Below are 57,671 nucleotides of genomic sequence, written 5' to 3'. Positions count from 1 at the left end.
TAATCCTTTTAACCATGTTGGGATGGGTGGATAGTAATTCCATGATTTTACTGCCAGTGCCAATATGGGTGTCCATGTCACGGAGTTGGGCTAGTTCTGCTTCACTGATAACTCCATCCATGTCCAGATCCACCTGTCTGAGATCGTTTATCTCATTTGAGGCATCGGAGATATCATTGACAAAGAAGGCTTTAACTCCCTCCACGGATTTAACCTCTCTTTTGTTCAGATTAGCAGATCCATAAACCAGTTTGTAAAGGGCGCTGGCCAGTTTATGTGGTTTACCCCCGATCTCCACACTTCCCTGGTCTGCGTAGTATTCACGTATTCGGCTTACGAATAATACCAGTAACTGGCCCAGGAGGTATCCTACCAGGGCAGCGATACCAATGAGTCCGGCGTCACCGTCCCTATCTCCACTGAATAGGGTGCTTATGAATATCCAGTAACAGATAAGGGGCACCACACTGATAAGGGTCATTACTGCCATGTCCCTGTGACGTATATGGCTGAGTTCATGTCCCAGAACAGCTTTCAACTCTTCTTCATCCAGCAATTTCAGAATACCGCGGGTTACGCATACTCTTCCGTCTTTTTTGGTTCGGCCAAATGCAAATGCATTGGGAATGCTAGTTTCTGAAATTCCGACTTTAGGTTTGGGAATACCGGCGTTCATGGCCAGTTCTTCCACCATGGCATGCAGGTTAGGTGCTTCATGGGGAGACACATAATGTACCCGCATGGTCATCTCCACCATTTTGGGCCCTGCCAGATACTGGAGCAGCACCACTCCAACTGCCATGATTGCGAATATTATTGGTGTTCCGAAGCCCAGTAATGTGCAAATCACGGTAATTATGGCATATAAAATACCAAATAGCAGTATAGTAGCTAACCAAAGCCTTAATGTTAGTAAAAATCTTCTCATTTCTACTTTAACCTCTTTTATATTTTTTCTTTAATAGCGTTTAATAGTAGTGAACAAAGTATATAAATGTAACTCTTTTTCAGGCATTATCAAAGCACCAGACCAGAAATCAAAGAAGTTTTCCAGGGCTTTAACCAGTGTCATGTTCCACATGGTTATCAAACACTCCCAAAAAAATACAGTATCCTACAAAGTGGTTCAGTTCAATGGGAAATAGTATCCAAAGCTTCCAATGGTCATTCTGAAGAAATATTTCAGTAATTTAATGAGTGAGGTGTGTGACTGTTTTGTTTGAAAATTTATTGGTACTGAATGGAAAAAGAAACCTCCTACTTTATTTATAACATGGAATCTATTAATGATTTAATTAAATTAACAAGGAATTAGTATTGTGAATAATTATTAGAATAGAATCCTAAGATTAACCATTACTCATTGAAATCCAAGTATTATAATTAAGGGAGATAACTCATGAGAAAAATCGAGATATACAGGGATACATTTTTAATATTCTTACGTGGATTACTAATGGGCAGTGCTGATGTGATCCCTGGAGTTTCCGGGGGTACCATGGCCCTTATCACCGGCATTTACCAGAGACTGGTTCATGCCATCAGCCAGATAAATGCCAACTTCCTTCTGGTCGCCTTAAAAGGGGATTTTCGAAAATCCAAGGAAGAACTCCTGAAATGGGATTTCAACCTTTTCATACCCCTACTTTTAGGGATTGGTCTGGCTGTTCTAACCATGTCCAAGGTCATGACGGTCATGCTCACCGTGTACACGGCCACAACCTATGCATTCTTTTTTGGATTGATCCTGGCATCAGCTGGTTTCGTTTACAAACACATAGATGAACTTAACCTTAAAAATATCCTGTTTTTAGTAGTAGGCTTCGTTTTCGCTGTACTCTTCGTGGGATTAAACCCGGTACAGGCCAATCATACCCTGCCAGTCATATTCATATCAGGTATGGTGGCTATCTGTGCCATGATACTACCAGGAATCTCAGGAGCATTCATCCTGCTTCTTTTAAACCAGTACGAATACATGCTGGCTGCCTTAAATCAGCTTAAATTCGTGGACATAATAACCTTTGGACTGGGGGCGGTGATAGGTATTTTATCCTTCTCCCGGATCCTGAACTACCTCCTGGAACACCATAAATCAATAACCATGGCTTTCCTGGTGGGATTGATGGTGGGCACCCTGAGATTACCCTACCAGAAGATCACAACCTCTATGGATTCAGTTATCCCGGTGATAGTGGCAGCTGCGATTGGATTTATCCTGGTAATAATTCTGGAAAAACAGTTTGAAAAGTATAATCTGCAATGGGAGGCTTAAAAAAACCTTCCAGACAATATTTTTTTATTTCCTCCTTTTTTTTATTTACTTAGTTATTCAAACTTTTTAAATCCCTTAGGATTGAATCCATGGGCTATTAAAAGTTTTTGGTCATCACTCTGCAGTTTTTTTTCTTCTGCAGGAGGTATGGGGCTTCCTTTTTTGGCCAGGATAATTCCTGATTTTTTGTTAGCTGCTAAAAACTTCCCAGCATTTCCATTTATGATGATTGTTCCTTTGATCATGTCAATAGCTGTGAAATCATCCGTCTCACCATCAATGATGAGTGTGCCTCCGTTTAAGAGTGCGCCGGTGTTTTTCCCAGTATTTCCATTTATCCTGACTGTACCCTTTCTCATGAGTATCCCGGTGGAAAGATCAACATCACCTTTTTTAATGATCTGGGCATCCACATCCAAACGGGCCCCCACAGTATCCTTCACTGTGCCATCATCAATTAATAATTTTTTCCCGGATAACTGGCAGCCTAACAGTTTATCCTTGCCCAATCCATTGCTGATGATATCAGTTATGCTCCTGAATTGCCGGTAACCTTTTTGGTTGGATTTAACCTCCACCAGGTTACCCATGGGCTCTTTAACTTCTCCTTTAACATAGATGTTTCCCCTGGTAATGCTGATTCCCATACGGGTGTCCACATTTCCCTCTACATAGATATCTCCCACAGGAATGTCCTTTCCAGTTCCTTGGAAGTACTGGAGATCCACACCCATACTGGATGCAAGACGGTGCCCGGCATCACCATTGATACGGATGTTTCCATTATTCTTAAGGTGTTCTACCACATCACCAAAGGTTAAATCGTTCCCAGGGATTTTCCAGGATGGGTCTAACTTCTCCCCCTTGTGCTGCCAGTGGAAGTTGAAGGTGAAATCCCCCAGACAATCCACAGGTTCGGTAACTTCCATTTCCAGAAATTCCCTATCCTCTTTCCCACTCTTTTTACTGCCAAAGATCTTAAACATATTAACCCCTCATCGGTTTTAGCATAACTCATCTTTCTATAAATTTATTTAATCCACCTAATAAAAAAAAATTATCTAATCCACTTACTAACAAAATCTAATTCACTTACTAACAAATAAATCATATACACAGTTGCACACGATAATAAGATTAAAATTTCATTGAGATTACCATGACAGTTAAGCGCGATGTGGTCAAATTCCTCCAGCAAAATGGTGTGGAAACCAGGTTTGTTAGCATAGTTGATGAAAGGGTTTATATTAATAATTTGAAGTTATCCAGGTTTTCACGCAAAAAGGAAGAACTGTTTTTAAGGGAATATCCTAATTTTAGGGTTCGACGTTCCAAGATCTTCCAGAAAATCTGCACCCGTGCCTCACGTGTGCTTAAAGATGCACTGAGCCCTCATGATAAAATATTATTATTTGATTCTGGAGATTGTGTTAACTTAACATTGCACACGGTTCTGGAACCCTACACCAGGAAGTATGGGGTGGAACTGATCATTAGGGAACAGGAAGGCAACCTGGATGACTGGATCAGTTCTTTGCAGCTTCATGGAGAACAGATATGTCCAGATAGTGTAGCACTACCACTCACCCTGGATGGGGAAGTAGAACACATATTAGAACTCATGCTTGATGGAGAAAAATTGGAGCTTTTAAGTTCTCAAACTACCAAAGATGAGATGAAACTGATCTATCCATTGATAAATGTTCCAACAGCGTGGATTGAATCATGGATCAAGCTTGAAGGATTGGAATGTTGTTTTGAATATAATGATGCTATTTCCAGAAAGATGCTGGAGTTTCTGGAAGGTTTCATTCCTGATGTGCGGGAGAAGATGATGCGATCTGCATCCTATCTTTCTTGGGAAAAATAAGAGGATTAAGAGGAAAAAAATGTTATGAGTCCTTTAGAACGAAATAAACAACTTTAATTTCAAGACTACAATTTTTAGAATTTATTACATATGGAGTGCTTCCTTATGTATTAAATATGTGATGATTAATAATACTATCATGTCAGAAAAGAAAATTTCTCCTGAGGAACTAACTGTCGAAAAGCTATCACGAAACCATGATTTAGCAAGCTTTCATTGTGGGGATGATGATTTGGATGAATTCATACTTCAGGATGCACTACCTCAAAGGAAGGATCGGTTGAACCAGACATATATTTGCAGGTATCATGGAGAGATAATAGCATTTTTCACAGTTTCTGCTGACAGTATAAAAATTAACAAAAATGATAAAAAAAGGATAGGAGTTAATTACCCTGCGTTCCCTTCCATTAAAATTGGCAGATTAGCTGTACACGAGGATCATAAACGAAAAAATGTGGGCAGCATTTTAATCATGTATGCAGTTGGTCTGGCATTAGAGTTAGGTGAAAAAGTAGGTGTGCGTTTTATTTCAGTAGATGCCTATCAAGGGATTGAAAAATTTTATGAAAAGAATTATTTTGTAGAATTAGCAGAATGTGAAGATCGGCATGTGGCCATGTACACAGATCTAGAAGATTGGACTTCCTAGCGTTCGCTATTAGCTTTAATGGTCCTATAAACTTTTCGGGATTCTTCCAAGAATTTCTTTTTCTCGAGTGTAACTGGTTTATCCAAGTTTCGAACGAAACGATCCGCAGCTTTTCCTGATAAGGTTGGTGTTGCTGCAATTGTTTTAGCCATTGTTTTCACTACCTTTATTTCTAATAACTTTTATGAGAGTATCTAATATAAAAAACCTAAGCTAAATAAAAATTTCAAAAAAAGTATATTCTGCTACCATGAGTTGCGTTTTTCGTTGGTAAAGGGTGAATCCATTTGTTGTAAGGTCAAAAATGGGTCCATGGTGGATCAGTATAATTTTATAATGCTTTCTTTTGCAATCCCATCTATGATGATGGTGTTGTCTGGACCTGTTCCTGTTAATTAAACATCTTATGTTGATGTATAATGTTTTTCATGGTATAGTTGGATCCTTTAGATGTTGAATCGCCTAGATCAGAGTTTTTGAAATATCTCTGTTTTTGGGGGGATTATGAAAAAAGTTTTTAACGTGTTCACATTATACTATTTATATTATATTTTTATTAGACCTAGAATATCTGGAGGATGAAAGGTGCCTAAAAGTATTAAGGACATTTTAATCGAAATGAAGAACATGTCCGAATTAATGGTAGATTTAGCATATTCTGCACTACTTTTTAACAGTAAAGACGCTGCAGAAGAAGTTATAAAACTTGAAAACAAGGTAAACAGGCTTAACTACCAGATTAAAAAAGAATCACTCATGGCTGCAAGGACAGTGGAAGATGCAGAAAAATTAACCGCCCTGCTGGAAGTGGGGGAAGCTGCAGAAACCATAGCCGACTCAGCAAAAGACATAGCCGACCTGGTTTTAAAAGATATGAAACCACACCCTGTGTTTAAAATGGTCATGGAAGAGTCAGATGAAGTTATAATGAGGGTTGAAATCTCCGAAGGTTCAGAACTAATCGATAAATCTTTAGGAGAACTTCTACTCGCCACCAGGACCGGGATGACAGTTATTGCCATCAGAAGAAATGAATCCTGGATATATGGGCCGGATAGGAACACCATAATCTCAGCCGGAGACGCACTCATAGCTAAAGGAAACGAAACTGGCGGATCCCTACTCACACAACTTGCCAGTGGAGAAACCAAGCTAGAAGACCTCGAATACGAAGAATTTGCTGAAGATTAGATATCTTTTCCCCACAAATTTAAGAAATTTCTAAATTCATGATGCAAATTTAGAAAAATACTCATTTTTTTGATTATTTTTGGTAATTTTCCCAAACCTTTATAAGTACATGTGGATATATTCTTATTCTGTATTATGATAAGGTGTTGGAAAAATGGATGATGTAGATTTAGCTATAATCCGTTCTCTGATTAAAAATTCGAGGATTACCATATCTCAAATGTCAAAAGAGATTGACATCCCCGATGCAACCATATCAAACAGACTTAAAAAATTGGAAAAAGACGTGATAAAACGTTACACTCTGATACCAGACTGGCAGAAAATTGGTCTGGAAATAACTTCCATAATCATTATCCAGACCGAGTCTGAACGGCACGAATTAGTAAAAGAAGAACTTTCAAGGCTTAAAGAAGTTTCAGAAGTTTACAGTGTATCTGGAGAGTATGATATTCTAATTAAAGTCTGGGTCAAAAGCATTGAGGACTTGAATCAATTGATAAATTCAAAAATCCGTTCAATTGATGGTGTTGAAGATTTGACTGAAATGATAGTAATGGAACGAGTTAAAGAGGACGTACCAGCACTTTAACTGATAAAAAGAGATAGAAATGTTGAAAAATCAATTTACAAGTAGTAAAAAGAACGATTTGAAACATTTATCTGAGTTATACTTGGCAAAATCAGCCCCTACTGTAATTTCAGGGTGGTTCGGTGAAATGGACGGAGAAACTACTGAAGAAGATTGGCGAATATACCCATATCATCTTAGACTGGATGGTAAAATTAGCAGTCCTAGTTTCAAAAAGGTCCTTAAAAATCTTCCAGATGCCATTCATCATAAGTGGTAAGTTCACTAACTTTTTTAGAGATGTCTCCCGGGTCTTAGGCGAAACATTCACCGCCCTTTTCATATGTGCCATAGGAGATCTAATTGCCGGCATATTCTTAAGTGGAATGACCAATACCCTGCAGATGTTCCCCGGCCTCCTGGTCCTCATCCCCGGGGCAATTGGGATGAGGGGGAATATATTCGGTGCATTAGGATCCAGGCTGGGTTCCAACCTCCATATTGGTATTCTAACTCCTGAATTAAAAAAATCACCAGTTTTAAACCAGAACATTATTTCTGCAATAATTCTAACCGTTATAATGTCGATTTTCCTGGCATTTGCAGCCAAGGGTTTCTGTATTCTTTTAGGATTTGAAAGTATCAGTATCATGGACTTCACAATCATCTCTGTGCTGGGAGGAATATTTTCAGGGGCACTACTCTTACCGGCAACCATCCTGATTTCCATCAAAAGTTATGAAAATGGATGGGATCCCGACAATGTAACCACACCCTTAATCGCAGCCTCTGGAGACCTTTTCACCATTCCATCCATCCTTTTAGCCGTGTATATACTGTCGTGGATCAGGAACGGATTTGCAGAAAACATCTTATTTGCCATATTTATTATCCTGGGGATAATGGGTTTTGCCTATGGGATAAGAAGGGGCAGTCATCTTAAGAAGATCATGGTGCACAGCACCCCCACCTTATTTTTGTCATCCCTGTTTGGAACTGCTGCCGGTACAATTCTAAACGGTAGTTTCTCCACTATTTTAAGCAATCCCAGTATCCTGGCCCTGGTACCACTGTTTTCAGGTGAAAGTGGGGATCTGGTCAGTATCCTGGGAGCCAGACTATCTTCCGGATTACACATTGGTTCCATAGAATCCTCCCTGAGACCTACAGAGGAAGCATTAAGGAATTTTGCCATAATCATAATCCTGGCTGTAATCATCTACCCATTGATAGGTGTTCTGGCCTACTTTGGATCCCTGGTTATTGGTATCCAACCAGTGGGACTGGTTAACATGGTCTTCATCAGCACTGCAGCCGGGTTAATGCTCACACCCCTGATGCTTTTAATTGCATTCTACCTGAATGCTATTTCCTATAGGAAAGGCCTTGATCCAGATAACATTGTCATACCATTATCCACCAGCCTAACCGACCCGGTGGCCAACTCATTTTTGGTGATGATGGTGCTGTTTACATTGGGGCTTACATTATAGATAGAAGTCAAGATTTAAAGGATAAGAAATATTTTCCCTTTTAGTTAAATTTTATAGATGTAAATGCCGACAAATAATCCCACAATTACACCAGCAATCAAAACGACAATAGTTAAAATGTTCTTTGTTGAATGGCTTAGATTGTCAAATTCTAGAATCTTAGAGAGTTTATAATCATATCCATTAACTCTAAATTTAGTTTTTGGCACACATATCATCCTTAAAATTAAATATTTTGAATATTACTTAGTATTGAGTTATAAATTGTAATAAATGTGTCATATTTGGGATTTGAATTTTTTCCTTCACTTTTTTAATCTAATATTTTTAGTAAACTATTATTAACTAAATAGTATGTTATTATTAATGGAGGTTGAGTTTTGAACTATCTGTATATTGATGAGAGTGGGGATCTTGGGTTACGTGGTTCAAAATATTTATTGATTGTTGCTTTACTAGTTGATGATTTCCGGCCATTGGACAAAATAATCAAGAATATGAGGCGGAATAAGTTTAAAAAAGAGTTATCCAAGGCTAATGAAGTTAAAGCAAACAAATCTTCTTTGAAGTTAGGACACACATGTTAAAAGAGCTTAATAAACTGGAAGGTTCTCAAGTATTCTGCACGGTTATGAATAAAAGTTTTCTCAACAGTGAATTTCTTATCAACGATAAACATAAACTCTATAATTATGTTGCAGGATATCTTGCCAATTTAATAGAAACAAAAGGCAATGTGGAAGTCAGAATCGATAAATCAAAAGGAAAACAGATGCTTCGGGATGATTTTGACAATTATTTTGGGGATCAATTAATTCGCAATTCTGAAATTAGGAATATACAAATATACCATAGTTATTCCCATGCCTGGTCAGGGTTACAGTTTGCAGATATAATAGCATGGTCTTATTTTCAGAAATTTGAGCACAAAAATGAGTTATATGCTGATCTATTAAATATAAAGTGTAAAATGTCAAAAATATGGAATAAAGGGAAATAAAATAAGAATCAGTACCTGGAAGTACTCATTGGACGTGCACCTCAAGGTACACTGACTCCCAGGTTTTACCTGCTAAATATAGATCATATTTCTACAATATAAATAATTTACTAAAAGTAAGAAAGAGCGACTCAATGTTTTTTTTAATCATTGAATACATTTTGCTTAACAGTTTTTATTATAACGTTAGCAGTAAAAAGGGATTAAGCGTTTCCATTTTTAGATTGATTATTTTCTTTGATCAATGAGGTAAAGATCCCAACAGCGCATAGTAATGATAGGATTATTAGAGTGGCCCTTATGCTTTGACCCAATTCAATGTAGTTGGCAGGTGAGATTTCTACTTTGCCCAGGAATATGGAGATCATTAGCATGGCGATTCCCATTCCAAAGATCTGTCCCATGGATCTCATGTTACTCAGGGTGGCTGTGGCCACTCCATAATATTTCTTTTCCACAGAACTAACCACAGTTTTGGTATTGGGGGAATAGAATAAACCTATTCCGCATCCGAAAAGTATAATGGAACATAGTCCCAGCAGTAAACTACTATTTTTATTGAGTACAGTCATAATTGCCAGTCCAATGGTGGTTACAATCATCCCTGCCGTGGTCACAGTTGCCGAATCAATCCTGTCGGCTAATCTTCCAGCAAGAGGTGATACCACGATCATTGATATGGAGGGTAATGCAACTATCAAACCGGTTGTAAATGGATCAAATCCTTTAATATACTGGAAATACAGGTTTAAAAGAAAACTGAATGTTATAAATATGCCGTAATTGATAAAACCAGTGATATTGCCAAAGGTGAATGTTTTATTGTTGAATAATTCCATGGGGATAAGGGGGAATTTTGTCCTTTTTTCCACTAAGTAGAATAATGAAAGCCCTATGATTCCGGCGATGGTTAAAAACAGCCCATACTTCTGGTCGAAAGTTGATAAACTGTAGATTATGGTGGTTAAGGATATGCCGAGGATGATGGCCCCCAGAACATCGAATTTTTCACTTGTTGCTTCTGCCCATTCATATTTGAACCGGCTGATAACAACAGCCGCCACCACACCGATGAGTGAATCCAGGATGAACAAAAATCTCCATCCTACTAATTGGGTGAGTAATCCTCCAATGATTGGTCCGAATATTAATCCTCCGAAGACACCTATTGAGATCAAGCCCAGTACTCCGCCTCTTTCATTTTCAGGGAATGCTGAGGTTATGATGGCGTATAGGTTGGCGAAGATCATGGCGTGTCCTATACTTTGGAAAATTCGGATAGCCAGAAGCATTTCACCGGATATGGAGAATGCAGATAAAAAGGAGCTTACTGTGAAGATGATCAGTCCGTACTGGAAGATGCGTTTTCTACCGTAGAGATCACCCAACCTTCCAAAGGGAACATACAGTATGGCAGTTACCAGTAAATACAAAGTGGGTAGCCATGTTAAAAAGATGGCTGACAGGTTAAGGTCAACAGCCATTGTGGGTAAGGCCACATTTACAGATGCCCTTACAAATGGGGTGAGAAAAGAAGCCAAAAGTCCGGCAATAATTATCTTCTTCTTTATATCCGTTTTATCCATGACATTGCCTCTGGGATGATAAGTTAGTTATTACTTCTATCCATCACTCTCCTTAATCAATTTATTTAGAATAATCATTAGAACAAAATAGATATGAATAGTAGTAACGTTTAAAACATGGGATAAAGGGGAATAAAATAAGAATCAGTACCTGGAAGTACTCATTGAACGTGCACTTCAATGTACGCTAACGTTCAAGTATTATTTGATAAGTATAGATTATCTTCTACAATTTGAATAATTTATTAAAGTAAAAAAAGAGTAATTCAAAGTTTCCTCATTTCTCCTGACCTTCACCTAAAGGGAAAGTTTCATTTTTGGAAAATAATTTTAATTATTTAGTCATGCGGGGGATCTGTGAAACTTTAATGAAATTGAAGCCTATCAAACCTACTTTCATTTTATCTTTTTGTACCATTTTATTGACTTATCCCCTACATTTTTCCCTGTTTTTAGTACGACAGGAATTCAAGAAGAACATTGGTTTTATTATTATCTTTCCGTACCATTTTGGATTATTCCTGCATATTTACCACAATTAGGTAATAAGAAAACAGTCCTTATATTCCAAATTATTTTTATCTTTTGTAATATGCTCTAGATTTATTAAAATTTTAAATGTGATGTTATTAGGATTTTCAACCCCAAATTTACCTCCATTAGAAGTAACATATATGTTATACCATGTTTGTATTAATAGTGAACCCCAACCTTTTTTGCGATGCTCTTTTTTAATAAAAACTTGCCTTAAAATTGGACAACCATCATGTTCTCTTTTTTTAAAAGACCAAATAAGATACCCTATACATTCATTATGGACATATAGCAATATGGCATTTTGATACTTAGATTTAAAGGATAAAAAACCATTTTCTTCTTCATGTGATAAAAATTCCAACAAATAAAGTGGTAAGGTAGTGCGTAGATTACGGCATTCAACTAAATTAATTCCCCTTCCTAATCCTTTCAAGCTTTCAGGGGATTGAAATCGTGTATTTATAATTTCTGTTGGTTGATAAAACTTTTTATTGTATTTTACAGCAACAACATTCCTACATTCATAACATGAAAAAAATCTAGAGCCGTAACTGGGAGTATCATGAATTTTTGTTTGGCATTTACTACAAGTTAATACAGCCTTCATAATTCGAATTATTGGGAATTTTTCGCGTATATCTTGGTGTTTACAAATATCACACTCCCAAATACCATCACCTCTTCCAGTTAAGCTATGACCAACATTATTACAATTTGGACATTTCAAAAAAGGAATATCTTCCATAGTCTTCTCTTGATACCCCCCGAAACTAATATTCATCATATTTATCCCCTAAATTATAATCCAATGATGATTCTCTTTTTAATACATAATATTAATTGATTTATTATGGTGGGTCATGTGGATCCCTTGTGATTTGAGGTTTTCCATTCTTTATTCTGTATTCTAACCATTGGATTGGTTTTTTATGTCTTTCATAATGTTGTTTGCAAAAACAAGCATAACAGAAGTATTCATTACATTCTTCACACTTATAAATAATGAAATCTTCTTTGAATTCCTTTTTGCATTCTTCATTTGCACATTTACCATTGTAGCATGCTTTAATATGATGGTTAACACCCATTTTATCACATCCATAACTTAAGAATTAGAAAACCAATTAATGGTATTAAAGAAAAATAGACGCCGAACTTTAACTTTTTCAGTGCATCTTCTAATAAATCTGCTTTCTTTTCGTTTACACAATTAAGATGTGATACACTTTTCCTATAATCTTCAGTGATAAAATCCGTTAATTCTTCATCTGATTTAGCTAGTAGAGCTTCTATATCATTCGGGTCAAAAGCGAAGGGAGTTATAAATTCTCTGATTTTTAAAATTTGAAGAAGTGAAATTAAACATAAGAAAATTAAACATATCCCAATAATATTTGAGAGTTGGATTATTTTTTGTGCCAGCCAAGGTAGTGTTCCTATATTAGAAAGAATAGAATTAAGGGTAAATACAAGCAAAGCAACTAATAATGAGGAAAATCCGAATAAACCTGCAGTTTTAGATTCTATAGTACTATTTCTATGTTCTTCCCTGTCATATATTAATCTTAATTCATTTAACCCTAATTTTGATACTTCTATACATCTAAAAGTTGAATTTCCCATAATATTCCCCCATCATTGTTCTATTGGTACTTTCAGTTTTCTATGGTGACTTCCAGATTGTCACCTTCTTGGCTACCTGCTACTTCTAATATGGTATCATCATTTTTCCTGTTTTTTTATATTCTTATCCTTTCGCCATGTTCCCAAGATAATTTTATTGAGAATGAGTGTAAAAAGGTATGAAAGTGGGATATTTAATAAAAATGCTACAACCCAAGCTATAAACTTCCAAATTCCGCCGTGAAGTGCGGGATATGTTTCGGGGAAAATGTTTATTAATAATCCAATTGATAAAAACAGACAAAATAAAAATAAAACTGCAACACCACTTACCCAAGCTATTATGTAAATTCTATCATTTTGCAAACTTACCATAATAATTGTATTCAATTCAATAATAAATAATTTAATTGTAACAATAATAACTAAGAATCTTTTTAATTTAATAATCAAACAATTTTCAGTAATTGAACACAAATGCAATGTAAATGAAATATTTAATACATATGTTCATTCTGAACTTATATAAATAAAATTAAAAAACCAATAAACAGGCCTGACCAGAACAAAGAACCCCTTAAAACAATTATTGTAAAGTACTATCAATTAATTACTTCGTCATACCACACTATGATAAAGAAAAATTTATTTCGTGATATATCTTTAAAACTCCTAACACCTCTATTCTATTACTAATGGAAAACTTTTTATTATGATGAAATAATACTTTTCTTTAATGAGTATTATGTGAGATTAAGGGATAGAGTTGAATAAATGGGGAATATAGATGGATACAGAAGAAATCAGTATTAATTATTGTCCTGAATGTGGTGAACATGTAGAAAAAGGTTCTAAAAAGTGTGGTAAGTGTGGAACATCATTTGACATGCAAAAAGAATCTGGAAGAAGCGAATCATCTGGTGTTTATGGTGTTGATAATGTTTCAAATGATCCCAGTGTTTCTAATGTGCAGCCTCTAAATAAGTTAATTTGGCTTATAATTCTCACAGGGGGTTTATATGAAATATACTGGTTCTACCGTAATTGGCGGGATTTCAAAAAACACAAAAATCTGGATATAAGTCCAGGTCTTAGAACAGTGGGCCTTTTCATACCTTTAGTCAATTTATATTTCGTAGGAACACAATTCAAGGATTTAAAGGATTATGAAGAGGAAGCCAATGTTAAACCATTCTCAATATACACAGTGATCATAAGTTGGGTGGTTCTATCATACCTGTCTGTGAGGTTAAGCTTTTATGATAATCCATTAACTGGTATGATCTCTTTATTGTTATCTTTCGGTCTGGTTATCCCATTTTACATGGTTCAAAAAACTTTAAACGAATACTGGTTGAAAGAACAGGGAGATTTGCCTCTGCGCAAGGGCCTTTCTCTAGGTGAAATCATTGTCCTGATCATAGGATTGATTTTCATGGTACTGGAGGTAATCGGAGTTTTAGCCATGTTTATGATGATTTAACTCTTTTACTATTCTAATTTCATTCCATTTCCCATTTTATTTATTTTTATTTCTATTTTAAAAAAGTAAAAAGAGTTTTAGGGTCTTAGATTTTTTTTGTTGAAAAAAGGATTTTTCTTCTTGTTTTCCATATTTTATAAACTATTTGATAATTAGTTTCGTAAAATTCAATTTAATTCTAACTTTATAAGAACAATTGGGGCTTTAAACCTTTAAATTTAAGTAAAAATGTTTACATATATTTATTAAGCAATGTACCATATTTAAGGCTGTTTTTGATATAAAAAATATTTAAAAATTATTAATTGATTATTAAAATAAATGTGTCAATCATTTATGTAATCCTATTTTGGAGATGAAAAAAGAGTTAAAGAACTCAAAGGTGAGATTTAAGATCATTTTTTATTTTTTCAATGAGATGAATTCGCTCTGTTATTACAAAATTTACAAGTTAAAAAGAAACTAGATTCAAACAGCGCAAATGTTTATATTCAAGATCAAAAGTTATTATTTATTAGATGATAATTATTAGATGATAATGTTTACAAATTAATTTAGTATTCATATGCCTAAAAAAGTGTTTTAATGGATTTAAACTCTGTTATTTGGATAAGTTCCGTAGATCATTTAGATAATTTTGTAAAAGTGATTAAATCTTCGTTTTTTGTTGAGAGATTATTTGGTAATTTTAGTTTACCTGAAGGTTTCCCAAGGGCTAAAAGCAATCCATTGGCATATTTTTCTCGAGGAGATGTGTTGATTAGGGATAATAATTTGATGTATAATTGTTTTGATGATTCTGATTCAGAGAAATATCAGTATCTGAAAGATGATTTATCATTTATTTTGAGTAGTTCTAACATTGAATCCTTTGAAAAATATTCTTTCAAAGAATTTAGTCCGTATGGTCTAGTTGGTACAGTGTATATGCAAAATTGGATAAGGATTATTTGTGATGATAATATTTTAGGTGGAGATTTTTTAATAGGTTCTGATAGTGTTAAAAATACAAGTAAATTATTTAAAATGTTAGAACAGTTAACCACAGGTCAGGAAGTCACAGAATGTTTAGAAACCAATTCTGAGAAATATGTTTTTATGGGTTATTTGGGAATAATCGTTGCATATCTATCCATATTTTTCATGTGGGAAAGCATGGCACTAGATGGAACCTGGCAATTAATATTCTTTACTTTGTTAGCACTTTCAGTTTTTTCAACTCTTATATTACTATTTATTTTTGTTTCATGGGCACAAGGCAGAAATGAAAAGGTTCAACGCCACCTTCAAATAATAGCCACAAACATATTCGTTTTTTTAGTTATTTTAAGTATTTTAAAACCTATTTTATAAAACAAACTTTTGAATATTATAATTAGAAGAATTTAACAAGGTCATGTTCCTTAAGATACTGATTCACTGATTTTACTAGATTAAGATCAACCTTTTTCTCTTCCATAATCTAGTTGATGATTTGAAGTACTCTTATTTACGGCCATGGATGGCTACCTAGTAATATTAATAACTAAACACTTAACAACTAAACATATAATCAAAGAAAATTCTTTGTGAGGCAGCCTCATTAATAAAGAGTTTCATGGGGTGAAAAATCATGGTCAATGTGACGGTTACAATTACTAACACATCAATTCCATCTGAATGGTTAACTGAATCATTAATCTTACTACTTATTATTTTAGTAAACATGTTGTTAATTATGTGGTTAATCAAAAAAGCGAAAAAAGAAATAAAATAGACTTTGGTAGCTATAAGCGAATTTTTTCCAGTGATATTAAGTGCAGAATAATTCTATGAATTACTTCGTTAAATAATACAAGATAACGAACCAAACAGTCACTTGAAACATTGAAAAATGTTGTAAGGACTTATTTTGAATAGAAATCAGTTATGAGCTAAAATCATATTTTTTTAAAATTATTGAACAAAAATTGGTGAAAATTAAAATCTATAAAATATAAATAAATAAAGTTAAATCTTTTCAATTGAATATATGTTTAATTATGTTCAATCAACGAAAATATAATTAATTTCAAAATCAAAACGATATTTGAACTTATTTTAACCAAAATATATCATAATTATGACATGCCTGGTCTTCAAATCCTTTTTTTGTATTGTAATTGTTTGAAATTGATTTGGAACTTGGTTCCGTGGCTGCTGTCTATATTTAATTCGCCGTCCAATTGATTCACGAGAGTATTTACCAGTTGAAGGCCTAAAGAGTCCGTAATTTCAATGTTAACATCTTCAGGTAATCCCACACCATCATCTGCCACCACCAGTTGGTAATCCTCATTGGATCCGCAACTGAACTGGATTTGTAGGGTGCCCCTATTCTGGGGAAAGGCATATTTGATACTGTTGGTTACCAGTTCATTGATAACAAGTCCCATGGGTAAGGCAGTGTCAATATCCACTTTCAAGTCTTCAACATCAAATTCTGGATAAACCATGCCTTTTGAAATTCCATAAGAATTCAAAATACTGTTAACAAGTTCAATGACATACTCTTTAATGGGAATATTGCGGAAAGTAGGAGACTGATAGAGTTTTTCATGGATCATGGCCATGGTCCTGACCCTGCCCTGACTATCCTTTAATATATTAACCGATTCTTCCCCCTCCACATAACTCTTTTGTAAATTGAGGAGGCTGGAAATTATCTGAAGATTATTCTTAACCCGATGATGAATCTCACTAAGCAAAATCTCCTTTTCTAACAGAGATTCTTTAAGCTTATTTTCCGCCTGTACCCGTTTAGTGATATTCAGCATAGTTCCAAACAAACCATCCTTGGTCATGTGGGCCTTTATAAGGATGTTAATGACCTCACCATCAGATGTGAGCATTTCAAATTCACCTTCAGCTGAATTATCCTGTTTGAGGTTGTTGATGATCTTTTCCCGATCAGAAGGGTTTTTATAAAAATCCAGGGATTTCTTTCCTAACACCTCATCCACACTTTTAAATTTGAACCTATCAACCATCGCCTTATTAACAAAAAGTATATCCCCCTCCAAATTGGTTTTAAAAACCACAATCATTGAATTATCCACAGATTCCAGATAGTCCCTTTCATCAGGGCTTAAGCGCTGTCTTGATCTTTGAAGTGCCACTTCAATGATAAACTTAAGATTATGCGTATTGTACGGTTTCACCAGATAACCATCAGGATCAGTTAACATAGCTTCCTGGAATGTAGATTCATCAAACTGGCCTGTGATGTACACTACCGGTATATTCAACCTTTTAATTTTCGCAACTATGTCTACACCATTAACATCTTCTTTGAAAACCATATCCGTCAAAACAAGATCAGGTTCTAATTCCACTACTTTTCTAACAGCTTCCTCACAGTCAGAAGCAATGTCAGGTACAAAATAACCAAGGGATTCCAATTGATTCTTAAGATCCATAGCTTCAACAAATTCATCCTCAACTAAGAGAATACTAACCATTAAACCACTCCCCAACCACAGATTGTGGATAAAATTTCACTGTCATTCCCCAGATAATTAATACAAATCAAACTATTATTAATAGATTTCGATTAATAAACACCATCACCAGAACACGGCAACCCTATTCCGATAAGTGTAGATTGGATTACTATCCAATATATAATTTTTGTAAAATGAGGAAGATCTAAAAAAATGAGGAAGGCTGGGTCAGAACAACAATGGAAGAAGATAATGGGATCAAGACGGTTTTCCCAAGCGTTCATTTAAAAAAATCAAAGTTCACCAGATGGTGAACCTGTATCTGTAACCTGAAAGCTCATTTAAAACTAAAAAGCGAAACCTGCTTACCATTATCCTTAGATTCAGACTTCCCTGAGTCACCATTATCTGGCGATGCGGCCTTTGAAGAATTAGTTCTCTTCTTTCTTGTCTTATTTTTTTTACCTTCGCCTGATTTATCCTCTGATTTGGAATCTTCGACAATCTTTTCAGATTTTACGTCTTTAGAACTCTTTTCAGGTTTCACGTTTTTAGAACCTTTTTCAGGTTTCACGTCTTTAGAACCCTTTTTAGAAGAAACAGGTTTAGTTTCATTGGAAGCTTTTTTTGAGGATTTTTTTGGCACGGCTTTAGTTTTACCTTTACTTTTAGCCTCAGAAACCTTCTTGGTCTTCCTATTTTTTATCTTCCGCTTCCGGAACTGTTTAACCTCGGCATCATCCAGTTCAAAGTAGTCTGCCAGGTCTCGGGCTACATCTTCTGGCTGGAACATTATCTCAAAGTAGGGGAACTGTTCAATGGCCACTGCCCGGGAAGTGTGCATCTTCATCCCCATCTTGGTTGCTACCCTGTCCCTGAGATCCCTCTTGGCACGGTTCTTGGATAGTTTACTGTAGAATGTGGAACTGGCATATCTACTGAACTTCTTATAGGTTTCATCCTTGGCCATGGCCACTCCCACTCCCATCAGGTCATAGGTGTACTTCCAGTAACCATAATGCCTGGTATGGAAAGCCCTACCCAGATACACATCTGCTTCTGCCACGGCATCATAGGCCCTCTCGATTTCTTCTGGCTTTTCATATTCCCGGGGAATATTTTCAGTGATTTGCTCCAGGATGAATCCTGGCTGTGCCTCTAACCGTAGTGCATCACGGATATGTCGGGGGGTTTTGCTTTTAAGCACAGTTCGAACCGAGTCGAAGATATTGTTAATATCATCCTTCTGGGATATGATCTCCAGATCATCAGAGGTGATCTTGTCCTTACCTTGGGCAATCACCTGAAGGTCGTTGATGGCTGATCTAAGGTCACCACGTGATCTTTTAGCCAGGGTGCGGAGAACGTGCTCCTCAAAATCAACACCCTCCTTAACACAGATCCGCTTTAAGAGGGCCACAATGGAGTTGGTGTGCACCTTACGGATCTTGATAACCTGACATTTGGATTTCAGGCTGGTGATACGTTTACTGTAAAGATCATTGGCCATCATGATCATGGGATGATGACCCTCCTTGATGATCTTATTTATGGCCCGTATACCACCACGATCCTCATTACCATGGAGCCCATCCACCTCATCCAGGATGATCAGCTTCCTGCCCTCACCAAACAGGGAAGTTGAGGCAGATGCTTCCCCAATGGTGTTCATTATAATGTCAAAGGATCTCTTGTCACTGGCATTAAGCTCAATGTGATCAGAGAAATAAACAGATATCAAATGGGCCAGAGTGGTTTTACCGGTTCCAGGAGGCCCTATAAGCAGAAGACACTTCTGGGGTTCACCGTGCTCCCAGCTTTCCACCCACTCATCAATCTCTTCAACCGCCTTTTTATTACCCAGAACTTCGTTCATGGTTTTGGGACGGTATTTATCGGTCCACAACATCTAATCTGCCTTTTCTTTTGGTAAAAATTTGGTTAAAAGAGCTTCTAACTGTATCCTGGGATTGGCACCTTCCCGGATCCGGAAATCGTATTCCCCAATATGCTCCACCAGATCAACATACTCCTTGCCACTGATAAGATCATCCATGGACATCCTGGAGACTTCCTGATAGATCTGGGTTACCATGTCCTCTCCACTGGTCCCCTGAACCACCATAACCTCTCTTAATAGGTCACGGGCTTTCATGAAATCTCCATCTAGTGCTAAATTAACGATACGCCTGACATCTTTGGGTTTGGCCTTGGAAACAACGTCGTGAACATTTTCCTCGGTTATTTCCTCACCCATGGATGCAGTGGACTGGAGGATGTTCACTGCCCGGCGCATATCTCCTTCAGCAAAGTAGACAATGCTTTCCAGACTTCCTGGGGCGTATTTAACCCCTTCTGTTTTGGCGATCTGTTCCAGCCTCCCCACAATTCGATGTCCCTTGATGGGTGCGAATCTGAAAATAGCACACCTGGACTGGATGGGGTCGATGATCTTGGATGAGTAGTTACATGAAAGAATAAAGGAGGATGTTTTGGTGTACATCTCCATCTCCCGACGCAGTGCGTGCTGGGCATCCTTAGTCATGTTGTCCACTTCATCCAGGAATATGATCCTGAAGGGAGCCCCAACCGCCTTCAGCCGGCAGAAACTTTTGATATCCTTCCTGACTGTTTCAATACCCCTGGCATCCGATGCGTTCAGCTCCAGGAAGTTCTGCTTCCAGTATTCCCCCAGCATGGCCTTGGCCAGTGCAATGGCGGTGGTGGTCTTTCCCACCCCAGCCGGGCCGGTGAACATGAGATTAGGCATGCTCTCCTCGTTTACGTATTGTTTGAGTCTTTGTATAATGTGATCCTGACCCACAACCTCATCCAGGTTTTGTGGCCGGTATTTCTCCACCCATGGTCCGTTCATGTTATCACCGTCTTTTTCATATTTTAAATGTTATATTTTGTATAAATTTCCGAATATTTCTTTATCTAAAAATATTATTGGTGAATGTTTCTGTTATTTTTTTAAATCCATTATAGCATGGTCATGGTATGTAACTGCTATTTTAAAAAGTTTTAAAATTTAGTCAATTACCTATTTTTTTACAACCTTACTGATTTAATTTTAATTTATTTTTTAAAAAAAGTCTAAAATTTTTTCTATATCCCATTATGATGGTTGATGGTTGATATGGATAAAAAAAGGCAGTGTGTTGGACTGGGATTTAAGTAATTGGTTGATATTTTTTTTAGTAATCTGTTAACTGGATAGATAAGTGTTAACTGGATAGGGGAGAGTTAACTGGATAGGGGAGAGTTAACTGGATAGGGGAGAGTTAACTGGATAGGGGAGAGTTAACTGGATAGGGGAGAGTTAACTGGATCGGAGAGAGTTAACTGGATCGGAGAGAGTTAACTGGATCGGAGAGAGTTAACTGGATCGGAGAGAGTTAACTGGATAGATGATCATTAAATGGATAGGAGAGAGTTAACTGGATAGATGATCATTAAATGGATAAGAGAACATTAATTGGATAGATGAACAGTCTTTCAACTGATGATGGGTGTCTCTTAACTGAAGAGATGAGCAATTTCTGGATGCATGTTCTTTTTGATGTTAAGTGTATCCATTGCATCGCCATAGGACTTCTTGATTGCTAAAAACTCAGCACGGACCATACCTCTGAATGCCTCGTAACCCATTACATTGCCATAATTTTCAGTTATGATCTTTATCATCCGACTGAAATCATGGATAAATATTTCTTCTCGCTCTGGCACGGGAATTTCCTGGGCGTTCTTTTTTATCTGGGTAAAATCAATGGTGGCATTACTTTTTAAGTTAACGTTATGGAGTAATTTCGGACATTTTTCAAAGGGCAGGAACTGTTTGGTGAGTCCTCTGGCCGGTGCAACACCCATGATCTTGGCTGCACCCAGGGACATGGCCAGGAAAATCTTTTCATAAATGTCCAATATGAGTTCGGAACGTTTTTCCGGATCATCAGGCACTTCAACATGATCTGGAAGGGTTGGGAATGATATAGGGGGTTTAACCGTGGGTATACTTGGTTTTCTCTCTTCAGGTTCTTCAACGATTTCGGGTTCTTCAACGATTTCGGGTTCTTCAACGATTTCGGGTTCTTCAACGATTTCGGGTTCTTCAACGATTTCGGGTTCTGCTTCGATAGTTGGAGGTTCTGTTTCAAGGGTTTCTGGTTTTTCTTCTGGAGTTTCTGGTTTTGTTTCCAGAGTTTCTGGTTCTACTTCAACAATTTCAGCTTTTTCTAATTGATCAAGTTCTGCAGTTCCGGTTTTACTTTCAACTTCTTGTGGTTTGCTTTCAGGAGTAGTAGATTCTGATAAAGAGGGAGTTACGGTTTCTTCTTGGACCTCAACAGTTTCGGATTCAACTTTAATTTCTCCAGAACTTTCTTCAACCAACTCTTTTTCAGGCACCAATTCTTCAATCGGTGTTTCCTCTGGTTCTAAAGATGTTTCTTCTGTTGTAACCGGTTGTTGTGACGTGGTTTCAACTGGTATTTCCTCGGCAGGTACTTCTTCGGTTGGTATTTCTTCAGGTACTGTTTCAGTTGGTATTTCTTCGGATGGTTCTGGTTCAACTGGCACTTCCTCTGGAACCTCTAATTTAAGGTCGTGGGTTGCTTCATTGATCTTTTCTGATGCTCTTTTGGCGTTAACCATAACCAGGCCAACGTTAGCTGAATTCTGCATTAAAATAATTAAATGTGCATTTTCCAGGCCTAAAAATAGTGCTTTCCCCCCGGAAGATTCCACCAGAACTCTTTCCATTTCGCCCTGGCCAGATGAGTTTAAGAGCCTATAAGAAGAGTTGGAAATAACCTGTGACATTGGACCAAAGAGATTAATATCCACATCAACTCTTAAGTTGTGGTGCAGAATCCGCCCATCAATGGCCACAATAAGGATGCCTTCTATATCGGTGGTCTTATCCAGGGCCAGGGTAGCTTTTTCCAGTTGTGTCTTTAAATGGGTGTCAATCATCCGATCACTGTTTAAAGGTAAGAGAATTGTGATAATAATGAAGTAATTTAATCTGTCTCATGAGTAATATAAAGTAATTTTAATCTATCTTTTTATTATGCTTATCGTTTTTGGTTGGTGATCAGTAATGGATGTTAAGAGATTGTTTATTGTTGTAGATGGTATGTAACAATGAACTAACTTAAACATCAATCAAAAAAGCAGTTTAATATAAAATTCAATTTTTAAAAGCAATTCTAAAAATAAAAAAAGTTTGAGGTCCGGTGATGAACCTCACAGTAAGTGTTTTTTGAGTAGCTGGCCTTCGCTGTCGTAGATGTCCACTTCTAGAGGAGAGCTTCCATCTATTGCATGGGTTGCACAGGACAGACAGGGATCATATGCTCTTACAATCATTTCCAACTGGTTTTTAAGACCTTCTGCAACATCTTCACCATGTATCATCTGTTTAGCTGTTTCTCTGACTCCAATGTCCATGGATAGGTTGTTCTGTCCAGTGGAAACGATTAAGTTGGCCCGGTTGATGAATCCTGCAGCATCAGTTTCATAGTCATGGATCAGGATTCCTCTGGTGGCCTCGATCATTCCAACTCCCCTTCTGGTTTCGCTGGATTCTTTTGCTTCGTCCTTGGTCATCAATGGTTCTGATAGGTGCTGGCGCAGGTCAGTACCGGTTATACTGTCATCTTCCAGTAGTTGCACGGCTCTTTCTGCAGCGTACATCAACTCAATTAAACGTGCATAGTGATACAGGAGAGCATTTTGGGCAACTCCATACTTATCCTTGTATTCACCGTAGAGTGCTCCGGCTTTTTCCGTGGGTATGGTGTCAATGACATTGAGTCTGGCCAGTGGACCCACACGGTAATTTCCATCTGGGAATCCTATCTGTTTCAGGTAGGGGAATTTCAGGTAACTCCATGGTTGCACTTTTTCTTCGATGTAGTCCAGGTAATCTGCGGCTGCAAATTCATAGACCTGGTTTCCGGATTTGTCAATGATCTTGGCGGGTCCATCATAGAATTCAATGGTACCACCTTTGGTTATCCCACCGAAATGGCTTTCCACAGGTCCTAATGATTGAATAGCTTCAGCGTACTGTTCAAATAATGGTTTAGCTACTTCCACACCCTGTTCTATCAGTGTTATTGCTTCTTTAGATTGAGCTAATAAGTCTGCTTGTTGTTCAGAGGTTATGCCTCTTGATTGCCCTCCAGGTATGGCAGTTACTGGGCTTATGGGTTTACCTCCCACAACACCAGTTATCATCTGTCCGATTTTCCTGGTTTTAATGGCCATCATAGCCAAGTCTGGGTTGCTTTTTAGAATTCCCACCACATTTCGTAGGGCAGGGTCAGATTCTGGGCCCAGAACCAGGTCTGGAGCACCCAGGAAGTAGAAGTGTAGTGAATGGGAGTGAATGTACTGTCCCAGGAGCATGAGTTCCCTTAGCTTTTTGGCTGTTTCAGGCACTTCCAGTCCAAATACCATGTCTGTGGCTTTGGCTGCTGCCAGGTGGTGTGCTGTCTGGCATATACCACATATACGTGGAGTGATTCGGGGTGCTTCTTCTACTGCTGCACCTTCCAGGAATTTTTCAAATCCCCTGATTTCCATAACGTGAAAGTGGGCATCAGCCACATTACCGGAATCATCAACCTGTACCGTGATTTTGGCATGACCTTCTATCCGGCTTACTGGGCTTATTTCGATATTTTTCATAATTATCACCTTTTATCTTGATTTCACTTTTTAACCAGTTGTGGTATGAGTGAAACCTGTTTATCCTCCATGGTGGTACTTCCAATTACGAATCCGTAGATAACGTGTCCAATATCGTAAAGCTGTTTTTCCACATCTTTTTCTGGCATCTTGGAAAGGTGAGAAATCCTCTTGATGACTCCGTTGTAGATGTCGTGGCTTGGTTCCCTTAGAACATCAAGTGCTGGGCCTCCACAACCGTGACAGGGGATTCCTGCTGAGGTACAAAGGGCACCGCAACGGCCCAGAGTCACTGAACCAAGACAAACATATCCCTGACTAAGGAAACATTTTCCTGGATCTGGATCACCTTCAATTCTGCGGTGTATTTTATCAAATTCCACGTGTTCCATCTCACGCTGACAATCAGCACAGACACTTTTTTTAGGAACATCTGGTGCTTCGTCGTTAATTAAGGGTATCAGGATGTCATGGGTTAATTGTTCTTTAGGTGGACAACCTGGGATGAATCCATCAATAAAGGTGAAGTCAGCTGCAGGGTGAACAATACTTAACAGTTCTGGAACCACTTCGTTGGGTAGTTCAGCAGGTTCGGTACTTGGGTTGTCGGTGTAAGTACGGGATGTGACCTCTTCAGAGGTGTAAAGGTCGGCCATACCAGTTATACCACCATAGCAGGCGCATGTTCCATATGCAATTAGGTATTTTGATTTTTCTCTGAGTTCTTCCAATCTTTCCTTGTTTTCGGCGTTTCTAACTGAACCAGAGACAATGGCTATGTCAATATCTTCTGGCACTTCTTTGACATCCATGATGATGGGTGCGTAAACTATTTCTGCCTGGTCCAGTAATTTGACTAGATCTTCGTGAAGGTCAAGTATGGAGATTTCACATCCAGAACAGCTGGCCAGGGCTTCTAGTGCTATTTTTACCATTATTTTCCACCCCATTTGATGGTGAGGGTTTTAAGACATGCGTTGGGTCCTACATGGTCAATGTCTAATTTTCCTTTAACATCCATAATTTCTTCCACAGCTCCCACCATGTAACCATATAAGAGGTAACATAATGGGCCTTTTTGGGGCAATCCAGTTCTTCGAAGGGTTTGTCTGACAACGCAGTCCATGAAAAGAAGTTTTACTGTTACTTCGTTATCTTTTTGGATGACATAACTGTTCTGTCCGGCTGGTTTCCATTTTATATAGTAAAATTCATGTCCCAGGACTTCGCCCATTTCAAACAGGGCTTTTTCCAGGTCATCGGTTTTTTCCATCATTTTGGCGGCATCGTGTCCCATTCTTTTCCCTGCTTGGTAAACAATGGCGTTTGCACCTCTTCCTGAAACCTGTTCCAGGGCACTGGACATGGATCCCATGAATTTCATCAGCACGTGTAGTGCATCTTCATAGTCATCTATGTCTCCACCAGTTTCTTTGGGAATTAATTCTGGTTTGAATGTACCTATATTATCGGTTATTTCTCTCATATCCATTTTTAATCCCCTCAGATCATTCTTTCCAGTACGTGGTTTACTTTTCGGTCAATATATAACCGTTTGGCCACGTGAATTTCTTTGTGTGTCATGGCCTGGGCAGGGCAGATCTCGTGGCAGGATAGGCATGCCATGCAATCATCGGCATTCACCACTTCTGTTTTCCATTTTTCCTCATTCATCTTGTACACGTCGTTGGGGCAGTCATCCACACAGGAACCACATCCAACACATGCATCTTCGTCTATTAGGATTTCAACCATTTTTACGCCTCTTTTAGTTATTTTAAATTATTTTGCCTTTTTTTATCCCAATTTTTTTAGACTATTTTTTTTAGATGATAATTATATAATATAATAACCAATTCTCATTAATAAGTGTTATAACTACACATTAAATTATATACAAATATTCGTTAATACTATGAATATTTATCACTAATAAGTATTGTGATGTGTAAATCGATGACTAGGAGCTTTGTTCGGTTAAATATCATAATTATAATCCTTATTTTCGATTTATGTTATTTTAATGAATTTATTTGAACTAAAAACTTTTATGAGTCATACGTTCTCTTGAAATGTTTCATCGCAGAAAAAATGTCAACATAACTAATAAAAAAATTAAAAAACTTATTGGCATCAAAAATCAGTACTTGATACCAATTTGAAATGAGTAATCCAAGCAGCTTGTTTTTTACCAGGAGGATAACATGTAATGATCAATAAACGTGTTTTTCCTTCCTGTGAGAATCTAATGGGGTTTGTTTTGTAGTCCCATCGTATGTCATCTCCATTGGAGGTTACTTGGTACACATATTTCTTTCTTTCTGTGAAATCTTTGATAATGGCCTTATCACCAGGCTCTAAAGATGCTATGTTCTTAAACAATGCAGAATATGTAGTTCTATGCCCTAAAAGTCCACATTCGCCTGGTTGGCCGAACATTACACTTTCTGGATAATGATAAACCACATTATAACCATTTACAGTGTCGGAACGAATAGAGGCAACAACATCAAGTTTGGGTATGTATAGGTTGGCGTTGATATATGAACTGGTAAAATCTGTGGGGTCAAGCGCATTAACCGGGTTACTCATCCTTTCCTGATACTCTTTAACACTTTTCTGGGCTTTGGTAACGTTTTGCATTTGCTGAAAACCGGCCATTGCAATGCTTGCGGCTACAATGACGCAAAACAGTACAATCACAACTGAAGCAATTTTATACTTGGACGTTGTCACCATTATTCCCCCCAACCAAAAACTCTTTAACTTCCATGGCCAACTGACTTCGATAATCGGCTGTCTTCCATGGATCACTTACCCACACATTCAGGGTTGCCTTTATACCAGTATCTGTCATTTCTTTTATAAACACGTTGGGTTTGGGGTCATGCAACACCCATTTACATTTTGATGCTACATCTATAAGTGAAGTAACTGTTTCTTCCAGTTCCAGCTCATAGGGTATGTTAACATCCAACCCTACCCTGCGTGTTTCCTGTGCAGTATGATTGATGTAGAGATTCTTGGAAAAATTGGAGTTAGGGAGGGTAATGATCTTGTTATCGTTAGTTTTAAAAGTGGTGACCCTTAAACCCAGTTTTATCACTTTACCCTTTTGTCCAGACATTTCAACGATATCTCCGATCAGGAAGCTTTTATCAGCCAGTATGAATATTCCAGCTATGAAGTTTGATATGGTGTCCCTGGCACCAAAACCAATTGCAATACCTACAATACCCAGACTGACGAGTATGGCACTAACATCCCATCCAAATTCCCTTAAAGCAAGGGTTATGGCTACTGCTATTCCAGAATATTTGATGATTTCAATTAAAATTTGCACTAGTGTGGGTTCCAGATTCCATCGTTTCCCAGATCTTTTTACAAAGTATATGAATCCTTTAATGATAACGAATGAGATTATCAGGATTATGGCCATTTTGATTAAGTTAATGTATAATGGATCAGGATCAGTCATGTTTCTTCACCTTATAGATCATAAAGTCCTCTGCAACTGTAACTTTATCAAACACCTGTTTTGCTTCCTTTTTCAGCATATCACTATCTCGGTAACGGGTGCTCATATGGAAAAGAATTAGTTCTGATACTCCAGCTTCTCTGGCAATGGTGGCTGCATGTGTGGTGGTGGAATGGCAGGATTTGAGGGCTTTTTCTTCCTGAGATGATTCAAAAGTAGATTCATGTATCAAAACATCGGCGTTGTATGCGAAATGAATCATTTCAGGGCAAGGTTTAGTGTCTCCAGAGTAAACTATTTTCCTTCCTTTCCTTTCCTCACCAAGAACTTGCTCTGGTTTAACTGTTTTCCCATTAACCTCCACTGGGATGCCTCTTTGAAGTTTACCGAAATCAGGCCCGGGTTTTAACCCTAATTTTATGGCTTTATCTTTCTGGAATTTGGGAGATCTTTTCTCTTCAACTGAATAGGCCAGGTTAGGGACTGAGTGCCGTGCCAGACAACATCTTATTATATAGTCATCTGTTTCACCAATAAGACCTTCACTGATCTCATATGCATGTATAGGGAAAGATAAACAGTAATAACCCAGATTTTTAATATGTTCAATGGTTTTTATCGTTCCTTCTGGTCCGTAAATATGCAGGGGTTCTGTTCTTCTTCTGAAGGCCAGGGACTGTATAAGGCCAGGCAGTCCCAGGAAGTGGTCACCGTGGAGATGGGTGATGAAAATTTGGTTAATCTTCATTGGGCTCAATTTCAGTCGGTTCATCTGCCTTTGGGTTCCCTCCCCACAATCAAAAAGCATCACTTCTCCGAAAGCCTTCAGGGCAATGGCTGGATGGTTTCTTTTATTGGTGGGGAGTGCAGACGATGTTCCCAAAAATATTAACTCCATATTGATTCCCCAGATTCACCATAAGTTCGTATTATAATCAAAATATATCTTTCTTATTGTATTTTTTATGCATTATGGTTAAAGTACTTAATGACTTTTTTAATATTGGATAGTCCTTGCAATACTCTTTGAATTATTCTATGAGTTAATATGTTAGTGTGTTAGGTAGATTTATATCACTATTTTAGTTTAATATCCTTAAATTGGACCATAAGTATGTATGGTGAAAATTTATATTCTTCATTGATATAATATAAAACAATTTGACTTAATCTCAGGATCAGACTATCTCAAGATTAGGTTCTTGTATTGCATTTTTAAGCATTAAAAAATGGATTTTGTTACATTAAAGTTATGTTCAAGTTATTTCAGGTAATTTATTTATTTCGAAGAGTTAGAATTCATTCAATGATTTAACATTCATTCAAATGGTTATTCACAAAAAAGTGTTAAGGTGTGTATTATGAGGAGTGACTTGGCAAGGATGATTTATGATGATATTGGGTTTGAGGATATAACCACCTGTGCATTGATTCCTCCAGGATTGAATGTCAAGGGTCAGATTATAAGTAAAGAAGCAGGAACAGTTGCTGGAGTTGAACTTGCATTTGAAATTTTCAGGAAATTCGGAGTGGAGACTGAAATCCTGAAAAATGATGGTGAAAAGATCAGACCTGGTCAGATTATCATGAAAATAGAAGGTGATCCCCGTAATATTCTAACTTTAGAGCGGACTGTGCTCAATCTTATGATGAGAATGAGTGGTATTGCCACCTTAACTTCTAAAATGGTGGAAATGGTAAGAAAAGTCAACCCTGACGTGTTGGTTGCAGGTACTCGCAAGACCACACCTGGACTTCAATTTTTTGAGAAGAAAGCCATCCGGTCTGGAGGAGGAGACACGCATCGCTACCGACTTGATGATGCTATATTAATCAAGGACAACCACCTTGCTCTGGTGGGAGGAGTGACTGAGGCCCTATCTCGAGCCAGAAAATATGCCAGTTTCACCAAAAAAATCGAAATTGAAGTTGAAACCATGGAAGAAGCTCTTGAAGCTGCCAGAGTCGGTGCTGATATTATAATGTTGGATAACATGTCTCCAAATGAAGTTAAAAACGTTTTAACAGCTCTTGATAATGGGGGACTCCGGGATGATGTCCTAATCGAAGTTTCTGGCAATATTAATCCGGATAATATAATGCAGTTTGCAAAGACTGGAGCAGATGTGATCTCTGCAGGATACATAACCCATTCTGCAAAATCATTGGACTTAAGTTTGGACTTAGAGAAAATGTATTAGGGCATGTATATTTCTTTGCCCATATGACCCGAAGATTTTTTGTACATTTTAATAATCTTTTATGTTGCCTTTCATTATTTTCATGATTTAATCAAACAACACCATAAATTTTGAAGGTACCTATCATTTTAACCATAGTTTTATATAAGACCATCCACATACCATTTAACAGGAGCTAAAGCGAATAAAAAAATAAGGAGACATGCCATGTACCAAGAAGATGAATTTAATGAAGAAATAATCGAAGATGAAGAAGGAATTGAATCAGAGGAAGTTAACGGGGAAGAAATTGAAGAAGAGGGAGAAGATCTGCCCTTTGCCAAAGCTGAAGTTGTGCGTTTGATGAAGCAGAACCTTGACCGGGATAAAATGATCAGGGAAAGGGTCAAAGTGGAGATGAACAAGTTCCTGGGTGAAGTGCTGGTAAAGGTCTGTGAGCAGTTAAACGAGTACCCTTACACCACCATTGAATATGAAATGCTCAAAGAATCCATATATCCTTACCAGAACATTGAAAGGATCAATGAAGAGAAAAGACGTATATTGATGCATTTACATGCAATCAAAGCTGACTGTGATGCTCTGTCAATGGATGTTAAAAAAACGTTAAAACTCAAAGATGTACAGGAAGAAGAGTCTGATCCAGCATTCCTGGATTAGATCATCTTTTTAATTCCTTTTTTTATTTTTGATCTTCACCTTTTTCATCATCATTTTCTAGGTCCTTGTTTTCAAAGGTGATAAAACCAGTTTCTAATGTTTCAATTTCTTCTGCACTTAATTCACCCTTCAAAGCATCCTCATGTATGATAATGCTATGACCAAAGGGATCTTCAACTATTAACGCAACCTGTTTTTGACCATTTTTAACTTCCTGGATAGATTCTAAGATGTGAAGTGCATTCTTTTGGGCATGTTCATCCTCTGCCCATGATAAAGCAGTTTGAACAGCTTTTATAAAACGATTTAAGACTCCTTCCACATTGGAAACATATCCCTGGGATTGGGGGCCGGGTTCCACTTTAAGTCCCAGTTCAGGTATGGTGATGGTGGTTGTCTGTGATTTTACTACCCTGGCATTCAAGTTATCTTTGCCAATGGTAAGGGTGTACTTTACAGGATCTTTTTTTTCAATACAGATGGCATCTGCATGTTTATAGCCACATTTATGGCAAAAAAGGGTTGATTCCATTATTTCCCCGAAGTAGGGAATTTTTTCAGTTTTGGTGGTGACTTCCATACATTTTTGTTGTTTACATATGGGACAGTCGGAAAGCATTTTACTCAAATCAAATAACTCCTAATCATTATTTTTCTTAAATCTAGATGAAAAACACGATTTTCATATCTAATCCATTAATCCATACATAATCAATTAGTTGCAGACAAAAAACTGTAAATTAAAAATAAAGGAGGCATTCTAATACAATTCAACATCTTTCAATTCTTCATCAGGATGATAAAGCAACCCCTTCTCCTTTAACTCTTCTATCATGGATTGGAGGCTTTTTTCATCGGGGGCGCAGATTTTATGGCGATGGATATTCCCTGAAAGTTCGTAAAGTCCTTCTAAATCTTTTTTCCGTTTAGGGTTTTCGTCAAGAAGTTTAATAAATCTTTTAGCCTCTACCGGGTTGTAAACGTTTACTTTTCTTTTTAAAGGTTCGCTAAAACCAGGAAGGAAATATGAAACATCCATTATACGACCACCATATTTGTTAAGGATGATATCAGTTTCAACATCTAACTGGTCAACAGAATGACGGAAGATCATTTCTTTACAGATCTCTTTAATCAAAGTTAACATTCTTCTTTTGGTATCCTCAATGGTGATATTGTTGATGACAGGAACGCGGTTTTCCAGTGCCTGTTTAACAAGATAATTATTAATAATACGATTTTCTTTGAAATATTCCAGATGTTTCCCGCCCCTTTTTATCTTCATAGCCCTCTTCACGAATCTCTCTTTGTGCACTTCTTCATCTGCAGTTAGCACGAAGAAGTGGATAGATGCGTCTTTTTTGAATTTTTCCACATCCAGAAGTCCAGGAACCAGGTGTACTCCTTCAATTACCAGATCATCGTAGTCATCAACGGCCCTTTTAATAACCTTTTCAATGGCAGGAATAACAAAAGAAGCGTGTTCTTCAAAACCAGCACTTATTAAATTCGCAGTGTTGCCATCATAGCGTTGTTTATTTTTTAAAGTAACATATGCATCGAATGATGACTTATGTAAAGCAGGAGCATAGTCTGGTCCTATGATACCGCGTACTATTTCCCGAATGAAGTCGGTTTCAATAAGATGTTTAATGCCCAGCTCTTTAGCTAACTCAGAAGCGATGGTTGATTTTCCAATCCCAGAAGAACTTCCAATGAGTATGACGCAAGGTTTTCTCAGAGTGCTACCTCCAGGTAGATTTTTCAATTCCTTTCAATGGATGTTTATTGTGGTTTATCAAAAACATACCTTATTTATGGATTTAATGGATTAACAAATGGAACTGATGGATATTTTTTGGGAATCCCCAATTTAGGATAGGAACTCCACAACACGTTCAGCACTGCGACGCATTTCGATCCTGATGAGACCAAGATTAATATCTACGTCTGCGATCACAACTAATATACCTTCACCAGCATCGATCATCAGGGTTTTACCTTTATTACCCTCGATCATCACTTGTTGAAGTGGGTCGTGTTTCATTTCTTCTGCTGAACGTTCTGCTGTACCAAAAACAGCAGATGCCATTGCAGCTACCAGTTCGGAATCTATGTCAGTTGGAACTTCACTTTCAATAATTAAACCATCTTTACCAACCACCAGAGATCCACTTACCCCATTTATCCTGCCTAAATCTTTAAGTATTCTTTCTATCATAATCATGCCTCCACAATAGAATTTACATGCTACCTAAAGTATATATCTTGGTTTGACATTTATTAAATAAATAAGTAATGTAATATTTCACTTATTCAGTAAATTTATGAGGAGTGATCTTTTGTATTTTGTGGCTTCTGTAAGAGAATTGCAAGAACTCAATCCATTTATTATCGTTGGATGCGGTGGAGGTGGCGAAAAATTCGCTAATTTTAGTGGAATTGAATCTGTTGGGTTTATAGATGATAATAAACAAAAACAGGGTAAAACATTTTGTGGTAATATTATTTCATCGGATCTACCTAATTTAGTTGAGAATACCAATGCCCGCAGTGTGGCTATAATGCTGCCAATTGGGGCTGAAGGATCCGCTCTTAAATACGCAGTCCAAGCCATTGATCTTGGCCTAAATGTGGTTAGTTCTTTTAGATCTCTTCCATTACATAGAAATCAGTCTTTATTAGAATTCGCTAAGTCAAAAAATGTCCAGTTAAAGGAGATAAGTCCCAGACTTGATGTGGTAAGATCAGTTATGGGTTCAGCCCCTACCACCTGCACTGAAGTTCTTCCTAAACTTGATTATAAACCGAAAACTCCAGTTGTTTTTGTGGGAGGAACATCTCAGGAATGTGGTAAGAGAACTACCACACGAATTTTAGGGAAAACAGCACAAGAACATGGATTAAATTCAGTTGTTATATCTACCGATGAAATGGGTTTGGAACAGCCAGTTGACCTGAATTTCAGGGCAGGTAGTTTATCGGTTATGGATGTTGCTTCTGCAGTTATGGGCAGTGTAAGATATCTTGAAGAAGAGAAAAATCCGGATATCATATTTGTGGAAGGGCAGTCCAGTCTAACTGAAAGGGGAAACCCCCATCCCAGAGGTTTGTCAGCAGCTATTCTGGTGGGTGCTCAGCCGGATGCTACAATTGTTTGCCATCGTTTCAACCACCCCTACCGTTATCCTGTGGGAATCAGTCAAGAGATCAAAGCTATAGAAGCAATGGAGCCCACTAAGGTTGTGGGAATTTCCCTGAATTTAAGGAATTTCACAGAAGATAAATCAAGGACCGATCTTTTTGCAGAATGCGAGAAAAAATATATGCTTCCTACTGCAGATATTTTTCAGGGTGGAGCGTCAATCTTATTAGATGCAATAACTGAATATATAGGTATAGGGGACGTTGAAAAATGAAGGACATAATGGATTATTTAAAGAAAAACCTTGGCTTGGAAGAAGAGGTAGGGAAAGAGGATCAGGATACCATAATAGTACCGGAACATTCATTTTATGAAATAGTATTAATGAAGGTTCAAAACATCGATGAATTTGATTACGCTCTCAGTCAAGTTTTGAATGAGAAAAATCCCATTATCATGGACATGAGCATCCTTGAAAAGGATTCTCCCAATGATTTTAAGTTAGCAGGGGAAAAATTAAAATCGTTCCGTGACAATAATGGTGGAGAAGCCATTTTATTATGTAAAAATGGTAGGAATATTATTATAATCACCCCTGCAGAAATAAAACTTATCAGAAAGTAAGTTAATAACATACTACTTGTAACATGTATGTTGTAGTCAGATAGGTTATAGTTATTTAAAAAATTATTATAGGAATTATCAATGTTAACAATACAGGGATATGGGGAGATGTAATAAATGGAAATGCCCATAACCAAACCTTCAATGGTTTCATACGCTGATGAGCTGGATTTCCATAAATTAGTGGAAGATCTGGCCAAGGAAAGCAAAAATGGATTCATCAGAGTTACTTCAGGTTCAGAAGAGGGTTATATTCTCTTTAAAGCAGGAAAACAGGTAGCAGCTTCTTATGAAAATTATTCTAAGTTAGAAGCTCTTGAAAAAATAAATTCCTCCAGTGAAGCTCCCAATACAGTTATTGAAGTATTTGATATTGGACCTGCACAGGTAGATTACCTTCTGGATCTCAACAAGCCCTATAAAATCGAAGAAGGTACTAATGTTTATGATGTAATAGGTGAGTTAAAGAAAACTCCAACAGAAACTCCTGAAGAACCTCAACCCGAGGTTGCAGAGCCTGAAATTGAAGAACCTGTGGTAAAAGAATCTGAATCTGTAGAAACTGAGGTTAATGAGCCTGAAACTGCAGAACCAGAGGTAAAAGAGTCTGAAGTTGCAGAACCCGAAATTAAGGAGTCTGAAGTTGCAGAACCTGAGGCTGCAGAACCTGTGGTGAAAGAGTCTGAAGCTGTAGAACCAGAAATTAAGGAGTCTGATGTTGCAGAATCTGAGGTTGCAGAGCCGGAAGTTAAAGAATCTGAAGGCGCATCTGAGACTACTACAAACAAAGCTGAAGATGCATCAGATGAAAAAGAAGTTGTTGATGAATCGGATGACACTGAAGCAGTAAAAACTCATTCAACTGTTAAAAAGCCAGTAAAACAATCAGAATCTCTTGAAGCTTCTCTTAAAGATGAAGAACCTGAATCTGGGGAATATACAACATCTTCAGAGTCCATTGAATCCTCTCTAAAGGATGAAGAACTCGAAGCTGAAGAAGATCCAGAATCCTCAGAATCTGTTGAAGCCGAAGAAGCACCCATAGACCGTTCAGAACTTCTTAAAAAGTATGGTATTAAAGACGTTGAAGAAGAACAAGTAGAAGATTTGCTTCAAACATATAAAGGCGGAATTATTGACGACGACGATGTGGAAAAGGTGGAATTAGTCCTCATGAATCTCATCAAAAAATCAGTTCTGGGAATTCCCAAAATAAAGGGAACTGAGGTCATGGTGTTCCTTGACAATTACAAAGAACTAACAGGAACCATAAACATAATCACAGAATACGAAACTCAAGGTTTTTTCAACAGGATCATGGGTCAATCCCGAACTGCAAGTAATCTCAGAAGACAGATAATCAACATCGCCGAAATTGCCATTAGAAAGAGTTTTAGACAGTATCCTGAAGTTGTGGATAAATTTGAAATTAATGTAGAATTCAGTTAAAGATGAAAAATAGTTTATGGAATATAGAATAAAATTTACTTAAGGAGGAGTTTGATGACACGAGTAATAACAGTTGCATCAGGGAAGGGTGGAGTAGGAAAAACAACAATCACAGCAAATTTAGGAGTTTCCCTGGCTACTTATGGAGAAGAAGTAATAGTTCTGGATGCAGATGTGGCAATGGCTAACCTGGAACTGATACTGGGTATGGAAGGCAAATCCGTTACTTTACATGATGTTCTTTCAGGTGAAGCAGATATTGAAGAAGCCATCTATGAGGGACCCGGCGGAGTCAAAGTGGTACCTGCAGGAATATCACTGGAAGGTCTCAGAAAAATCAAAATGGATCGCCTGGAAAATGCCCTGGAAATACTAATTGAAAGTGCAGATATACTGTTAATCGATGCTCCTGCTGGACTGGAAAAGGATGCACTGGCAGCCATAGCCGCAGCCCAGGAAATGATACTGGTCACCACTCCTGAGGTACCTTCCATCAGCGATGCCTTGAAAACCAAAATCATAGCCAACCGCCTGGGAGTGGACATATTAGGAGTGGTAATAAATAGGGAACAACACGACAAGACATTCCTCACCATCAGCGAAATAGAAACCATCCTGGAAGTGCCGGTAATTGCTGTGGTGCCTGAAGACACTGAAGTCAGCCGAGCAGCAGCTTTCGGAGAACCTTTAGTTGTAAAAAATCCTAAATCCCCAACCAGCAATGCAATCATGCAGCTGGGAGCAGATCTTATTGGTGAAGAGTACCAGCCAATTGAACCAGACAAAAAAGGAGTCATATCCAAATTGGTTGAAGGTCTACTGGGAAGGAGATAATTATAATTTCACATAAGCAGGGAGTTACATGTCCAGGTTTATCGCACTAGCATCAGGAAAAGGAGGAGTAGGAAGAACTTCACTCACTTTTAACTTAGGAGTAGCACTAAGCCTTTTCGGTGAAGAAGTAGTTATGCTGGATATGGATCTGATGATGTCCAACATGGATGTAATAACCGGACTTTTAAATCCAGATGTAACCCTTCACGATGTTTTAATGCGTGACAAGGCCCTCCAAGACTGCGTATACCAGGTAAATCAAGGGGCACTTGTAATTCCAACCGGAATGCATTTTGAAACCCTTAAAACCATCAATCCTAACTATGTGTCCTGGAAACGGATAATGGAAGAAGTTTCCTCCTATGGTAACATATTCCTTATGGATCTCCCCTCAGGGATAAACTCAAACATATTTGAAGCGCTACCCGAAGATACTGAAGCAATACTGGTCACTAATTCTACAATGCCAGCAGTAGCCGATGCTTTAAAAATAAGAATACTCTTAAACGAACTTAATATCGAAATTTTAGGATTCATTCTGAACATGTGGTATGATGATACCTTCCTACTCAGTGTAAATGAAATAGAATCCATACTGGAAGTTCCAATGATAGCAGTCATTTCCTATGACCGGGAAATGGAACGTTCCATAGCCTTAGGGAGTTCAGTGATGGAATTAAATCCTTCATCCCCCATCAGCAACGAAATCATGCAATTAGCAGCAGATCTGGTTGGAAAAACATACAAACCGGTTCAACCTGATAAAGAAGGTGTCATAGAACGAATAAAGAAATTTGTAGGAATTCTACCTGAAAATAAATGAAAAAAATTACTTTTATAAATATTCACAGATTCAGGAAATAGCTTAAAAAAATTATTTTCTTTTTTACCAAGGGATAATAATTCTTTTTATCAAGGGGAAAAAAATGACCACCCACTTTGATCTGTCCTGTCTGGGAACGTGTAATATTGATTTTATAAGCAAAGTGCCTTTTTTCGCACAAGCTGAGGAAGAAGTGAACATAGAAAATTTGCATATTTTTTTAGGTGGTTCAGCTTTCAATTTCACCTCAAGAATCTCCTCTCTTGGAATTAAAACAGCCATCATGGCAAGAGTGGGAGAAGACTGTTTCGGTGAACTGTTTTCAACCGAACTTAACCACTTAAATGTTGATACCAGCCAACTCCTGGTTGTGGGTGCTAAAACTGGAATGGCATTTATAAATATTGATGATGAGGCTAAAAAATCATTATACAGCTATACTGGCGCAAATGCGGATTTTAAATTAGAAAAAAATGACATAAAACTTATCAAGAATTCCAATCTCTTGCATATCACTGGAATGTATCGTGAAGTGGTTGAAGAAGCTTCAAAACATACAGAAAAATTATCTTTCAACCCTGGACCTGTCACATCCTCTTTTGGAATGAAAAAGCTGAAAAACACCCTTAAAAGAACTCAAATACTTTTTTTAAACCAGAAAGAAGTCACCCTTTTAACTGGGATGGAATGGGAAGAGGGAAGTTCCTTTCTGGTGGATCGGGGCATTCCCATGGTTGTGGTGACCAATGGCAGGGAAGGGGCCAGACTGTTCACTGAAAAAAACGTCATATTTTCACCAGCAAAGACAGTGCCCACCATTGACACTACTGGGGCAGGGGACAATTTCGCAGCTGGCTTTATCACATCATATATCCGTGGTGAAAAACCAGAAGATTGTCTGAAATTTGCCAATCATATTGCATCGTTATGTGTGCAAAAGATGGGAGGTTCAACATCCGGAAAAATTGACTTGTCATCCTGTTCTAATGTAAACCCTAATTAAATTGATTTTTAATCCCTACTTTAATTCGAACCATAAAATGTGAGAACTATAAATTGTGATTCAATTTGAATCCAGAAAACTGTTTTTTCAAAAATACTTATTTAAAAAAAAGGTGAAGGTTTTTAAAAACCGTAAAAAGCAGCGGCATTATCATGGGATACTTTTTTTATCTTTTTATCATCCCAACCAGCTAATTTCAGTTGGTGAATTGTTTTAGGAACCGACAATGGATCAGAAGGTGAAGAACTCATGTCACTATCTAACATAAACCTTTCAGCACCGTATTCTTCAAATGTTTCATCCAAAAGATGAACTGCTTCTAAGGGAGTCATCTTCTGTGGCTGCACAGTAACTCCCAGCATCCCATCAAAATCTGCCATGAGATCAATGATGGATGGATCCACATGATCCACCACTACCCGGGCTGGATCGATGGTTTCGTTGATTACAGAAAGAGTTTTAATGGTAACTTCCCTTTTGTTTCTGCGAGGGGTGTGAACGGTTACTTTCATCCCCATATCCTCTGCCATTAGAAGTTGTGTCCTAAAAACTTCTTGTTCAAGTTCAGAAGCACTTTCCAGTCCAACTTCACCCAGAGCAATCACTTCGTCTTGATTCAGGAAATCGGGGAGTTTTTCAAGTACCACATCATAATCAGGACAAATACTTCGAGGATGCAGACCCAAGGCTGCCTTCAAGGTTAAACCATTCTTTTCAGCCCTTGAAAAATCATTTTCAAGTATTCGATGGAAGTGATCCAGCACCACAGCCGAGGTGCTCATCCTCATGGGATCATGGGCAAGTGTAAGGGCATATTCAATCCCTGCAACCGCCATATCCCCAAAATCTTCGTAGGGTCTGCAATCAGCATGTATATGGGCATCTATCATATAACTCAACTCTACCGGGTTAACTATTGCCTATCAATTTCTCCTTTTATTTTGGTATTCTTTTTTTTAACTGATCTAGTTACATTAAAATTAATTAAGCTCTTTCCCCTTAAAGTACTATTGAGTTTTAGTTTTGTGTAAATAATGGAGGGGATTGAAGCAAATTAGGTGTCTTCAAGGTCACTGAAATTTATTTTTTTATTCAACAGTTCGTTAATTGTATCTGGAATTTCAGTTACTGGTCTACGTACCTGTTTTTGGGTGTCTCTTTCTCTGATGGTCACGGTCTTATCTTCCAGTGTTTGATGATCCACTGTAACAGCAAAGGCCGTACCAATCTCATCAGAACGTGCATACCTACGGCCTATGGTTCCAGAGGTGTCCAGCTCTGCAATTATACCCTGGTTGCGCAGATCATCCCTTATGTGTGTTGATGCCAGCACCAAATCATCTTTGTTCACCAAGGGGAAGACATTTGCTCCTACAGGGGCAAGATCCGCTGGTAAACCTAATATGTTCCGGTCATCTTCCTGTTTGAAACAGTGAAGAAGCACAGAGTAAGTTATACGGTCAATACCATACGATGGTTCAATAACATGAGGATATATCTTTTCACCCCTAACTGTTTCTTCAACCTCCTCAAAGGACAGCAAATCAGGTGTTAACTGGTAAGTTTCACCTTCCAGTTGCAGATCATAAACATCAAATTCTGCAAACGCCCTTTTAATAACATCGGGATCAGTTTCTTTAAGGGCAGTCATGATTTTAGGAGCATCCTTCTTGAAAAGGGGTCCGAATTTCTTCATATCCGGTTTTGCCACAGTTTTGGTAATGTTTCTGGGTTCATCATATTCTATGAAAACACGCAGATCTTCGCTGCTGTAGTCACTGTGGGATTTCAGATCAAAATCAGTTCGGTCAGCAATTCCAATAACCTCGATCCAACCATAACGATCCGTGTAAACTTCAACATCCCAGCAATCAATGGCATAATGGGCCATCTCTGTTTTAAGATGTTGACGGAACCTTATCACATCGGCAGGTATTCCCAGTTCTGCCATAAACTTGTCAGCCAGGCATAACTGGTAAGTTAACATTTCACTGGAAACTAAACCTTGTTCTACTGCATTTCCGGCGGTAATCTTAACTAATTCCCCTTCTTCCTCCTGGATATCTGCAGGATAAAGGGTTAAAACATGATCTGCCACATCCTGGAAATGGGGGTGACTTTTATCTGCAGGGTTGACGAAGATCTCGGCTTCAGCCTGGGTGAACTCTCTGAGCCTGATCATTCCCTGGCGTGGTGAAATCTCATTCCGGTAAGCTTTACCCAGCTGAACAACCCCAAATGGTAGTTTGCCACGGTAAAACCTTAACAACCTCTTGAAAGGTATGAATATTCCCTGAGCGGTTTCAGGACGCATGTAACCAGTTTTTTTGCCTTTAGCACCTATAAGAGTTTGGAACATGAGATTATAACTCCAAACATGGGTTAAGTGACCTCCACAGCGGGGGCAGCGGATTTCTTCTGCAGATATGATTTCAGTGAGCTTCTGATTCTCCAGACCCTCAACTTCTTCTCCAGTGGCATCTTTAATAATATGATCTGCTCTGAAAACCTCTAAACATTCTTTACATTCGGTCATGGGATCGTTAAAGTGATCCACGTGTCCTGAGGCCTTGAGTGCCTCTTCAGGCATGATGGTGGGGGATTCAATTTCATAGAAACCTTCACCAACAATGTAGAAATTGCGCCATTTATTCATGATCTTATTTTTCAAAATGGCACCTAAAGGGCCGTAATCAAAGAATCCGGCTACTCCGGAGTAGATCTCAAATGATGACCATAAAAATCCTCTTTTTTTGGCAATATTCATTACATCCTCATTCTTCATCATAATCCTCTCAATTGTTACGTATACATATCAATTATCTAAATAGGGTTAATTAAGTTAAATTAAGGTTTTTTAAGCATATTTATGAATTTTTATGATAGTTGAATTATATTCAGTTGGTTTTCGCGAAATTCTAATTAATCCAGTTCCGGGTCATGAAATTTAAAGTAGTTTAGTTTGTTTACGATCTCTGATTTCGTAATCTTGTTTTATTTTACTGGTGACTGGTTTATCCTGGCCCATGTACTTACTGTCCCTATCAGGGTGGCCGTAAGGTCGCTGTGATGGGCTGGTCATGGTTTCAAAAACAATTTGGCACACTCTCTGGCCAGTGTAGAGTGCAACTGGCATTTTGCCTATGTTGGATATCTCCAGTGTGATCTTTCCCTGAAATCCAGGGTCAATATACCCTGCAGTGACGTGCATGGTGATTCCCAGGCGTCCCATGGATGAACGCCCCTCCACACGGGCAACAAGGTCATCAGGGAGTTTAACAGCTTCATAAGTGGTGGCAAGTGCGAATTCACCGGGATGTATAATGAAGGCCTCACTTTCATCCAGATGGAATGATTCCATGTAAGATTCCAGGTCTGATTTATCCAGTGGGTCGATACAGGGTTTCCTGACTATTCGAAAACCTTTAAATTCGTTACCTATCCTGAGGTCTACTGATGATGGCTGTATCTGCCTTCCAGGGTCTTCTAATGGTTCAATAGCAATTTTGCCTTCCTCTAAATATTTTTTAATGTCCTGGTCACTTAAAATAGCCATTTTCTTCCCTCTTTATCATTTCTTATTTTCCTTTTGGATCAATTATATTTTCAAACTATTATGATGATGTTTGTTAGGAACTTTATGGTGATGTTTGTTGGAGGCTGCGATTCCTACTCCAATTAGAGTTTTCACCCTAATCAGCAGATCAGGGGGTAAGTCATTTTAATTTATCCTATCCCTTATTCTGCGAAACATTCCTTTAAGGGTATGTGCTTCTCTTCCCGATATGAAGGCTCTTCCCACCATCCTTTTGAAGGCCAGTGAGGCATTTTTCTTTTTATGGGGAGGGTAATCCAGATTATCCAGTACATCATCCACGTAATCTATTAAGCCCTGTTTTTCTTCCAGTGATGCTTCGTCCAAATCTTCCACTGGATATTTTTTCTCATTTTTGAACAGTTCATAGAATATGATGGCAGCAGCATGGGTTATATTCAAGATGGGATAAGATTCATGGGTGGGTATGGAAACCACCACATCACACATTTCCAGTTCATGATTAGTAAGGCCGTCTCCTTCTCTTCCGAATAAGAGGGCAATATGTCCCTTTACATTGAGGGATTGGGACAGATTCTCGGGGGTGATTGCAATTCGTGGAATATTGTAACTGCCACCAGCTGTGCCGGTGGTTCCCACCACATAATCAATACCCTCTGTTTTTACAAATTCAGGGAGTGAATCATATTCCTGGCGATTGTATATGATTTCACGGGCATGCATGGATTGATAGTATGTTTCGTGTTCCAGTTCGCAGGGATTGATAAGGACTAACTGGCTCAAACCGAAGTTCTTCATGGTCCTGGCCAGGAACCCTATATTACCAGGAGTTTCTGGCTCCACAAAAACTACATAAATCATTATTATTCCTCTTCAATCCGTTTTAGTAGTATCTTAAATCCTTTTTAATAAATATCTTCAATCATTTCTTGTAGTATCTTAAATCCATTTTATTAGTGTATTCAATCATTTCTTGTAGTATCTTAAATCCATTTTATTAGTGTCTTCAATCATTTCTAGCAGTTCTTCAATTCATTCTAACTCGGTGTACAGGTTAAACAGAACTATTCTCCTAAAAAACTATTCATGGGAGTTATATGATTTTTCAAGGAGGGTGAGTATGTTCATAACTTCCATGTCAAGGCCTTCAGCTTCCAGACTGGCCCGGATGTTGTTTTCACAGAAGGGGCATATGGTGATCACCGCATCAACATCCAGTTTTTCCACCATTTTTGCCTTTTTACTACCGAGGGCTGCTGCAATTTCTGGTTTACCGGATCTCACACCACCCCCAGCACCACAGCACTGGTCAGGAACTTCCATCTCCACAAAATCAACGCCTTTAATGTTTTTAAGGATTTCACGGGGTTGTTCACTGATCCCCTGACCCCTGATAAGATGGCAGGGGTCATGATAGGTTACTCGCATATTAACTGGCTTCATATCATTGGTGTTAAGTTTATCCACCAGGTATTCACTGATATCCATCACATTCAGCTTCACCCCATACTCGAGGTAATCCCTTTTAAGGGTGGCACCACAACCTGCACAGACTGTTATGATGGTATCGTAACTTTCAAGGGCATTAGCATTCTTTCGAACCAGTTCACTCAATATATCTGTCTGACCAGTCCTGATCAGGGGAGAACCACAGCACACCTGCCCTGCAGGCACTTCCACATCAACTTCATGTTTATTTAAAACATCGATAAGGGACATTCCAATCTCAGGCAGCCGATAATCCATAAGACAACCAGTAAATAAGGCTACTTTCTCCCTTTTTCTTCCGTTATCACCATCTTCTTCAGCTCGTTTTTTGGCAACGGTTTTTATGAAACCATCCCTCATTGGGCCCTCTTTCATGGGTTCTACGGATCTACCTGTTTTTTCAACAAGTTCCTTAACTGATTTGTGGGCTGGCAATGGTCCCACCCCTTCCTGGCAGGCCATTTCCCTTAATTTTTCGATAGCACCACCGAAAGTGTTTATTTCTTTGGGGCAGACCTCCACACATTTGGCACAGGAGGTGCAGCAGTAAAGACCTTCGTCAAAACCTTTTTCAGCCCGGTCTGCACAGTCCCGTGGGTCCATGGCGAATTTAGAGAAGTAACGCATGAAGTATGGGCCTGCAAATTCATCATTCACCGTAAGAACAGGACAGGCAGATAAGCAGGAGTAACAATCAATACAACTTCTCAACTTCTTGGTGTTTTCCAGTTCCGCAGGGTCGATGATGGCTGGGCACTCGACAATTTCACATTCATCCTCTAGAAATAGGCCCATTTGCCCGACTTTTCCATCTATCTCGCTACGATCCACAACCAGATCCTTGATAACCGGTAGATCAAGGGGTTCTATTACATCCCCATCTTTGATCTCTTTTTTACATGCCAGGGCCAACTCTCCGTTAACCTTCAAGGCGCAAGAACCACACTGTCCTGCCCGGCAGGAGCTGCGATAAGCAATGTTAACATGATGATGCTGATTTATATAATTCAACGCATCCAGGACTTTCATTTTTTCTTTTTCCTCCACAGAATATGTTTCAAAATGAGGCTCTTCATCCTGTGGGGGTTGATATCTTTTAACTGTTATATCTATCATTTCTCTCTCCAGATTTATTTAAAATCTTATTTTAGCATTATTTGGATTTGTATGGGTTAATATGTATTATAATAAGTTTAATCATTTCTTTAACTCTATTTTGGAATCGCCTGTCTGGTTAAAGACAGGAGTTATAAAATAGAACCAATAACATATTGAGCGTTACTTCCTATAAAAATATATGATAAATGAAAAGGGTGAATTAAGTACACTTCTGGTTTTAATCAGTTTATCTTAATAAAATTTTTCAGGCCAATCAATTCAGATCTTTAACCAGAAACCAGTAAATGGAGAGTTCATCCTCATATCTTTTATAATCAGGGTACTTTAAAGACACCATATCCCAGTATTCCCGGTTGTGTTTTCTTATTTTAAGGTGACACAGTTCATGGTGCACTACATACTCAATGAGACTCTCTGGAAGATAAGCAAGCTTGCTGTTAATGTTGATGTTCCCTGCTGAACTGCAACTACCCCAACGAGTCTTCATATTCCGAAAACTCACTCTATTTACTTCTACTCCCATCTCATGGGAGATTTTATCCACATAACCTCGGACAATTTTTTTGAATGCCTCATTCGAACGACTGAAATCCAATTTTCTTCCTTCAGCCTGAGTTTTTAACTCATTGATCCGGGACATCTTCCGATATATCCAATTTTCATGTTTATCAATTAATTTCTGATAATCCTTAACAGCAGGAGGAACTATCAGGTGAAGTTCTCCGTTTTTAATCTCCAAACGAGCATATTTGACCTTCCGATGGAAAACCTGATAATTCACTTCAATATCACGGATTTTAATTTTCATTATGAGTTAATTATAATACAATCTTAAAATAACCTTTTAGCAACCACCCGGTAATTAGTAATCATATCATAAACTGACCATTTAAGTTGGGGGGAATATGAAGGAAACTCCGTTTGCAGTAGTATTAATTTCATTCGTTGCTTTTATAGGTATTCTATATGGTTTGGTTTTGATTGAAGAAAACCAAACATCCAGTACAAATGATGAATCTATTTTTAATCAGTTTAAAAGTGGTGGTGACCAAACTAGGGATAATTTAACACCAGAAAATAACACCATGAACCAGTCTAAGCATAACCAGACCAATCAAACTAACTTCACTGAAAACATTACGATCCAAACCACTAATTTCACTGTTAAAACTATTTCAGGCATTAAAACACCCATGCGTGATGGTGTGAAACTTGTTTCTGATGTTTGGCTCCCCCAACAGAATGGCACATATCCAGTGATCATAATACGCACTCCCTATGGTCGAAACACTGCAGAACTGAACTATACTGCTATGGGAGACTACTTCGCAAGTCATGGATACGTTTTCATGGTGCAGGATGTTAGAGGTAAAGGCGACTCGGAAGGAGACTTCGAATTCCTCTTCCATGAAGGACAGGATGGCTATGACACAATTGAATGGGCTGCTAACCAATCATGGTCCAATGGAAACGTGGGCATGATGGGATCTGATTATATGGGTGCTGCCCAATGGCTCGCAGCAGCTCAAAAACCACCACACCTGGTATGCATAGCACCAACTTCTGCTTATGGTAGATATATGGAAGAAATACCATCAGTTGGGGGTGTTTTTTACATGGGATGGGCTCTTCCATGGACACTCGAAAACAACGGCCGCACCCAGGATATAAACACCCAAAACATTAATTGGACTGTTGTATTCGACCACAGGCCCCTTATAAATGCAGATAACTTAACCGGAACAAAGGTGCCTATTTACCGTCAGTTTCTGGAACATCCCACCATGGATAGTTACTGGAAGCGCATCCAGTTTACAGAACAGGACTTCAACAACATCACCATACCTTCCATGACTACCAGTGGCTGGTTTGATACAGACCAGCCAGGAGCACTGTACTACTGGAATGGAATAGGCAAAAATTCATCCAAGTTTGAGGACCATTACATCATTATAGGGCCATGGAATCAAACAGGAACCTTTGACTCAGCTGCACAATCTTCAGAAATTGGTGATCTACCCGTTCCAGGGGGCCAAGTAAATACTTATGAGACGCATCTGGCATTTTTCAATCGTTATCTTAAAAATTCAACTCAGACAAACTCAACTAACAAATCAGATTTACCCCAAGTAACAGTCTACATAACTGGGTTAAGTGAATGGATAAATCTAACCACTTATCCTCCTCAAGATACCAACACCACTCCCCTGTACCTTGAAAGTGGAGGCCAAGCCAATACTTTAAACGGTAATGGCTTTTTAACATGGAACCTTCCAAAAAATTCATCATCAAACAGTTCAAATAACTCAGGTACAGATTTAAACGCCACTTATGATAATTATACTTACGATCCTACCAATCCCAGAGTACTGGAAATGGGAAGTTTCGCCACAGACTCTGCAAACACTGAAAACCGGTCTGATATTCTGATTTACACTACATCAACACTGGAAGAACCGGTAATGATTTTAGGACCTGTTTTTGTGGAATTATACGCATCCAGTGATGCTAAAGACACTGATTTCGTTGTTAGGCTTCTGGATGTATATCCCAATGGTACTGCCATCAATCTGGGCCCTGAAGAATTTGGAGGCGCAATCAGAGCCAGGTTCAGACAGGGATTTGATGAAGAAGTACTTCTAAAACCTGGCAAAATAGAGAAATATCGTATAGAACTTTTTGACATGGGCCATGTTTTCTTAAGAGGACACAAAATTCGCCTGGAAGTTTCTTCCAGTGCATATCCTCTGCTGCATCCCAATCCTAATACTGGAAATCCCATAGCCACGGACACGAAACAAGTTACAGCACACCAAACTATCTATCACGATCAGAAACATCCATCTGCAGTTTATCTACCAATTATACCATCTAACAGCACTTTATATCATGAAATTTTTGGTTAATTTTTTTGTGTATAAATATGTCGTCAGTGAATACAATTTTGAATTTTGTGTGGGTGTCATCAGTGGAAACATTTTAGATTTAATTTTCCTCAAAACATTTTAGATTTAATTTCCATCAAAAAACCTTTAAAACTTGAAACCCAAAAGTAAATATTGGAATATCAGATAGATTACTATTCTATTTACACATCTTCATGTCAGTGTATAAATGATTTATCAGTTAATACCTCTGTAAATATATTTAAATCTGGAATAATATTATTATAATAAATAAATAACTATATTATTGAATGAACCGTCATTTTATGCTAATTAGGGAGATAACATGAACATCAAAGAAATTCTCACCAGAAACAATAAGGATAAACTATTTTTAATGGGTAATGAAGCAGCAGTACGTGGTGCCCTGGAAGCAGGTGTAGCTGTGGCCAGCACCTATCCTGGAACACCCTCTTCAGAGATTGGAGATGTTTTATCAGTCCTTGCAAAGGATGCCGGAATGTACTTTGAATTTTCTGTTAACGAAAAGGTAGCTCTGGAAGTATCAGCCGCAGCAGCAGCATCCGGACTCAGATCATTCACCTTCATGAAACATGTCGGGGTAAACGTGGCCGCCGACTCCCTGGTGAGTCTGGCCTACACCAGTGTTCGTGGAGGGATGGTGATCCTCACTGCAGATGACCCTTCCATATTCTCATCCCAAAATGAACAAGACAACCGTCATTACGCACGATTGGCCAACATTCCCCTCCTGGAGGCCGCCAATCCCCAGGAAGTAAAGGAACTTATGAAATATGCCTACCAACTATCTGAAGAATTTGAAATACCAGTTATTCTCCGCACCACCACCAGGGTTTCCCATATGCGAAGTGTGGTAGAACTTGGCCCCCTGGCCAAAGTTAAGGGAAAAGGGTACTTTGATAAGGATCCTCAACGTTTCGTACCAGTTCCAGCCGCAGCCAGAATAATGCACAAAAACCTGGTGGAGAAAATGGACAAAATCACGGTTTTATCCAATAATTCCTCTGTAAATCAGGTCTATGATCAGGGAGGTCACATTGGAATCATCACCAGTGGCAGTGCCTTCAACTATGCTATGGATGTTGTGGAAGAAAACGAATTACCAGTTAACATCCTTAAACTAACCTTCACATATCCTTTCCCTGAAAAAAAGGTACTGGAGTTTTTGGAAAAGGTGGAACGGGTTTTAGTGGTGGAAGAAGTTGACCCAATTATGGAAAAAGAAGTTTTAGCAATTATGGGTAAATATGGGCTTGAAAAGAGAGTGCATGGTAAATTAGATGGAACTTTGCCCATGATATATGAGTTCAACCCTGACATCGTTTTGGAAGGGTTTGGCAGGATGATGGGCGTGGAATTATCTCATAAAGGAACATTTAACACATCTATAGGACTTCCCAACCGACCCCCTACACTTTGCCCGGGCTGTCCTCATCGTGCTGCATACTTCGAGGTTAAGCAAACAGCAGCCAACTTAGGTATTGATGATGTTATTTTTCCCACAGATATTGGCTGCTACACTCTGGGTATTGAATCACCCTATCAGGTGGCAGATTACCTTTTATCCATGGGTTCGTCAATTGGAACCAGTTGCGGGTTCTCCAAGGCCACAGATCAGACTGTGGTGAGCTTTATAGGTGACTCCACTTTCTTCCATGCAGGAATACCACCGCTAATCAACGCAGTGCACAATAAAAACCATTTCGTGCTGGTGATCCTGGATAACCGTACTACAGCCATGACTGGTGGCCAACCACACCCGGGACTCCCAGTGGATGGTATGGGGATGGAAGCACCAGAAATATCCATACCAAACATTGTAAAAGCCTGTGGTGTGGAATTCGTGGAGACCATTAACCCCCTCAGTGTTAAAAAATCACAGGAAACCTTTGAAAAAGCCCTCCAATTTGAAGGAGTAGCTGTGGTCATATCCCAATACCCCTGCATGTTAATTAAGAACCGCACTCAGAGAGGTAAAAATGTCACTATCCAGGTTCAGGATGATAAATGTACCAATTGCAATACCTGTGTTATGGAACTGACCTGTCCAGCAATTTACACTCGTGATGATGGCAAAATAAGGATTGATCCATTGATGTGCAGAAAATGCAGTGTATGTGTCCAGACATGTCCAGAAAAGGCCATAAAGGCTAAAAGAATAGATACAATAGGAACGGAGGAATAAAAATGAAACCTTACCCTATTTACATTTCTGGTGTAGGTGGCCAGGGAATCATCAAAACTTCAGTCATCCTGGGTGAATCTGCCATGAAAAAAGGTTTACCCGTGGTGGTGGGTGAAATACACGGCATGTCACAGAGGGGAGGTGTGGTATCCACCCAGATGAAAATTGGCAAATCACACAGCCCACTTATTGAAGAAGGAGGAGCGGATCTTCTCCTGGCATTTGAACCATTAGAGGCATTAAGGGCCATTAACATGGTAAACAAAGATAGTTATGTGGTTATGAACACTGCACCTATCTATCCATTCAACATCAGGCAAAGTGAACATCCTTATCCAGAGTTATCCAATATTTTAAATGAACTCCAGTCTCAAACAAAGAAGGTCATTGCCATGGATGCAGATGATATTGCCAAGAAAGCAGGTCATATTCTATCCATGAACATGGTCATGTTGGGTGGTGCAGCAGCAGTACCCGGATTCCCACTGGATAAGGATATAATCATAGAATCAATGCAGGATAACCTGCCAGAACAGAGTCTTCCCATAAATATGAAGGCCTTTGAAGAAGGGTTTAAGTATTGTTCAATGCAAATTGAATAAGAATCTATGAATATAACATGGGGTTTAGGGGATTTAATATGGAATTTCATGAATATATGCAAGAATACAAAAATCAATTGGAGAATGGCAATATCCAGGAGGCCTATAGGGGACTGATGGGATACATAAGGGATTTAAGGATATATTTTAAGAATAAATATCATGAATATTCAGTATCTGGCATTTATCAGGGATACATGGACATGACTTATTTCTCTTTCACCCCAGAGTCATTGATGCATCGAAAATTAAAAATTGCCATAGTTTTTATTCATGAAACCTTCAGATTTGAAGTTTGGTTAGCAGGATCCAATAAAAAGGTACAAAACGACTAACTGGAAACTGTTTAAAGAAGGCAATTGGAATAAATATCACGTTCCCCCTAGTATAAAAGGCATGGATTCTATTGTAGAATCTGTTTTAATTGAAGATCCAGATTTCAGTGACTTAGATGTTTTAACAGAACAAATAGAGACCGGGACATTGCAATTTATTGAGGATGTTGAGGACTTCCTATCTAAAGAATCATAAAAACTCTCTCTTTTAGGAAATGGTTTATCGTCTATGTGTTGATCTGATTTTTTAAGCAATATACTATTTATTTTTTTTATAACATTTTTTATAAACCTGAAATCAGCCTATTAATGTGATTTAAAGGACAGTACTGGCTTCTATCATATATTTAACGTTTTAGGGTATAACGTGGTAATAACAAATAAAATTGGTGGGTTTTAAATAGAAATACAATAAAATGTGTTATTATACATTTTAATGATAGATAATCAAAGATAAAATGATTTTATCACAGAGGCCTACAAAATGGATAGTAAAAAAACATCTCTTTTATCATTTGCCATAGGAGCACCTATTGGCTGTTTAGGTGGTTTAATAGGTTTGGGTGGAGCGGAATTCAGACTACCCTTTTTATTGAAGACTTTTAATAAACCTGCTAAAAGAGCAGTGGCATTGAATATGTTAATAAGTTTAATCACCGTCTTATCAGCTATTTATTTTAGAATGAATAATTTTGACATCTCTATTATTCTTCCCCAAATCTTATTAATGGTTGCAATTATTGTAGGTTCTACTACTGGTGCTTACTATGGAATAGGAATATCCACTAAAATATCGGATGTTCTGTTTAAAAAAGTACTGTTAATACTCCTTTTAGTTATGGGGCTGCTACTTATCAGTGAAAGCTTCATCACATTAGGTTCAATGGGAATAACATTTAGCAACTTGTATATGGAGTTGATTGTAGCTGTGTTATGTGGGGTATTAATTGGGATTATCAGCAGCCTCTTAGGGGTTGCTGGTGGAGAGGTTATAATTCCAATATTAATCCTGATATTTGGGATAGATGTCAAATTAGCCGGTACAATGAGTCTCATCATCAGCTTACCTACCATGGTTGTGGGAATTACAAGACATACCAGGAACAAAATGTATTCTGTAAAATCAGAACTCACTTCTTTAGTTGTGCCCATGGGAATAGCTTCGATAATAGGTGCGTCAATCGGCGCATTTTTAGTTGTATATGCTCCTTCAGAGTTGTTAAAAATCATATTAGGTGCATTATTAATATTCACATCTATTAAACTGTTTACAGAAAAGGAATAATATTCAAAACCATTTCACACCAGATGTAAAATAAAAAGATGTAAATTAGGTTAGGATAAGTAGTTCAGGATGAATAACATTAAAATCCTAGGAAAAAAACATGAAAAATCTATTAGAGGTTTAAAAAGATCATAAACAGAATTATTAAAAAATAAAGGTTTATGTCAACAGTTTAATAAAACCATTGACTTGGAGAGTATATGTTTAGTTTACCAGTTGTAAACATCCTTTGAAGGTATTATAGTTGCCCCAGCATTTTTGAGGGCTTCAACTCCGGCATTAATGTCCTCAGGATGTAGCAGTACAATGGCTCTTTCTTCTTTTTCATCCACAAAGGCGTAAAGATAGTCCAGGTTGATATCAGAATCATCCAATATTCCCAGAATAGTGCTTAACCCTCCTGGTTGATCAGACATCTGCACAGCAATAACATATCCCATTTTCACCACGAAATTGTTCTCTTCCAGGAGTTCCTTGGCTTTATCTGGTTCTGGAACAATTAACCTTAATATGCCGAAGTCTGATGTGTCTGCTATGGAAAGTGCTCTAATATTAAATCCTCCCTCAGCCAGCACATCCAGAGCATTCCTCATTCTGCCTTTCTTATTTTCCAGGAATATAGATAACTGTTTTATTCTCATATTAATCCCCCTTCACAATTCTCTTTTATCAATAACCCTTACAGCTTTACCTTCACTACGCGGCAGAGTTTTAGGTTCTACAAGAGTAACCTGAACCCTCAAACCGATTTCGTTATGTATAAGATCTTCTATTTTCTTTTTGATTCCCACCAACTCTTTTACTTCATCAGAAAACAGTTGAGGTGATGTTTCCACCCGAACTTCAAGTTCATCCAGGTGTTGTGGTCGGGTGGCGATTATCTGATAATGGGGTTCAATACCCTCCATCTTCAGGAGTGCCTTCTCGATTTGGGATGGGAATACAGCCACTCCACGAATTTTAAGCATATCATCAGTTCTTCCAGTAATCCGCTCCATTTTCCTATGAGTCCTGCCACAGGAACAGGTCCCACTTTTCAAACTGGTGACGTCTTTGGTTCTAAAACGAATAATAGGCATTCCATGCCGGGTTAACGTGGTCAGAACAAGTTCTCCTTTTTCATCTTCTCCAAGGACTTCCATGGTCTCGGAATCTATAATTTCTGGATAGAAATGGTCCTCCATCACATGCAAACCATCCTGTTCGGAACATTCCAAAGCTATTCCCGGCCCCATGATCTCGGTAAGACCATAGATATTGTATGCTGGTGCATTAAAACGCTTTTGAAGTTCTTGCCTCATTTCTTCAGTCCACATTTCCGCTCCAAAACCTATAGATTTCAAATTAAGATCTTCTTGGGATAGGCCCTCCTCCTGGAATACTTCTGATAGGTATAATCCATAGGATGGAGTGACGATTAAAACGGTTGTACCGAAGTCTTTCATTATTTCAATCTGTCTGCGGGTTTGTCCGGTTGAGATGGGGATAACAGTGGCCCCGATATTTTGTGCACCGTAATGCACTCCGAAACCACCGGTGAACAGACCATAACCATGAGTGTTCTGGATAATGTCATCTTCGCTAAGTCCAAACATGGTCAAACCACGGGCCATGACTTCACTCCATATATTGATGTCTTCTCGGGTGTATCCGGACACAGTAGGTTTTCCTGTGGTCCCGGAAGAAGTGTGGACTTCTACAATCTCTCGCCGTGGAACTGCAAACATTCCAAAGGGATAGGCAGCGCGAAGATCATCTTTGGTGGTTAGAGGGAGTTTCTGGATATCATTCAGGGTTTTGATATCCTCTGGTTTAATACCTTCTTCATCAAAACGTTTCTGGTAATAAGGCACATTTTCATAGGCCCTTTTAACTGTATCTTTTAATCTTTTAAGCTGAAGTTTTTTCATTTCATCTGGTGGCATACATTCAATTTCTTCATTCCAGATCATATTCAATCTCCTGACCATTCATTCCTCTGAATATTAAAGTATTGGTGATTCAGTCACATGAAAACTGTTTATAACTTTATCCATTTCGGTTTTGTAATTCAAAAGAGCATTGTCAAAGACAAACATTAAGTAATAACCGGTACGGTTCTTTTGGAAGGCTATTCCTCTGATGGTGTAAACTTTATCCTCAGGTTTGTAGTTGGCCATAAATTCATAAGCAGTGCAGTTATCTACAGTGAGATCACCTTCATAGTAGATCATACCATTCTGTATAACGTTTGCCCTCCAGGAAGCAACACTATATGTAAAGTTTTGGGTTCCCAATTCTTCTTTAAAGATGGATAAACTGTTATTTTCATCTTTTGAAACAGTAACTATAAGATTAAATTGGCTGCTGCTAGTAATGTTGTTAGGGGTAACATCCCAACCTTCAGGATAATCAAAAGATATGTTCCCGTCAGAATAATGATTTTTAGTAATGTTAGTCTGGTTGGAGGTATTATTGCTTGGGTTTTTGATGTTTTTATCATCCATAGCCCACATTGCCGCAGTGGCTATTATAATAATTAAAATAATGAGGCCAATAATTCCCAATAATGGCTTTTCCCTCATAATATATTTAGCATTTTTTTTAAGGGCACCAGATCTGGTTTCTGGTTCCTTTTTGGCTCCAGGTATTTTGAGTTTTAAAGGCCCTTCCTTTTTCTTTTTATCCTTTTTAGATTTCGATTTAAGGGAAGAAACCTTATTAGAAATGTCAGTTTTCTTTTTTTTAATATTAAGAGAATCTATGGCTTCCTTAATATTGGTTTCTGTTTTCTTGAACTTGCCAGAACCCTTTTTTTCACTGTCACTTCCAGGTCTCCGCAGTTTTGGGGGGCCATTTTCGCTCAAAATCTCACTACCGTTAATTAATTATCTTATCTACTCATTTAGTCTAGGGGTAATTAACCTTTACTGATTTATTCTAAAGATAATTATCCTTAATACTTATTAAACTAAGGAATATGAAAGAATTTGAACCTGAGCATTATTTAACTATTCATAGATAGATGCAACGGTCCATTATCAATGATGAAGTCATACTTCCATTCTTTTCAATAATAATATCTTAATAATTTATATATGCTCTCCATATATTCATTAATCATCAATAATAATGATAAAATTATTGGAAAAGGATCGGTTGTGATTTCATGGATTTAATGATACTGAGTATGGTTGTTTTGATATTTCTTTTAATTAATGCCTATGTGGGTTATGTTGCCTGGCGTAGAACTAAAAGTGCGGAAGATTACATGGTTGCAGGGAGAGAAACACACCCTTTCATCATGGCATTGAGTTACGGGTCCACCTTCATCAGCACGGCAGCTATTGTCGGTTTTGGAGGAGTTGCTGCCAATTATGGTATGGGTATTCTATGGTTGGTCTTTCTAAACATTCTCATTGGAATATTTATTGCTTTTGTCTTTTTCGGAAAACGTACCCGAAGAATGGGACACAATTTAGGGGCGTTAACTTTCCCTGAATTTTTATCCAAACGTTTTAACAGTAAATTTATCCAATACTTCTCAGGTGCTGTTATTTTTATTGGAATGCCCCTTTATGCATCGGTAGTCCTGGTGGGCATGGCCAGGTTCGTTGAAACTACTCTCCAAATTGATTATAATATCGCATTAATAGTAATGGCCATTATCGTGGCATTATACGTTATTTTCGGCGGTATTAGGGGAGTTATGTACACAGATGCCCTGCAGGGAAGCATAATGTTCTTTGGAATGATATTTTTAGTTGTAACGACTTACTGGATGTTAGGTGGTGTAACCGATGCCAATCAGGCTCTAACTAATCTGGTCAACGTGATACCTACCAATGCCACATCAATGGCCACTGCTACGGGATTTACGGGCTGGACATCTATGCCTGCTCTGGGCAGTGCATTTTGGTGGACACTGGTCTCAAGCCTCATTCTGGGAGTGGGTATTGGGGTGCTCTCACAACCACAACTGGTAGTTAGATTTATGACAGTTAAAACCAACCGGGAATTGAACCGAGGAGTTCTGATTGGAGCAGTATTCATATTCGTGATGACCTTCGGAGCATACGTTGTAGGTGCACTTTCCAATGTATATTTCTTCCAGACAACTGGTCAGACTGCTGTTCAAGCAGCAGGAGGTAACCTGGATAAGGTCATACCAACATTTATCACTGCTGCTATGCCTTTATGGTTTGCATACATTTTTATGGTAGCTCTTCTTTCTGCAGCCATGTCCACACTCTCTTCTCAGTTCCATGTGCAGGGAACTGCCTTTGGAAGAGATATATATGAAACACTAGTACGAAAAACTGGTGGATCATCAGTTAGGGTGGCCAGGATAGGGATAGTTATAGCAGTTTTCATTGCAGTTATTCTGGGATTCATCCTACCGGCCAGTGTTGTTGCGGTGGGAACCGCCATGTGGTTTGGTATAACTGCCGCAGCATTCTTGGCAATCTACGTGGCAGCACTTTACTGGAAACGGGCCACCAAAGAAGGCGCAATCGCAGGATTAATTTCAGGTGCATTAGTTAGTTTAATATGGTTAGTTTTTGGGTTTAAAAAATCTGCAGAAGGCCTGGGAGTTTCAAAAGCTTTACTAGGACAATCTACCGTTATAACCACGGTCCCGTGGCCCACAGTGGATCCAATGATCATTGCCCTACCAGTGGCAGTTGTGATGACCATTGTTGTCACCCTGCTAACTAAACCCCCTGAAAAGGAATTTTTGGATAAATGTTTTAATGGGATTAGATCGGGTAAAGAAGAATAATTTGTTGTGAAGAATAGTTTACTATGAAAATTGGGAACTCAATTACAGAGGGTTCCCATAAAATATTGATTTTTTCATGAAACTCAGAAAATTTCCATATAAAAAAGGGGAATATACTAGATGGGGGCAAGTTTTTCATAATCCACGTCCTATCAATGTTCAAAGTTTCAAAACAGGGGCGGTGATAATTAACAGAAAGGGCACCATTAATCCTGCTCATCCCCATGCCAGGGATATCATTGATGAGGAAATGGAGGTTCCCATACTGGCCCACTGGGTTCACCATGAAGAAAAAGGTGATTTTCTTCTGGATACAGGTCTTGATGCTGCATACTCAACTGATCCTAAGGGAAGACTGGAAGGCACAGATGTGGATGTATTCCAACAGAATAAAGGCGAAAATATAGCCAAACACATTGAACAGAATGGAATCAATTTAAAAACGGTTTTTTTAAGTCATTTACATGCTGATCATGCAGCAGGTGTGAGGGAACTTCCAAAAAACATCCCCTATGTTATAGCTAAGGGAGAATATGGCCAATACCATCCAAAAATCCATGGGGATTTCCTGGAAGGACTGGAAGAACTATATGAGATCGACTTTTCCAGGGCCACCCTAATGCCTCCATTGGGTCTTGGTGTGGATCTTCTGGGCGATGGATCACTATGGGCAATATTAACTCATGGACACACCCCTTACCATGTTTCTTTTCTTGTAAATACCCTTGCTGGTCCTATATTACTTGCCATGGAT

Annotated in this window: 57 protein-coding genes (2 of these 57 running past the window's edge); 26 read left to right on the top strand and 31 right to left on the bottom strand. The window is 38.2% G+C overall.

Annotation, left to right across the window (positions count from 1 at the left end):
* Together J2743_RS05195 and J2743_RS12150 are read right to left on the bottom strand one after the other, a co-directional pair.
* Positions 1-928, bottom strand: partial view of a zinc metalloprotease HtpX gene (locus J2743_RS05195; protein ID WP_209625501.1) — the 5' portion only. Its footprint begins 29 nt before the window's first position; 928 of the gene's 957 nt are visible here — the first part of the coding sequence; its start codon is at positions 926-928; the stop codon falls past the left edge of the window.
* Between the two features lie 30 nt (positions 929-958).
* The gene (locus J2743_RS12150) at positions 959-1,090 is read right to left on the bottom strand and encodes a hypothetical protein (protein ID WP_280904396.1); all 132 of its coding nucleotides are present in this window, start codon (positions 1,088-1,090) and stop codon (positions 959-961) included.
* Positions 1,091-1,399: 309 nt separating this feature from the next.
* On the opposite strand from J2743_RS12150, the gene J2743_RS05190 reads away from it, so the two are divergent.
* Positions 1,400-2,275 (top strand): DUF368 domain-containing protein, encoded by an 876-nt coding sequence (locus J2743_RS05190; RefSeq protein ID WP_245248064.1) that lies wholly within the window; start codon positions 1,400-1,402, stop codon positions 2,273-2,275.
* 53 nt (positions 2,276-2,328) lie between these two features.
* Here the strand turns inward: J2743_RS05190 and J2743_RS05185 are convergent, their stop codons facing one another.
* Positions 2,329-3,261 carry a hypothetical protein gene (locus tag J2743_RS05185; RefSeq protein ID WP_209625500.1) on the bottom strand — a complete coding sequence of 311 codons (933 nt, stop codon included), beginning with the start codon at positions 3,259-3,261 and terminating at the stop codon, positions 2,329-2,331.
* Between the two features lie 173 nt (positions 3,262-3,434).
* Here J2743_RS05185 and J2743_RS05180 point away from each other — a divergent pair, with 173 nt between their 5' ends.
* Both J2743_RS05180 and J2743_RS05175 read left to right on the top strand, forming a co-directional pair.
* Positions 3,435-4,145, top strand: a complete 711-nt coding sequence (locus J2743_RS05180; RefSeq protein WP_209625499.1) for an ATPase — start codon at positions 3,435-3,437, stop codon at positions 4,143-4,145.
* Between the two features lie 139 nt (positions 4,146-4,284).
* The gene (locus J2743_RS05175; protein WP_209625498.1) at positions 4,285-4,797 is read left to right on the top strand and encodes a GNAT family N-acetyltransferase; all 513 of its coding nucleotides are present in this window, start codon (positions 4,285-4,287) and stop codon (positions 4,795-4,797) included.
* Here the strand turns inward: J2743_RS05175 and J2743_RS05170 are convergent.
* The gene (locus tag J2743_RS05170; RefSeq protein ID WP_209625497.1) at positions 4,794-4,949 is read right to left on the bottom strand and encodes a hypothetical protein; all 156 of its coding nucleotides are present in this window, start codon (positions 4,947-4,949) and stop codon (positions 4,794-4,796) included. The genes J2743_RS05175 and J2743_RS05170 overlap by 4 nt on opposite strands.
* Positions 4,950-5,415: 466 nt before the next feature.
* Here J2743_RS05170 and J2743_RS05165 point away from each other — a divergent pair, with 466 nt between their 5' ends.
* The 5 genes from J2743_RS05165 (at position 5,416) to J2743_RS05145 (ending at position 9,052) form a co-directional block, all read left to right on the top strand.
* Positions 5,416-5,988: a potassium channel family protein gene (locus tag J2743_RS05165; protein ID WP_209625568.1), complete on the top strand. Its 573-nt coding sequence runs from the start codon at positions 5,416-5,418 to the stop codon at positions 5,986-5,988.
* Positions 5,989-6,142: 154 nt separating this feature from the next.
* Positions 6,143-6,580, top strand: a complete 438-nt coding sequence (locus J2743_RS05160) for an Lrp/AsnC family transcriptional regulator (RefSeq protein WP_209625496.1) — start codon at positions 6,143-6,145, stop codon at positions 6,578-6,580.
* A 122-nt stretch (positions 6,581-6,702) separates the two neighbouring features.
* Entirely contained in the window at positions 6,703-8,052 is a 1,350-nt protein-coding gene (locus tag J2743_RS05155) for a magnesium transporter (RefSeq protein WP_425342798.1), read from the top strand.
* A 380-nt stretch (positions 8,053-8,432) separates the two neighbouring features.
* On the top strand, positions 8,433-8,639 hold the full coding sequence (locus J2743_RS05150) for a DUF3800 domain-containing protein (RefSeq protein WP_209625495.1): 207 nt from the start codon (positions 8,433-8,435) through the stop codon (positions 8,637-8,639).
* The gene (locus J2743_RS05145; RefSeq protein WP_209625494.1) at positions 8,633-9,052 is read left to right on the top strand and encodes a DUF3800 domain-containing protein; all 420 of its coding nucleotides are present in this window, start codon (positions 8,633-8,635) and stop codon (positions 9,050-9,052) included. Before J2743_RS05150 ends, J2743_RS05145 begins: the two co-directional genes overlap by 7 nt.
* A 203-nt stretch (positions 9,053-9,255) precedes the next feature.
* Here the strand turns inward: J2743_RS05145 and J2743_RS05140 are convergent, their stop codons facing one another.
* The 4 genes from J2743_RS05140 to J2743_RS05125 all read right to left on the bottom strand — a co-directional run bounded on the left by J2743_RS05140 (position 9,256) and on the right by J2743_RS05125 (position 12,798).
* Positions 9,256-10,638 (bottom strand): MFS transporter, encoded by a 1,383-nt coding sequence (locus J2743_RS05140; RefSeq protein WP_209625493.1) that lies wholly within the window; start codon positions 10,636-10,638, stop codon positions 9,256-9,258.
* Between the two features lie 538 nt (positions 10,639-11,176).
* Positions 11,177-11,956, bottom strand: a complete 780-nt coding sequence (locus J2743_RS05135) for a GNAT family N-acetyltransferase (RefSeq protein ID WP_209625492.1) — start codon at positions 11,954-11,956, stop codon at positions 11,177-11,179.
* A gap of 67 nt (positions 11,957-12,023) precedes the next feature.
* Positions 12,024-12,263: a hypothetical protein gene (locus J2743_RS05130; RefSeq protein ID WP_209625491.1), complete on the bottom strand. Its 240-nt coding sequence runs from the start codon at positions 12,261-12,263 to the stop codon at positions 12,024-12,026.
* A gap of 4 nt (positions 12,264-12,267) precedes the next feature.
* A complete protein-coding gene (locus J2743_RS05125; RefSeq protein WP_209625490.1) occupies positions 12,268-12,798 on the bottom strand; it encodes a hypothetical protein in 531 nt (176 codons plus the stop codon).
* Between the two features lie 787 nt (positions 12,799-13,585).
* On the opposite strand from J2743_RS05125, the gene J2743_RS05120 reads away from it, so the two are divergent.
* Both J2743_RS05120 and J2743_RS05115 read left to right on the top strand, forming a co-directional pair.
* Entirely contained in the window at positions 13,586-14,281 is a 696-nt protein-coding gene (locus J2743_RS05120; protein WP_209625489.1) for a zinc ribbon domain-containing protein, read from the top strand.
* A 585-nt stretch (positions 14,282-14,866) separates the two neighbouring features.
* The gene (locus J2743_RS05115) at positions 14,867-15,634 is read left to right on the top strand and encodes a hypothetical protein (RefSeq protein ID WP_209625488.1); all 768 of its coding nucleotides are present in this window, start codon (positions 14,867-14,869) and stop codon (positions 15,632-15,634) included.
* Between the two features lie 764 nt (positions 15,635-16,398).
* On the opposite strand, the gene J2743_RS05110 is transcribed toward J2743_RS05115, so the two are convergent.
* The 11 genes from J2743_RS05110 to rnz form a co-directional block, all read right to left on the bottom strand.
* Positions 16,399-17,760, bottom strand: coding sequence for a histidine kinase dimerization/phosphoacceptor domain -containing protein (locus tag J2743_RS05110; RefSeq protein ID WP_209625487.1), 1,362 nt, complete (start codon positions 17,758-17,760; stop codon positions 16,399-16,401).
* A 319-nt stretch (positions 17,761-18,079) separates the two neighbouring features.
* Positions 18,080-19,651: a replication factor C large subunit gene (locus J2743_RS05105; protein ID WP_209625486.1), complete on the bottom strand. Its 1,572-nt coding sequence runs from the start codon at positions 19,649-19,651 to the stop codon at positions 18,080-18,082.
* Entirely contained in the window at positions 19,652-20,617 is a 966-nt protein-coding gene (locus J2743_RS05100; protein ID WP_209625485.1) for a replication factor C small subunit, read from the bottom strand.
* Between the two features lie 647 nt (positions 20,618-21,264).
* Positions 21,265-22,719, bottom strand: coding sequence for a roadblock/LC7 domain-containing protein (locus J2743_RS05095; RefSeq protein WP_209625484.1), 1,455 nt, complete (start codon positions 22,717-22,719; stop codon positions 21,265-21,267).
* A gap of 273 nt (positions 22,720-22,992) precedes the next feature.
* Positions 22,993-24,441: a Ni/Fe hydrogenase subunit alpha gene (locus tag J2743_RS05090; RefSeq protein WP_209625483.1), complete on the bottom strand. Its 1,449-nt coding sequence runs from the start codon at positions 24,439-24,441 to the stop codon at positions 22,993-22,995.
* Positions 24,442-24,464: 23 nt separating this feature from the next.
* The gene (locus J2743_RS05085) at positions 24,465-25,376 is read right to left on the bottom strand and encodes an NADH-quinone oxidoreductase subunit B family protein (protein ID WP_209625482.1); all 912 of its coding nucleotides are present in this window, start codon (positions 25,374-25,376) and stop codon (positions 24,465-24,467) included.
* Positions 25,376-25,933 (bottom strand): hydrocarbon binding protein (contains V4R domain), encoded by a 558-nt coding sequence (locus tag J2743_RS05080; protein ID WP_209625481.1) that lies wholly within the window; start codon positions 25,931-25,933, stop codon positions 25,376-25,378. The genes J2743_RS05085 and J2743_RS05080 overlap by 1 nt, the downstream gene beginning before the upstream one ends.
* 11 nt (positions 25,934-25,944) lie before the next feature.
* A complete protein-coding gene (locus tag J2743_RS05075; protein WP_209625480.1) occupies positions 25,945-26,196 on the bottom strand; it encodes a 4Fe-4S dicluster domain-containing protein in 252 nt (83 codons plus the stop codon).
* A gap of 378 nt (positions 26,197-26,574) precedes the next feature.
* On the bottom strand, positions 26,575-27,180 hold the full coding sequence (locus J2743_RS05070; RefSeq protein ID WP_209625479.1) for a class E sortase: 606 nt from the start codon (positions 27,178-27,180) through the stop codon (positions 26,575-26,577).
* Positions 27,158-27,919: a mechanosensitive ion channel family protein gene (locus tag J2743_RS05065; protein ID WP_209625478.1), complete on the bottom strand. Its 762-nt coding sequence runs from the start codon at positions 27,917-27,919 to the stop codon at positions 27,158-27,160. Before J2743_RS05065 ends, J2743_RS05070 begins: the two co-directional genes overlap by 23 nt.
* On the bottom strand, positions 27,912-28,817 hold the full coding sequence (rnz, locus tag J2743_RS05060) for a ribonuclease Z (protein ID WP_209625477.1): 906 nt from the start codon (positions 28,815-28,817) through the stop codon (positions 27,912-27,914). The genes J2743_RS05065 and rnz overlap by 8 nt, the downstream gene beginning before the upstream one ends.
* A 463-nt stretch (positions 28,818-29,280) precedes the next feature.
* On the opposite strand from rnz, the gene nadC reads away from it, so the two are divergent.
* Positions 29,281-30,120, top strand: a complete 840-nt coding sequence (nadC, locus tag J2743_RS05055; protein ID WP_209625476.1) for a carboxylating nicotinate-nucleotide diphosphorylase — start codon at positions 29,281-29,283, stop codon at positions 30,118-30,120.
* A gap of 240 nt (positions 30,121-30,360) precedes the next feature.
* On the top strand, positions 30,361-30,780 hold the full coding sequence (locus tag J2743_RS05050; protein ID WP_209625566.1) for a hypothetical protein: 420 nt from the start codon (positions 30,361-30,363) through the stop codon (positions 30,778-30,780).
* Positions 30,781-30,802: 22 nt separating this feature from the next.
* Here J2743_RS05050 and J2743_RS05045 read toward each other — a convergent pair whose 3' ends face one another.
* The 3 genes from J2743_RS05045 to J2743_RS05035 all read right to left on the bottom strand — a co-directional run bounded on the left by J2743_RS05045 (position 30,803) and on the right by J2743_RS05035 (position 33,001).
* The gene (locus J2743_RS05045; RefSeq protein ID WP_342451633.1) at positions 30,803-31,399 is read right to left on the bottom strand and encodes a ZPR1 zinc finger domain-containing protein; all 597 of its coding nucleotides are present in this window, start codon (positions 31,397-31,399) and stop codon (positions 30,803-30,805) included.
* Positions 31,400-31,540: 141 nt separating this feature from the next.
* Positions 31,541-32,521: a 3H domain-containing protein gene (locus J2743_RS05040; RefSeq protein WP_209625565.1), complete on the bottom strand. Its 981-nt coding sequence runs from the start codon at positions 32,519-32,521 to the stop codon at positions 31,541-31,543.
* Positions 32,522-32,653: 132 nt separating this feature from the next.
* Complete coding sequence (locus J2743_RS05035; protein ID WP_209625474.1) at positions 32,654-33,001, bottom strand: roadblock/LC7 domain-containing protein; 348 nt, start codon at positions 32,999-33,001, stop codon at positions 32,654-32,656.
* 121 nt (positions 33,002-33,122) lie between these two features.
* On the opposite strand from J2743_RS05035, the gene J2743_RS05030 reads away from it, so the two are divergent.
* The 6 genes from J2743_RS05030 (at position 33,123) to J2743_RS05005 (ending at position 38,658) form a co-directional block, all read left to right on the top strand.
* Positions 33,123-34,199 (top strand): N-acetyltransferase DgcN family protein, encoded by a 1,077-nt coding sequence (locus J2743_RS05030; RefSeq protein ID WP_209625473.1) that lies wholly within the window; start codon positions 33,123-33,125, stop codon positions 34,197-34,199.
* On the top strand, positions 34,196-34,549 hold the full coding sequence (gene sepF, locus J2743_RS05025; protein WP_209625472.1) for a cell division protein SepF: 354 nt from the start codon (positions 34,196-34,198) through the stop codon (positions 34,547-34,549). The genes J2743_RS05030 and sepF overlap by 4 nt, the downstream gene beginning before the upstream one ends.
* Before the next feature lie 117 nt (positions 34,550-34,666).
* On the top strand, positions 34,667-35,998 hold the full coding sequence (locus J2743_RS05020; RefSeq protein ID WP_209625471.1) for a DUF2226 domain-containing protein: 1,332 nt from the start codon (positions 34,667-34,669) through the stop codon (positions 35,996-35,998).
* Positions 35,999-36,052: 54 nt separating this feature from the next.
* Positions 36,053-36,832, top strand: coding sequence for a cell division ATPase MinD (minD, locus tag J2743_RS05015; RefSeq protein WP_209625470.1), 780 nt, complete (start codon positions 36,053-36,055; stop codon positions 36,830-36,832).
* 28 nt (positions 36,833-36,860) lie between these two features.
* On the top strand, positions 36,861-37,655 hold the full coding sequence (minD, locus tag J2743_RS05010; protein ID WP_209625469.1) for a cell division ATPase MinD: 795 nt from the start codon (positions 36,861-36,863) through the stop codon (positions 37,653-37,655).
* A gap of 103 nt (positions 37,656-37,758) precedes the next feature.
* Positions 37,759-38,658, top strand: coding sequence for a carbohydrate kinase family protein (locus J2743_RS05005; RefSeq protein ID WP_209625468.1), 900 nt, complete (start codon positions 37,759-37,761; stop codon positions 38,656-38,658).
* A 122-nt stretch (positions 38,659-38,780) separates the two neighbouring features.
* On the opposite strand, the gene J2743_RS05000 is transcribed toward J2743_RS05005, so the two are convergent.
* The 6 genes from J2743_RS05000 to J2743_RS04975 form a co-directional block, all read right to left on the bottom strand.
* Positions 38,781-39,548, bottom strand: a complete 768-nt coding sequence (locus J2743_RS05000) for a TatD family hydrolase (RefSeq protein ID WP_209625467.1) — start codon at positions 39,546-39,548, stop codon at positions 38,781-38,783.
* 164 nt (positions 39,549-39,712) lie between these two features.
* Positions 39,713-41,443 (bottom strand): glycine--tRNA ligase, encoded by a 1,731-nt coding sequence (gene glyS / locus J2743_RS04995; protein ID WP_209625466.1) that lies wholly within the window; start codon positions 41,441-41,443, stop codon positions 39,713-39,715.
* Between the two features lie 162 nt (positions 41,444-41,605).
* Positions 41,606-42,214, bottom strand: a complete 609-nt coding sequence (gene dcd / locus J2743_RS04990) for a dCTP deaminase (RefSeq protein ID WP_209625465.1) — start codon at positions 42,212-42,214, stop codon at positions 41,606-41,608.
* A gap of 165 nt (positions 42,215-42,379) precedes the next feature.
* Positions 42,380-43,075, bottom strand: a complete 696-nt coding sequence (locus tag J2743_RS04985; protein WP_209625464.1) for an RNA methyltransferase — start codon at positions 43,073-43,075, stop codon at positions 42,380-42,382.
* A 219-nt stretch (positions 43,076-43,294) separates the two neighbouring features.
* On the bottom strand, positions 43,295-44,818 hold the full coding sequence (gene tfrB / locus J2743_RS04980) for a fumarate reductase (CoM/CoB) subunit TfrB (protein ID WP_209625463.1): 1,524 nt from the start codon (positions 44,816-44,818) through the stop codon (positions 43,295-43,297).
* Positions 44,819-45,074: 256 nt separating this feature from the next.
* Positions 45,075-45,602 carry a M48 metallopeptidase family protein gene (locus tag J2743_RS04975; protein ID WP_342451632.1) on the bottom strand — a complete coding sequence of 176 codons (528 nt, stop codon included), beginning with the start codon at positions 45,600-45,602 and terminating at the stop codon, positions 45,075-45,077.
* Between the two features lie 124 nt (positions 45,603-45,726).
* Between J2743_RS04975 and J2743_RS04970 the strand changes: the two genes are divergently transcribed.
* From J2743_RS04970 to J2743_RS04950, 6 genes are all read left to right on the top strand, one after another.
* Complete coding sequence (locus J2743_RS04970; RefSeq protein WP_209625461.1) at positions 45,727-47,727, top strand: CocE/NonD family hydrolase; 2,001 nt, start codon at positions 45,727-45,729, stop codon at positions 47,725-47,727.
* Between the two features lie 325 nt (positions 47,728-48,052).
* Positions 48,053-49,933, top strand: coding sequence for an indolepyruvate ferredoxin oxidoreductase subunit alpha (gene iorA / locus J2743_RS04965; protein ID WP_209625460.1), 1,881 nt, complete (start codon positions 48,053-48,055; stop codon positions 49,931-49,933).
* Between the two features lie 2 nt (positions 49,934-49,935).
* Positions 49,936-50,535 (top strand): indolepyruvate oxidoreductase subunit beta, encoded by a 600-nt coding sequence (locus J2743_RS04960; RefSeq protein WP_209625459.1) that lies wholly within the window; start codon positions 49,936-49,938, stop codon positions 50,533-50,535.
* A gap of 38 nt (positions 50,536-50,573) precedes the next feature.
* Positions 50,574-50,870 carry a DUF7000 family protein gene (locus J2743_RS12040; RefSeq protein WP_245248059.1) on the top strand — a complete coding sequence of 99 codons (297 nt, stop codon included), beginning with the start codon at positions 50,574-50,576 and terminating at the stop codon, positions 50,868-50,870.
* Positions 50,848-51,066: a DUF7000 family protein gene (locus tag J2743_RS12275; RefSeq protein ID WP_425342800.1), complete on the top strand. Its 219-nt coding sequence runs from the start codon at positions 50,848-50,850 to the stop codon at positions 51,064-51,066. Before J2743_RS12040 ends, J2743_RS12275 begins: the two co-directional genes overlap by 23 nt.
* A gap of 288 nt (positions 51,067-51,354) precedes the next feature.
* Positions 51,355-52,155, top strand: coding sequence for a sulfite exporter TauE/SafE family protein (locus J2743_RS04950; RefSeq protein ID WP_209625458.1), 801 nt, complete (start codon positions 51,355-51,357; stop codon positions 52,153-52,155).
* Positions 52,156-52,364: 209 nt separating this feature from the next.
* Here the strand turns inward: J2743_RS04950 and J2743_RS04945 are convergent, their stop codons facing one another.
* From J2743_RS04945 to J2743_RS04935, 3 genes are read right to left on the bottom strand one after another with little or no spacing between them, the layout of a single operon-like run.
* Entirely contained in the window at positions 52,365-52,796 is a 432-nt protein-coding gene (locus tag J2743_RS04945; protein ID WP_209625457.1) for an ACT domain-containing protein, read from the bottom strand.
* A gap of 12 nt (positions 52,797-52,808) precedes the next feature.
* Positions 52,809-54,107, bottom strand: a complete 1,299-nt coding sequence (locus J2743_RS04940) for a phenylacetate--CoA ligase family protein (RefSeq protein ID WP_209625456.1) — start codon at positions 54,105-54,107, stop codon at positions 52,809-52,811.
* 33 nt (positions 54,108-54,140) lie between these two features.
* The gene (locus J2743_RS04935; RefSeq protein ID WP_209625455.1) at positions 54,141-55,001 is read right to left on the bottom strand and encodes a PsbP-related protein; all 861 of its coding nucleotides are present in this window, start codon (positions 54,999-55,001) and stop codon (positions 54,141-54,143) included.
* Between the two features lie 302 nt (positions 55,002-55,303).
* Between J2743_RS04935 and J2743_RS04930 the strand changes: the two genes are divergently transcribed.
* A complete protein-coding gene (locus tag J2743_RS04930) occupies positions 55,304-56,917 on the top strand; it encodes a sodium:solute symporter family protein (RefSeq protein ID WP_209625454.1) in 1,614 nt (537 codons plus the stop codon).
* Positions 56,918-57,098: 181 nt separating this feature from the next.
* Positions 57,099-57,671 carry the 5' portion of an MBL fold metallo-hydrolase gene (locus tag J2743_RS04925; RefSeq protein ID WP_337972172.1) on the top strand. 150 nt of this gene lie beyond the right edge of the window, so only the first 573 of its 723 coding nucleotides appear in the window; the start codon lies at positions 57,099-57,101; its stop codon lies beyond the right edge, outside the window.

It is taken from the genome of Methanobacterium petrolearium, assembly GCF_017873625.1.
Classification (GTDB): domain Archaea; phylum Methanobacteriota; class Methanobacteria; order Methanobacteriales; family Methanobacteriaceae; genus Methanobacterium; species Methanobacterium petrolearium.
The sequence above is the reverse complement of the archived record's forward strand: the minus strand, read 5'-3'. Positions and strand labels throughout refer to the sequence as shown.

Coding starts and splice junctions, on each gene's coding strand:
- rnz (WP_209625477.1), bottom strand. CDS start 28,817: ATGGAGTTAATATTTTTGGGAACATCGTCTGCACTCCCCACCAATAAA.
- J2743_RS05065 (WP_209625478.1), bottom strand. CDS start 27,919: ATGACTGATCCTGATCCATTATACATTAACTTAATCAAAATGGCCATA.
- dcd (WP_209625465.1), bottom strand. CDS start 42,214: ATGGCTATTTTAAGTGACCAGGACATTAAAAAATATTTAGAGGAAGGC.
- tfrB (WP_209625463.1), bottom strand. CDS start 44,818: ATGATAGATATAACAGTTAAAAGATATCAACCCCCACAGGATGAAGAG.
- J2743_RS05090 (WP_209625483.1), bottom strand. CDS start 24,441: ATGAAAAATATCGAAATAAGCCCAGTAAGCCGGATAGAAGGTCATGCC.
- iorA (WP_209625460.1), top strand. CDS start 48,053: ATGAACATCAAAGAAATTCTCACCAGAAACAATAAGGATAAACTATTT.
- minD (WP_209625469.1), top strand. CDS start 36,861: ATGTCCAGGTTTATCGCACTAGCATCAGGAAAAGGAGGAGTAGGAAGA.
- J2743_RS05000 (WP_209625467.1), bottom strand. CDS start 39,548: ATGATAGATGCCCATATACATGCTGATTGCAGACCCTACGAAGATTTT.
- J2743_RS05020 (WP_209625471.1), top strand. CDS start 34,667: ATGGAAATGCCCATAACCAAACCTTCAATGGTTTCATACGCTGATGAG.
- J2743_RS05165 (WP_209625568.1), top strand. CDS start 5,416: ATGAAGAACATGTCCGAATTAATGGTAGATTTAGCATATTCTGCACTA.
- J2743_RS05105 (WP_209625486.1), bottom strand. CDS start 19,651: ATGTTGTGGACCGATAAATACCGTCCCAAAACCATGAACGAAGTTCTG.
- J2743_RS05115 (WP_209625488.1), top strand. CDS start 14,867: ATGGATTTAAACTCTGTTATTTGGATAAGTTCCGTAGATCATTTAGAT.
- J2743_RS05130 (WP_209625491.1), bottom strand. CDS start 12,263: ATGGGTGTTAACCATCATATTAAAGCATGCTACAATGGTAAATGTGCA.
- J2743_RS05160 (WP_209625496.1), top strand. CDS start 6,143: ATGGATGATGTAGATTTAGCTATAATCCGTTCTCTGATTAAAAATTCG.
- J2743_RS05125 (WP_209625490.1), bottom strand. CDS start 12,798: ATGGGAAATTCAACTTTTAGATGTATAGAAGTATCAAAATTAGGGTTA.
- J2743_RS05080 (WP_209625481.1), bottom strand. CDS start 25,933: ATGGATATGAGAGAAATAACCGATAATATAGGTACATTCAAACCAGAA.
- J2743_RS05170 (WP_209625497.1), bottom strand. CDS start 4,949: ATGGCTAAAACAATTGCAGCAACACCAACCTTATCAGGAAAAGCTGCG.
- J2743_RS05005 (WP_209625468.1), top strand. CDS start 37,759: ATGACCACCCACTTTGATCTGTCCTGTCTGGGAACGTGTAATATTGAT.
- J2743_RS05045 (WP_342451633.1), bottom strand. CDS start 31,399: ATGCTTTCCGACTGTCCCATATGTAAACAACAAAAATGTATGGAAGTC.
- J2743_RS05110 (WP_209625487.1), bottom strand. CDS start 17,760: ATGGTTAGTATTCTCTTAGTTGAGGATGAATTTGTTGAAGCTATGGAT.
- J2743_RS04950 (WP_209625458.1), top strand. CDS start 51,355: ATGGATAGTAAAAAAACATCTCTTTTATCATTTGCCATAGGAGCACCT.
- nadC (WP_209625476.1), top strand. CDS start 29,281: ATGAGGAGTGACTTGGCAAGGATGATTTATGATGATATTGGGTTTGAG.
- J2743_RS04985 (WP_209625464.1), bottom strand. CDS start 43,075: ATGATTTATGTAGTTTTTGTGGAGCCAGAAACTCCTGGTAATATAGGG.
- J2743_RS05085 (WP_209625482.1), bottom strand. CDS start 25,376: ATGGTAAAAATAGCACTAGAAGCCCTGGCCAGCTGTTCTGGATGTGAA.
- J2743_RS04940 (WP_209625456.1), bottom strand. CDS start 54,107: ATGATCTGGAATGAAGAAATTGAATGTATGCCACCAGATGAAATGAAA.
- J2743_RS05075 (WP_209625480.1), bottom strand. CDS start 26,196: ATGGTTGAAATCCTAATAGACGAAGATGCATGTGTTGGATGTGGTTCC.
- J2743_RS04960 (WP_209625459.1), top strand. CDS start 49,936: ATGAAACCTTACCCTATTTACATTTCTGGTGTAGGTGGCCAGGGAATC.
- J2743_RS05180 (WP_209625499.1), top strand. CDS start 3,435: ATGACAGTTAAGCGCGATGTGGTCAAATTCCTCCAGCAAAATGGTGTG.
- J2743_RS04930 (WP_209625454.1), top strand. CDS start 55,304: ATGGATTTAATGATACTGAGTATGGTTGTTTTGATATTTCTTTTAATT.
- J2743_RS05100 (WP_209625485.1), bottom strand. CDS start 20,617: ATGAACGGACCATGGGTGGAGAAATACCGGCCACAAAACCTGGATGAG.
- glyS (WP_209625466.1), bottom strand. CDS start 41,443: ATGAAGAATGAGGATGTAATGAATATTGCCAAAAAAAGAGGATTTTTA.
- J2743_RS05070 (WP_209625479.1), bottom strand. CDS start 27,180: ATGGTGACAACGTCCAAGTATAAAATTGCTTCAGTTGTGATTGTACTG.
- minD (WP_209625470.1), top strand. CDS start 36,053: ATGACACGAGTAATAACAGTTGCATCAGGGAAGGGTGGAGTAGGAAAA.
- J2743_RS05035 (WP_209625474.1), bottom strand. CDS start 33,001: ATGATAGAAAGAATACTTAAAGATTTAGGCAGGATAAATGGGGTAAGT.
- J2743_RS05175 (WP_209625498.1), top strand. CDS start 4,285: ATGTCAGAAAAGAAAATTTCTCCTGAGGAACTAACTGTCGAAAAGCTA.
- J2743_RS05190 (WP_245248064.1), top strand. CDS start 1,400: ATGAGAAAAATCGAGATATACAGGGATACATTTTTAATATTCTTACGT.
- sepF (WP_209625472.1), top strand. CDS start 34,196: ATGAAGGACATAATGGATTATTTAAAGAAAAACCTTGGCTTGGAAGAA.
- J2743_RS05185 (WP_209625500.1), bottom strand. CDS start 3,261: ATGTTTAAGATCTTTGGCAGTAAAAAGAGTGGGAAAGAGGATAGGGAA.
- J2743_RS04970 (WP_209625461.1), top strand. CDS start 45,727: ATGAAGGAAACTCCGTTTGCAGTAGTATTAATTTCATTCGTTGCTTTT.
- J2743_RS05140 (WP_209625493.1), bottom strand. CDS start 10,638: ATGGATAAAACGGATATAAAGAAGAAGATAATTATTGCCGGACTTTTG.
- J2743_RS04945 (WP_209625457.1), bottom strand. CDS start 52,796: ATGAGAATAAAACAGTTATCTATATTCCTGGAAAATAAGAAAGGCAGA.
- J2743_RS05120 (WP_209625489.1), top strand. CDS start 13,586: ATGGATACAGAAGAAATCAGTATTAATTATTGTCCTGAATGTGGTGAA.
- J2743_RS05145 (WP_209625494.1), top strand. CDS start 8,633: ATGTTAAAAGAGCTTAATAAACTGGAAGGTTCTCAAGTATTCTGCACG.
- J2743_RS12040 (WP_245248059.1), top strand. CDS start 50,574: ATGGAATTTCATGAATATATGCAAGAATACAAAAATCAATTGGAGAAT.
- J2743_RS05095 (WP_209625484.1), bottom strand. CDS start 22,719: ATGATTGACACCCATTTAAAGACACAACTGGAAAAAGCTACCCTGGCC.
- J2743_RS05135 (WP_209625492.1), bottom strand. CDS start 11,956: ATGAATATTAGTTTCGGGGGGTATCAAGAGAAGACTATGGAAGATATT.